Raw genomic sequence first — 45,350 nt, 5'->3', positions numbered from 1 at the left:
GCCCGACGGCGCGGCCTTGCCGGCGGGCCGGCCGGGCGCCGGCTTCTATCTGGACGCGGTGCGCGCCGAGGTGCAACTGGTGTCGCGCGCCGACCGCCAGCAGGCGATCGGCCGGCCGCTGGTGTATGTGGTGACCGATCTGTTCAGCCGCATGGTCACCGGTGTCTACGTCACGCTGGGCGAGGCGCAATGGCCGCACGCCATGCTGGCCCTGGCCCACTGCGGCGCCGACAAGCAGCAGTACAGCCAGCACTACGGCCGCCGCATCGAGGCGGAACAATGGCCGTGCCGCCATCTGCCGGAGGCGCTGTTCGTCAACGCCGCGCTGACGCTGGGCTGGAGCGGCGACACGCTGCTCAATAACTTCAACCTGCGCTGCGTCGCGGCCGACGAGGGCCCGGACGACTGGCGCGAGCTGCTGGCGCGGCGTTTCCGCCTGCTGCCGCCCGGCGCCGACGGCGTCCCGTGCCGGCTGGACGGCGTGCTCGATCTGGATCAGTTCACGCGCATCGTGATCGACTGCGTCCTTTACTACAACAACCGCTGCCAGCTGGCGCACGCCGGCGGCCTGACGCCGCGCCAGCTGTGGCACTGGGGGCGCGAACACCGTGGCGGCGGATTAAAGATCTATCCTGAGCAGCTGCTGCGCTGCAGCCTGATGCCGGTCGGCGTCGGCACCGTCAGCGCCGACGGCATCCAGCTGTTCGATACGCTGTACACCTGCGCGCGCGCCATCAATGAGCGCTGGTTCGAGCGTGCCCGCCTGCGCGCGCCGTGGAGTGTCAAGCTGGCCTACGACCCGTCCAACCTGGACACGGTGTATCTGCTGGACGCCGCCGCGCCGATGCAGTTCCATGCCTGCCACATGGTGGACAGCCAGAGCGCGCGGCGGCTGCTGTCGGTGGCGGAAGTGGCGCGGCTGCCGCGCGCCGCGGCCGCGGCCACGCCCTTACGTAGCACTACGCAGAGCTACGCGGTCCTCACCAACTGAGGGCAACCCATTGCGTGCACGCCCCGCATCGGAAAGGTGCGGGGCGTTTTTCTTTCGCGCAAGCGTTTCCTCAATGGCGCCGAATAAAGTCTGTTCGCCCGCGCCCCTGCGGCGGCGGTACAGACAGAATTCCGGGGCTGCGCGAAAAGACATTGTTTTATATTGTTTAGTCCGTTCCCGCCGCTGTTCCGCCGCGCCGAAGCATGTTTATTTTTTGTCCATGCGTGGCACGCCGTTTGCTATAGAGGAACTATGGGCAAGCAAGTCGCCCAGGGTTTTTTCAGCAGACTGGCGAGGAAGGCAGATGGACAGTAAAACAGTAAAACCGTATAAATCATTTACTTCATTTACGAGGAGGGATTTTCTGTACCGGGCCGCCGCCGTGGGCGGCACCGGGCTGCTGTTGAATACCATGAATGCCTGGGGCATGGGCATCGCCTCGACGGCGTCGGCGCCGCCTGAGCTGAGCGGCAACGGCCGCGGCAAGAAGGTGCTGATCCTGGGCGCCGGCCTGACCGGCATGACTGCCGCCTACGAGCTGGAAAAGCTGGGCTACAAGGTGCAGGTGCTGGAGGCACGTTCCTTCGCCGGCGGCCGCTGCCAGACCGCGCGCAGGGGCTTCAGCCTGACCGAGCTCGGTGGCGAAAAGCAGACCTGCGCCTTCGACGACGGCCATTACATCAACCACGGTCCGTGGCGCATTCCGATGCACCATCAGTCGACACTGCACTACACCAGGCTGTTCGAGGTGCCGCTGGAGGTGATGGTCAACGATAACGACCACTCGTACCTGTACTCGGAGAACGCCGGACCGTTCGCCGGCAAGCGCCTGCGCCAGAAGGAGGTCAAGGCCGACATGCGCGGCCATGTGGCGGAACTGCTGGCCAAGTCGGTCAAGAACCGCCAGCTGGATCAGGAACTGACCGCCGACGACCAGCGCCTGCTGCTCGACTATCTGCAGCACGAGGGCGCGCTGACGGCCGGCGACCTGCAATACAAGGGCCGCAGCGGCCGAGGTTATACCGTCAATCCGGGCGCCGGCCTGTCGCCGGGACCGGGCACGCCGTCCGATCCGCTGGGCTTCAAGGACCTGCTGGCATCGAAGCTGGGCAATGTCTACAGCGCGGTGCAGGATTTCCCGATGCAGAACACCATGTTCCAGCCTGTGGGCGGCATGGACGCGATCGCAAAGGCATTTGAAAAGCGCGTGGGCAAAACCATCCGCTACAAGTCGGAAGTACAGACCATCCGCCAGAACGACAAGGGTGTGACCGTGACCTACAAGGACACCGGCACCAACAAGGTCAGCTCCATCAGCGCCGACTACTGCCTGGTCGCGATCCCGCTGTCGGTGCTGCGCCAGATCGATACCGACTTTTCGGACAAATTCAAGAAGGCCGTCGCCACCGTGGCCTATGCGCCGGTGGGCAAGATCGGCCTGCAGATGAAGCGCCGCTTCTGGGAAGAGGACGACCATATCTACGGCGGTCACATCATGACCGACCTGAAAGGCATCAACACCATTTCGGTGCCTTCCTACGGTTTCCAGAGGAAGAAGGGCGTGCTGCTCGGTTATTACCAGTACCAGACGGCCGCCATCGAAGTCAGCGCACTGTCGCCGAAGGAACGCGCCGAGTTCGCGCTGGCGGCGGGCCAGAAGATCTTCCCGCAGTACACGGAGAACTTCGAGAACGCCTTCTCGGTCGCCTGGCACCGCGTGCAGTACAACCTGGGCGGCTGGGCCGAGTGGACCGAGAAGACCCGTGCGGCCGCCTATCCGGTGCTGCTGGAGGGCGAGGGCCGCATCCTGCTGGCCGGCGAGCACCTGAGCTATCTGGGGGGCTGGCAGGCCGGCGCCATCGAATCGGCCTGGCAGCAGCTGGCCAAGCTGCATGAAAGGGCGAGCGCATGAAGGAAGCATTGATCAAGGCCGCCATGCTGATCGTGGCGCTGCTGGCCGCCGCCGCCACGGCGCCGTCGCACGCGCAGGAGAGCGACGGCAAGGCGCTGTTCCTGAAGAATTGCGCGGCCTGCCACCAGGCAACTGGCAAGGGCATTCCCGGCGCCTTCCCGGCGCTGGCCGGCAATCAGTTCGTGCAGGGCAAGGGCGGCGACGTCGCCACCGTGCTGCTGAAGGGGCGCGGCGGCATGCCCGACTTCAGCGAGAACCTGAGCGACCAGGAGATCGCCACCGTGCTGACTTTCGTGCGCAGCGCCTGGGGCAACAAGGCCGATGCCCTGAGCCCGGCGGAAGTGAGCGCGCTGCGCACCACGCTGGGCGTCGACCCGTACGGCAACACCACCATGTCCAACAAACACTGAAAGAGACCGCGATGAAAAAAGCAATTGCCGCACTGATGATGACTGCCGCCTGCGGCACCGCCGCCGCCGCATCGGCCACGAACAAGGCCGACATCGTGCGCCACAAGATACCGAACTCCGACTTCCCGATCGCGCTGGCGGTCAGCATTCCTCCAACGGCGACGATCCATTTCGTCAGCGGTCAGGTGCCGGCGGTGATCAACAAGGATGCGCCGGCCGATTCGATCGAATCGTTCGGCGACACCAAAGCGCAGTCGGAATCGGTGCTGAAGAAGATCAAGGAAATCCTGCAGGGCATGAAGCTGGACATGTCCGACGTGGTGAAGATGCAGGTGTTCCTGGTGGGTGATCCGTCCAAGGGCGGCAAAGCCGACACCAAGGGCTTCATGGAAGCGTACACGCAGCACTTCGGTGGCAGCCAGCCGAATCTGCCGGCGCGCGCCGTGGTGCAGGTGGCGGGGCTGAGCAATCCTGGATGGCTGGTGGAGATAGAGGTGGTGGCCGCCAAAAAATAAACCAAGGCCATCGAGCTGAATGCAGCAAATCGGGAGTTTTCTTTTTTATTCAAAAATGGGGAAATAAATATGCATAAGGCCACACTCAAGATCGGCGTCGCAGCCGTGCTGTCCACCCTGGCGTTCGGCGCGTACGCCGTACCTGGCGCCGCCGCCGCGGACGCCGACGATGCGCAAGCCGCCACCGCCACCGCCGCCGCCGATGCGGGCGCCGGCGCCAGCGTCAGTTCGGTGATCGTCACCGGCACGCGCGCCGGCGGCATCAAGGCCGAGAACAGCGCCTCGCCCATCACGGTGGTGGATTCCGGCTCGCTGCAACGCACCGGTCAGCCCGATCTGATCCAGGCGCTGGCGCAGAACCTGCCGTCGTTCACGGCGCAGGCGTTCGGCGGCGACACCGCCAACCTGACCTTGTCGGCGCGGCTGCGCGGCCTGAGCCCCAACAACACGCTGGTGCTGGTCAACGGCAAGCGCCGTCATGGCACCGCCAACCTGGCCGTGCTGGGCGGCCCGTACCAGGGCGGCGCGGCGGCTGACCTCAACTACATCCCGGTCGCGGCCATCGACCACATCGAGGTGCTGCAGGACGGCGCCGCCGCGCAGTACGGCTCCGATGCGATCGCCGGCGTGGTCAACATCATCCTCAAATCGAACAACCATGGCGGCACCGCCTCGGTCAACGGCGGCGGCTACTCCGACGGCGGCGGCCGCACGCTGGACGGCTCGGCCAACATCGGCCTGGAACCGTTCGCCGACGCCTACCTGAACCTGACGGTGGAATCGAAGTACCACGGCTACAGCGACCGTGGCGGCATCGACCCGCGCGTGATCGATCCGGCCAACATGGCGGCCTATCCGGGCATGTTCCAGGAGCCCGGCTATCCGCACGTGAACCACATCGCCGGCGATGCGCAGTACCACCTGAACATCTTCTCGGCCAACTTCGGCTACGACTTCGCGCCGGACGCGCAGGTCTATGCCACCGTCACCGCCGGCCGCAAGGAGGCGCGCGCGTTCGAGAACTACCGTCTGCCGAGCCGCCTGCCGAAGATCTATCCGACCGGCTTCTCGCCCAAGGAGACGATGAAGGAAGAGGACTTTGCCGTCACCGCCGGCGTCAAGGGCAAGCTGGAAGGCTGGAACCTGGACCTGAGCTCCACCTATGGCCGCGACAAGGCGCGCATCGGCGTGGCCGATTCGGGCAACGTCTCGCTGTTCAACGACACCGGCTACACCCCGACCGTGTTCAGCGCCGGCGCCTTCATCGCCAGCCAGCTGACCACCACGCTGGAAGCCAGCCGCGAGTTCGAGATCGGCTGGGCCAAGCCGCTGAACATCGCCGGCGGTATCGAGCACCGCATCGACAAATACGAGATCCAGGCCGGGGATCCGGCGTCGCGCTACAAGGAAGGCTCGCAGTCGTATCCGGGCTTCTCGCTGACCGACGCCGGCAGCCACCGCCGCACCAACCAGGCGGCCTACATCGACTTCGCCACCAACCCGCTGACCGATTGGACGGTGGACGTGGCCGGCCGCTATGAGCACTTCAGCGATTTCGGCAACGCCAAGGTCGGCAAGGTCACCAGCCGCTACGACTTCTCGCCGGTGGTGGGCGTGCGCGGCACGGTGTCCAACGGCTTCCGCGCGCCGACCCTGGCCGAGGAATACTACTCGGCCACCAACGTCGGCCCGACCACCGCCTTCGTGCAGCTGGCGCCGAATTCGGCCGGCGCCAAGCTGGTGGGAGTGGATGGCCTGAAGCCGGAGCACTCCAACAACCTGTCGTTCGGCCTGGTGCTCAACCCGGTCAGCAACGTGTCGATGACCCTGGACGTCTACCAGATCAAGATCCGCGACCGCATCGTCGGCTCGGGCGCGCTGTACGGCTCGGGCGGCGCGGTCAACTCGCCGGCGGTGACGGCGGCGATCAAGGCCAATGGCAATGTGCTGGACAGCACCGTCAGCCAGACCGGCATCAACATCTTCTCGAACGCCGTCAACACGCGCAGCCGCGGACTCGAATTCGTCACCACCGTGAATTCCAACTACGGCACCGCCGGCCGCGTCGACTGGTCGATCGCCGCCAACTACAACAAGGTGGAAGTCACCAAGATCAATCAGGCGCCGACCCAGCTCCTGCCGCAGACGCTGCTGGACAAGACCGCGATCTCGGACCTGGAAACCGCCTCGCCCAAGCTGCGCGTGAACCTGGGCGCGCTGTGGAAAGTGGGTAACTGGACCGTCAACCTGCGCGAAGCCATCTACGGCAAGTCGTCGGAATACGGCAGCGAGGACGGCTCGGTGTACCACAAGACCGAGATCTCGACCAAGGCCATCACCGATCTGGAAGTGGGCTACAAGATCAACAACGCGTGGTCGCTGGCGGTGGGCGCGAACAACCTGTTCAACACCTATCCGAACGGCGTGAATCCGGCGCTGCTGGCCGACCAGCGCGCGGCGGGCGACAATGCGGCGGTGACGGTGCTGCCGAACTTCTCGCCGTTCGGCATCAACGGCGGCTACTACTACGCGCGCGCCAACTACAAATTCTAAGCGGGGGCTTAGTTCTTTTCGGCCGCTTCCGGTTCGCCGGAGCGGCCTTTTTTTTATCGCATGGCGTTTGTCGGCGGGCGGGTTTTGCGTGTAGCATGCGATTCCTGACGGTCTGCCCGGACCCGTTCCCGTTGATGGAGCTTCGACACATGCTGAAAAAAATGCGCAGGACTTTGCTGGCGGCCGCGGTGGCCGGCGGCGTCGGCGGGGCGGTTGCCGCGCCCATGACCTTGCAGGACTACCTGGCCCTGAGCGGCCCGGCGCCGACGCTGCACGTGGCGTATGGCGCGGCGCCCTCGCAGTTCGCGGAACTGTTCCAGCCGGCGGGCGCGGGACCGTTCCCGGTGGCGGTGATCATCCACGGCGGCTGCTGGACCAAGGAATTCGGCGGCATCACGCAGATGCGCAACATGGCCGGCGACCTGGCGCGCCAGGGCATCGCCGTATGGAACGTCGAATACCGCCGCTACGACGAGGAGGGCGGCGGCTATCCCGGCATGTACCAGGACGTGGCCAACGCCATGGACCGGCTGCGCGGGCTGGCGCCGGCGCACGCGCTGGATCTGCGGCGCATCGTGCTGGTCGGGCATTCGGCGGGCGGCCACCTGGCGCAATGGGCGGCGTCGCGGGCGAAGCTGCCGCGCAGCAGTCCGCTGTATATGGCCGACCCGCTGCCGGTGCCGGTGGTGATCGCCCTCGGCAGCCTGGCCGACCTGCGCAACGAGCGCGAGCTGATCAAGAGCAGCTGCGACCGCGACATGGCGCAGCTGGCCGGCGTGGCCAGCGCCGAACGGCCCGACATCTACAGCGACACCTCGCCGGCCGAACTGCTGCCGGCCGGCGTGCGCACGGTGCTGATCCACGGCGAGCATGACCACATCTCGCCGACGCGCGTCGGCCAGGACTACGCCCGCCGCGCGCAGGCCGCCGGCGACGCCGCCGAAGTGATCGTCCTGCCCGGCGCCAGCCACTACGACGAAGTGGCCGCCAGCTCGCCGTCCTGGCGCATCGTCTCGGCCCGGATCCGCCACGCAGTCGGGCTGTAGAGCCGGCTCTGACCCCGATCTCAGGCGGGGTATTTGATGGCGTTGAGCGCCATTTTTTCGATGGCGGCGGCGTGCAGGTCGACGTCCAGCTTGTCGGCCAGCTGCACCAGGTAGAGCAGCACGTCGGCCAGCTCGTGGCGGATCGCCTGCCGTTTGGCGTCGTCCAGCTCGGCGTCGGCGCCGCTCGGCAGCCACTGGAAGTGCTCGGCCACTTCGGCCACTTCCACCGACAGCGCCATGGCCAGGTTTTTCGGGGTGTGGAATTGCTCCCAGTCGCGCGCGCGGGCGAACCGCCGCGTGCGCTCGCGCAGGTCGTTCAGGTCGGATGTGTTCATGCCGCTATGGTAGCACCCCGTTTCGGCGTTTCATCCCGGCTTTTCTACCGTTCGTCGCATGCCGGCGGCGGACGGCGGACCGGCTGGCTATAGTGGCAACACTTACTCTCTTCAAGGACCATCCCATGCGCCGCACCATCCTCGCCATCGCCGCTCTTTCCATCCTCGCCGGCTGCGCCGTCATCGTGGTGCCCGATGGCGGCGACGGCAATGTACAGTTCAAGTCCGGCTTCGGCGGCAATGCCGTGCAGGGCAACGGCCAGAACCAGGTCGAGCGGCGCGAGATCGCCACCCTGGACAGCGTCGATATCAATGGCCCGCTGCAGGTCGAGCTGCGCGCCGGCCAGGCCACCTCGCTGCAGGTGGAGGGCGACAGCAATCTGCTGCGGCTGCTGCGCACCGACGCCGCCGGCGGCACGCTGCGGGTCTGGATCGATGGCAGCATCCGCACCAGCAATCCGCTGCGCCTGGTGTACACCACGCCGCAGCTGCACCGCATCCAGTCGAATGGCTCGGGCAATATGGTGGTCAGCGGCCTCAATGGCGAGCCGCTCAGCGTGGCGATGAACGGTTCGCGCTCGGTGCAGCTGGCCGGCCGCGTCAGCCGGCTCGACGTGCGCTTGAACGGTTCCGGCAGTCTGTCGGCCAGCGGGCTGGACAGCGGCGCCACCCAGGCCAGTCTGAACGGCTCGGGCCGGCTCGATCTGGGCCGCCTGCACGGCGACAGCCTGAATCTGGAGGTGCATGGCTCCGGCGGCGTCAACGCCAGCGGCGACGTGCGCACGCTGAACGTGCGCCTGCACGGCTCCGGCAGCGCCGACCTGGCCACGCTGAGCAGCCAGAACGCCGAGCTGGTCAGCAATGGCTCGGGCAGCATTTCGGCCGCCGTGTCGCAGTCGCTGGTGGCCGACGCCAACGGCTCGGGCCGGGTGACGGTGTACGGCAATCCGGCGCAGCGCGCGATCACCGGCAAGCGCGTCACCGTGCTGCAATAAGTCCGACCCGGCGCGCGGTCGGCCGCCAGCGCGCCGCGCTACGGCGGTCGGCCCGGCGCCGACCTAGCGCACCCTGAAGAAGGCCATCGCGCTCTGCAATTGCTCGGCCTGGCTGCTCATTTCCTCGGCGGTGGCGGCCAGCTGTTCGGAGCTGGAGGCATTGGTCTGGGTGGTCTGGCTCAGCTGGCTCATGGCCGCATTGATCTGGCCGGCGCCGGTCGATTGTTCTTCCGAGGCGGCGGTGATTTCCTGCACCAGGTCGGAGGTGCGCTTGATGTTGGGTTGCATGGTGTCCAGCAGCGCGCCGGCCTTTTCCGCCAGATCGACGCTGCCCGAGGCCACCTGTTCGATTTCCTGCGCCGCCACCTGGCTGCGCTCGGCCAGCTTGCGCACTTCCGCCGCCACCACCGCGAAGCCCTTGCCGTGCGCGCCGGCGCGCGCCGCCTCGATCGCCGCGTTCAACGCCAGCAGATTGGTCTGGTAGGCAATGTCGTCGATGATGCTGATCTTCTTGGCGATCTCGCGCATCGCCGTCACCGTCGAGCGCACCGCGCCGGCGCCTTCCGACGCCTCGGCCGACGCCTTGCAGGCGATGTCGTCGGTGACCTTGGCGTTCTCGGTGTTCTGCGCGATCGAGGCCGACATCTGCTCGATCGCGGCGCTGGATTCCTCCGCCGCGGCGGCCTGTTCGCTGGCGCCCTGGGCCAGCGCCTGCGCGGTGGCGCTGACTTCTTCGGAGGCGCTGGCCAGCGCCTCGGCGCCGTCGTTGACTTCGCCGACCACGCGCGACAGGTTGCCGACCATGCTGTGCATGGCCGCCAGCAGGCTGCCGCTGTCGCCCGGTTTCAATTGCACCTGCACGGTCAGGTCGCCGCGCGCCACGCGGTTGGCGATGTCGGCCGCGTAATCGGGCTCGCCGCCCAGCTGCTTGAGCAGGGCGCGCGTGGTGAAGGTGGCGATCAGCGCCACCACGATCAGGGTGACCACGGCAATGACGATGGCGTTGCGCGCGGCCGCCTGTTTGGCCACCACCGCGCGCTCGGCGCCCTGCTTGCCGAGCGCGACGTTGTAATCGAAGTGTTCGTCGATGGCGGCCTGCATCACCTGGATGTCCGGCCGCGCCGCTTCCAGCGCGACGCGCGCCTTGTCGTTGTGGTTGGCGCGCGACTCGACCAGCACGGCGTCGATCTGCGGCAGCACGCGCGCCCACGATTGCTTTTCCTTGTCGAGGATGGCCTTGTCCTTGTCGTCCGACACCAGTTCCTCGTACTGCTTCAGGTACTGGTCGACCAGCTTGCGCATTTCGGCCACGCCGCTGTCCATCTCGGCCACGCGCTTGTCGTCGGTGTTGAGCACGTGCTGGTTGACGCGGATGCGCATGCGCAGCATGGCGTCGCGCAAGCGGTCGATGGTGACCAGGCTGGGCACGGTGTTGACGGTGGAGTAGCTGGCCGCATCGTAGACTTCCTCCATCTGCCGCTGGGCCAGCGTGGCCAGCAGCACGATGCCCAGCAGCGCGGCCGCTGCCAGCGACCCCATTTTTTGCGCGACGCTCAGTCTCATTGCAATCGTCTCCCTGGTGAAGGTACGGTGCTGCAATTCGATACTAACCGCATTCGCACCCGCTGTCACCGGGTGTGGTTGACTATCAGTCGCCGGCCTTGACGTTGCCGATGCCGGACACGGATTTGTTGACAGTCTTCGGATGGCCGTAGTAGGTCAGCCCGCCGATGCCCTTGGCCACCGCGTTCAGCAGCTCGGTGGCGTACACGCTGACATTGCCGACGCCTTCGAAGTTGACGTCGACGCGCTCGGCGCGCAGCTTGCTGGTGTCGACCTCGCCCACGCCCTTGGCGCTCAGGCGCAGATACTTGACCTTGCCGTTGGCTTCCAGGTGGCCGGCACCGAGGTAGCTGATGTCGATGCGGTCGGTGTTGACCTTGTTGAGGATGGTCTCGCCGGCGCCTTCCACCTTGACCCGGCTCAGCGACGGCAACGTGATGGCGATGCGCGGCGCGCCCTTGGACGAGGAAAAGGTCTTTTCCGGCAGCGTCACCTGCAGCTCATTGTCGATCACCTCGGTCCTGAGCGCGGCCACGAACTTGTCCTCGCCGCTGACCACCACCGACTGCGCCTTGCCGACTTCCACCGTCATCGCAAACGCGCCCTTGGCGTTGATGGCGATGAAGGCGGGCAGGTTGCGGCTGGATTCGGCCGCGTGGGCGGCCGCGCTCAGCGCGAACAGGGCGGGGATCAGGACGGCGACAGCGGTACGGCGCATGATAATTCCTCGGTAAGTTTGGCAAAAATGACAGCCCGATTTTACTGAACTTGCCCGCCCGCGCCGACAAGTTTGCGACGAACTGCATAAAACCCGGCCGGTGTTGTGCCGGGACTACGCCCGCAGCCGCTCGTACAGCCGCTCGAGGTCGATTTCCTGGATCAGCAGCTGGCCCTGGTTGGCCTTGATCAGCCGCGGCGCCAGCGCCAGCTCGCCGTGGCCCAGCGGCGAGCCGGTCATGTCGGCGGCGTCGAACTGCTGCACCGAGTGCAGGTCGTCCACCAGCAGGCCGATGGTGGCCGTGCCCTGGCGCACCAGCATCACCTGGCTGTTGTCGCTGACCGCGCCGGGCCGGCCGGTGGCCAGCAGCGCCAGGTCGAACACCCAGACGAAGTGCTTGTGGCCGCCGGACAGCGGCACGTCCAGCATGCCCACGCGCGCCGGATGGCCGTTGCCGGCGGTGCGCTGCACCCTGGCGAACGGCACCGCTTCCTGGATGTGCGCCGCGCGCAGCGCCATCAAGGTGCGGCCGGCGTAGAAGATCGCATAGTCGGCGCCGCTGTCGCTGAGGCGCTCGATGCGCACGCCGGCCTGCGGCGGCAGTTCCTCGCGCACCGGGCCGAACGCCTGCAGCAGCACCGCCAGCACCGGCTGCTCGACGCCGTCGGCGGCGCGGAATTCGCGGTAGCCGACCGCGCGGCTGCAGGCGGCGATCACGTACTGGCCGCGGTGCTGCAGGATGCGCGTGACGCTGGCGCTGGCGCCGTCGGCGGCCAGGGCCAGCAGGCCGCCATCGAGCTGCAGCTGGGCGCCGGTGGGGTAGGCGTCGTCGGTGCCGGCCAGCACGCGGCCATCCGGCGCGACGAAATATGCCTGCATGTTGGGCCGGCCGGCGACGCCGCTGTGCAGCATGTTGAGCAGTTCCGGCGCGGCGTCGAACACGATGCCGATGCCGCCCACCACCGTGCCGCTGTGCTCGGGATGACGGATGGCGGCGTGGTAGATGTAGGTGGCCGCGCCGCCGTAGAAGGCCGAGGGGCCGAACGGCTCGGCGTAATGGTCGAGCTCACTGCGCAGCGCGCTGACCCGGCTCAGCGTGTCGCCGGCGATGTACTGGCCGACCAGCTCGTCGCCGCCGGTGCAGGCGACGATGCGGCCGCCGCGGTCGTAGACGAGCAGGCGCGCGTAGACGGTGTACAGGCTGTTGATGTGACGCAGCACGGCGGCGATGGCCGCGTGCGCGGCGTCGGACGGTTGCGCCAGCCCGCGCCGCAGCTGGGCCGACAGCGCCCACCAGCGGCAATCGTTGGCGCGCTCGTACAGATTGCGGTCCAGCATGTCCACCAGCAGCTGCGCGGTCAGGCCCGCTTCGCTGAGGCTGGAGGCCAGCACGGTCTGGTACAAATCCTGGATCGAGTGCGAGAACAGGGCGTCGCTGCGCTCGCCGGTTTCGGTGATCTGGTCGAGCACGGTGTTGAGCTTGCCGGCGTTGCCGTGGTCGTTGGCGGCGCTGGTCACCTTGCCGTTCCAGACGATGCGCTCGATGGTGCGGGTGGTGCGCGTGACCGAACTCATCAACTCATGCAGCGAGGGGCTGAATGCCTCGGCGTGCGACAGCAGGCCGCGCAGCAGCGCCGGCTCCACCGCGTCCAGCGCTGACGCGGCGTGGCCGCGGAACGCCAGGTCGACCGGCATCATCAATTGCGCCTTCCAGCCGGCCGGGCCGGGGTAGCCCTGGTAGCCGGCCGAGCCAAAGGTGCGCACCAGGTATTCGCGGCCGCCGAACATCTGCAGGCGCGTTTCGGCACCGGTGTTGGTCGGCATGCGCACGCCGGCCGGTATCCACAGCGGATCGGCGCTGCTGATCACCTGGTCCTGGGCATCCAGCAGCAGCATGTTGGCGCGCTGCGAGGGATCGCGGTAGGCACGGAAGATGGCGTCCAGTTCCTGCTCGAAGTGGAAGCACAGGCACAGCACGCCGGCCGGGGCGCCGGTCTCCGGATGCAGCATGCGCTGCGAATACACCAGCGCGCGCGCCTTGCCGGGACGCAGGTCGGTGGCGCGGAAGGTCTCGACGTAACCATCCGTGTCCAGCGTCTGCGCCAGCAGCGGGTCGGCGCTGTGGCTGACCGGGCTGGCGCTGTCGTGCTGCACCAGCACCCGGCCGTCCAGGTCCAGCAGCAGGATTTCATCGTAGACCGTGTACTTGTCGCGGTAATCGTGCAGGCGCTGGCGGGCGGCGGCCTGGTCGTGGTCGAGCCCGGCGACGAAGCGGCACAGGTCGGCATCGGTGGCGAGGAAGCCGACATCGGCGGTGCGCTCGAACAGGTTGCGCACCAGCAGGTCGATCGCATAGCGCGCCTGGGTGCCGAGGTCGGCCAGCACGTGGCGCACCTTTTCCTGCACCAGATTGGCCACCAGCGCTTGCTCGAGATGCGCGAAGCCGGTGCGGGTGGCGATCATGGCCGGCAACAGCAAACGCGCTTCGGCCGGGCAGTTCATCTTGGCGGACGACTCGATAAGCCGCCACATCTGATTCAATTCCCGCAGCGAGAGTTCGCAACGGACGACGTCGGGCATGTGGGGTAGGAACATGTCCGCGTCGGCTACTTGGTAAGTGGTCATTACGCGAAGTTGGTCACAAAAATTTAACTAGAAGCAATTAATGTGCCATGAAGACACTACCGCGCAAGGTAAAACGCCATCCGGCGGATGGCGTTTGGACGACTTATTTGTTGCTCAGGCATTCTTTCATGAAGGCTTTGCGCTCGTCGCCTTTCTTGCCGCCGGCGCTGGCGTCGGCGTTACACTTCTTCATTTTTTCCTGCTGGGTCAGTTTCGGCGCCGGTGCGGCCTCGGCCGGCTTGGCGCTCAGGCATTGCTTCATGAAGGCTTTGCGTTCATCGCCTTTTTTGTCGCCGGCGTCGGCGTTACAGGTTTTCATCTTGTTCTGCTGCGCGGTCGGCTCGGCGGCGTGGACGGCGCCGGCGCCCAGCAGGGACAGGATCAGGGTGGCTGCGTACAGTGTTTTCATGGGACTTTCCCGCAAAGTTGGACGTGGAATGACTATACACCAGCAGTCACTCTGAATCGTGAGAATAGTGCAATAATGGCCGTCAGCTCATCTTTATAACGGAGAACTTCATGCGTGTTATCCCGATGTCCCGCCTGCTGGCGGCTATCCTGGCGCTGGCCGCCGCCAGTCTGGCGCAGGCCGCCACCACCGCGCAGGCCGATCTGAAGCCGACCCAGGGCAACAATGTCAACGGCTGGGTGCGTTTCAACCAGCAGGGCGACCAGCTGCAGATCGATGCCGAAGTCACCGGCCTGGCGCCGGGCGTGCACGGCTTCCACCTGCACGAGAAAGGCGATTGCAGCGCGCCGGACGGCAACAGCGCCGGTGGCCACTTCAATCCGGGCGGTCACCAGCATGGCGGCCCGAGCGCGCCGGCCCACCACGGCGGCGACTTCGGCAACCTCACCGCCGACGCCAGCGGCAAGGCCACGCTGCACCTGAGCGTGCCGACCAGCCAGATCTCGCTGAACGACGGCGCGCCCGGCAACGTGGTCGGCCGCGGCGTGATCGTCCACGCCGACGCCGACGACTTCGTCACCCAGCCGACCGGCAACTCGGGCAAGCGCCTGGCCTGCGGCGTGGTGGCGGCCAAGTAATACCGGGTTCAACGCGCATATGCTCAGAACTCCTGCACCGTCGGGCGCAACACGATTTCGTTGATGTCGACGTCGGCCGGCTGCTCGATGGCGTAGGCAATGGCGCGCGCCACCGCGTCGGCCGGAATGGCCAGCTTGTAGAATTCCTTGACGAACTGCGCGCTTTGTTCGTGCGAGCTGCCGTGCTTGAGTTCCGAATCGACCGCGCCGGGTTCGATGGTGGTGGTGCGGATCGCGCCGCCGACCTCGTGGCGCAAGCCTTCCGAAATCGCGCGCACCGCGAACTTGGTGCCGCTGTACACCGTGCCGCCCGGGCTGAACACCTTGATGCCGGCCACCGAGGCGATGTTGATGAAGTGGCCGCTGTTCTGCTGGCGGAACAACGGCAGCGCGGCGGCAATCCCGTACAGCAGACCCTTGACGTTAATGTCGATCATGCGGTCCCACTCGTCGACCTTGACCTGGTCCATCGGCGCGATGGACATCAGGCCGGCGTTGTTGATCAGTACATCGACGCGGCCGTAGGCGGCCACCGCGTGGTCGATCAGCGCCTGCACCTGCGCCTTGTCGGTGACGTCGGTCCGCGCCACGCTGGCCTTGCCGCCGGCGGCACCGATCTCGGCGGCGATCTGTTCCAGTCTGTCGGTGCGGCGCGCGCCCAGCACCACGGCGGCGCCGCGCGCGGCCAGATAGCGCGCGGTGGCTTCACCCAGGCCGCTGCTGGCGCCGGTGATCACGACGACTTTGTTTTCGATGTTGGTGCTCATGGTGGACTCCTCATTGGTTGGTTGACGAGTCCAGTATAGGAAGACCAATCATGCGAATAAATGGAAATGATATGATTTGAGAATTCCATTTTCTGGAATTCAAACATGCTGAACAGACTGGAAATGCTGCGCATCTTCGTGGCGGCGGCGGAGGCGCGCAACTTCAAGGAGGCGGCGGCGCGGCTGGGCATCTCGCCGCAGGCGGTAACGCGCGCGGTGCAGGACCTGGAGGCGGCGCAGGGCGAGCTGCTCTTCCACCGCAACACGCGCGGGGTGCAGATCACCACCTATGGCGAACACCTGGCCGCGCAGGCGCGCGACAGCGTGCAGCGCATCGATGCCTTGTTCCAGCCGGGCACGGAAGCGGCGCGGTCGGAGCAGCCGGAAGGGCTGGTGCGGCTGACCGCGCCGGTGGCGCTGGGACGGCGGCTGATGGTGCCGGTGCTGAACCGCATCGGCCAGCAGTATCCGCGACTGCGCTTCGACATGCAGCTCAGCGACACCCATGCCGACGTGGTGGATGGCCGCATCGACATCGGCGTGCGTTACGGCGCCATGCACGACAGCCGCTACATCGCGCGCAAGGTCGCCTCGCCGCCGTTCCTGACGGTGGGCACGTCGGCGCTGATCGCGCAATACGGCAAGCCGAAGACCATCGAGCAGCTGCACGACTTGCCGACCACCTCGCTGCGCGACCTCAGCACCGGCAAGGCGTGGCCGTGGTACTTTGCCGGCGGCCAGCACATCTCGCCGGTGAACCCGCGCTTCCTCAGCAGCGATTCGGAGGCCGAGTTCGACGCCATCCTGGCCGGGCTCGGCTTCGGCCAGCTGCCCGGCTTCATGGCCGAGGCGCCGATCGCCGAGGGCAGGCTGGTGCCGGTGCTGCAGAAGCAGCAGCCGGACGCCTGGGACATCTACGTCTATCGCCCCCAGCGCGGGCCGGTGCCGGCGCGCATCCGGCTGGTGTACGATCAGTTAGTCGCATGGCTAAGCGGAAAATAAATCTTGATCGTGCTAGCGGTCCAGCCCTTCCCATCTTTCTTGCAATCGGCCGAGCTCGATAATCGCGGGCTCACTGCGGATAGTGAGTTTGAAACCGTCGGGCCAGTCGCCATCCACCAGCAGTTTTTTTGCTGCGATCTGCCTGACCACTGCCAGACGACTCTGGGGCAGCCTCACCGCGTCGATGGCGTGGACGATTCGCTCGCGCGAGATTTTGGTCTCAAAAGTGCGGAACAATTTGCGCATTGCCAAGTGGTCGTGAAGATAGTCTCGTAAGTGCAGCGTTGTGGCCCACAGCAAAACCAGCAGCAACAGCGTACCCATACTTTGGGCGACCACATGCTGTATCGAAACCGGTACCTTTTTAGCTGCCAGAACAACAACTGTAATGAAGCTGAGAATGCCGAACGCAAGAGCAGACATGGTGAGGATGAAGCTGAGTTTTTGTTTCCACGGCCAAGCCAGGAAAGCCCGGCAGGCTCGGAGCAGATACCCTAACAGTAACCAATCCACCGATAACAAGCCCAACATTGTAAGCAATGCTGCGACGCCATTTATATGGTGTGGCGGCAGATAGCCGGATAGCGGCACCAACTGCACTGACACAGCTGATTGGTAGAGAAACTGGAGCCCAGTCAAGACAACCGCCGCAGCGAAAATATGCTGATGGATTCGGAAAATGGCTCCAGCTGGCAGCATCGTTGACTGGTGGATGGGTTTACGTCGGCTCCGAGGAATGAAATGGACGCCCAGCGGGACGATTAATCTGTCCATCAACAGCAGCATTGCAGTCGTGCTGCAAATCAGCATTGTGACGGGCGGGACGAGTGCGCTGCTGAGTGCCAGAGCGCAAATGGAGATTAGCAAATTCCATTTGCGCCAGGTGGCGATGAGGTGTGCCCCCCGTAATGGATCGGACAAGGCCAGCGACAGGAACAAGGCCTTGCGCTCCTGCCAAAATTGTAGCGGAGGCATACTCACCACATAGTCATTGATGCGCTGTTTTAACGAACTGGATAATGCGGGCAAATGGCGGCAGGCGCGAAAGGCGGTCTCTCGTAGCCAGCTGTTGGGACAGGTCATAGCGATTTGCAACACTGGCACCGCGTCTGTATTGCTGAGCAAGCCGGTAGCTTCCAGGCAGATTTTTGCCTGCACCATGTCCTCGTCATTTTTCGCATTTTCGGTAACAAATACGGCGAGCTTGTCAGAGAAACCAACCAAGGCTTGGCGGCGTGACCGGAACGCGTCGGTCAGGAATCGTAGACTATGGATGGCACGCCGGTTTTCCGAGCTGCCGAAATGCAGTGCAATTTCATTCCAACAAAGCTCGGCCAGTTCGCGTGCAATCTTGTCACTACACAGCTGGGCATACAGGACTGTGGCGTCGCGGCCGCGGGCATCGGTCGGAATCGCTTCGAATGGCGGCGGTTCGCTGTGCTCCAGCATGCGCGTGGTGACAAGATATTCCAGGAAACGCCGGTGTACAAAAGCAAAAGAACGCGGCTCTTTGTCTGTGACTCTGGCGATGATGGCCTGACTCAGGATCTCGATGACCTGGTCAAGCTGTGGAATCTGTAATTCCTCACGCAGTACGGCTACCGGAGCCTCCAGGCCAAACGAGCTATTGTCGAATACGAAATATGCAATCCGCTTGGCGCTTTGCAGGACCTGCTCCGTGCTCAATTTATGTTTGCGTACATCCGCTTCCACTTGTGTCAGGCGGGCTGTCAGGTAATGCTGGTAAAGCTGGGCCTGCGTGTCTGGCAGGCACTGATGCGTTTTGACCCATTCTCCCAGCAGCGCCATCATGAAAGGATTGCGGACGATGGGCAGCCAGTCCGGCCGCTCGTGCAAGAGTTGATTTTGAAGCGGGACGGTGAAAGCCGGGTAGTTGCTCATGGCTTCCTGAATGCGTACTTCGGTAAGTGGGCGGATCTCCAGTACCATGTCGGCGCCAAACGGACCGGTAGGGCGGCGGAACATCCTTGACGCCAGCACTCCTCTGGTTTCATCGCCACTGCGGATGAAGTTGGAAAGCAGTAGGGATAGCTGGTTGATCAGCCATGGATCATCTTGGGCCTCCAGTAGTTCGGGGATTTCGTCGAACGAGTCGAAAATAAAAAACAGGCGTCCATGCTCCCACAGTTCCTGAAAATGCCGGTCAACGAAATCGCGCGCGAAATATGTGCACCGTTGCCTGACCTTGGTGGTCACGAAAGTATCCAATTGCTCCAACGTAGGCGGCGACTGTGGCGACCAGCGAAGGCCGACGCCTTGTGCTGGAAGCCATTCGCGCAAGTTGATATAAATTGGAATCCGTTGATCGACTTTGAACTCGGACAGCATATCCAGCGCCAGTTTGCGCAGGGCGACGCTTTTGCCTGCCCCCGGCTCGCCCAGTACCAAAAATGTCTTGGCCTTTTGCTCGTTACGGATGGCGGTTTGTAAATTCAGGATGCGTCTCGGGGCGCGATTGGATGGATTGTCAGAGATTTCCACCTCGGCCTCAAGCTCCACGTAGTCCGGACTCCAATTTACCTGATCTTCTGTGATCTCGAGGTCGCGGTACAGGGCACGGCAAAATGCTTTTAACTGTTTTTCAAAAGTCGGCTCAGGGAAATGCTTTTTCAGTGGCGCGGAAGGCGTGCCAGCGATCGGCGCTTCTTTGAGCCCGATAAAGACCACGGCAACGACGAGCGCACTCAGAATCAGTGGCAGCGGAGCTGGATCACCGGACCATTCTGCCTGTAGTAGCCAAGGGAACTTTGCGACCAGTTCGGGCACGGAGCGCAGAATAGTCAGCAGATTGTTGATGATATGATCCGACAGACTATTTTGCGTCGCCACGGCGAAAAAGCCCAGCACGGTAATTATACGCACCCTGGTTGGCCCCGTCCCGGGTGGACTCAACGCAGGACGAAGAACTAAGAGTACCAGGCCGATAAAGGCGAGAATGGTTAGCGCTTGTCCCGCTGGCATCAGCGCGACCGATGTCACAGCCGTGAGGATGGCGATCATCACAATACCCAGCAGACAATAATAAAACGGCTTCAGATTGGCCATCGTTCCCTCAAATACGCGAAAGTAAGCTTTTTAACAATACACGAGCATTTGTCTTGCGGCAATAAAAAAGCCACCCGAAGGTGGCTTTGTTTGAGCTGGCGCAAACTCAGGCCGCCTTGGCGCCCGCGTCCGGGCGGCCGCAGTAGCGTTCGACGTAGGCCTGGTGGGTCGGCAGCTGCACCACGATGCGGTCGATGCGGCCCTTGATCGAACCGAGGAAGCCTTTCAGTTCCTCGTCGCCCATCAGGTCGGCGGTGGGGTGGTGCGACTTGGGCATGATGCCCTGGCCCAGCATCACCTGGATCCACGAGTTCTCGGCGAATAGTTCGTTCGGCACGCGGAACACGCGGCCGGTTTCGCGGAACAGGTCGATGCGGTGCTGCAGCGATTCGGGGATGCTCATTTCGCGCGAGTCGATCCAGAATTGCGAGTCGGTGCGGTTGTTGACGTGATAGTGCAGGATGATGAAATCGCGGATGTGCTCGATCTCGTGGTTGCACTGGGTGTTGAACTCGTCGATGTCGGCCTGCTGGATGCCGTCCGACGGGAACATCTGCATCAGCCGGATCACGGCGCGCTGGATCAAATGGATGCTGGTCGATTCGATCGGTTCGAGGAAACCGCTGGCCAGGCCGATGGCGATCACGTTGCCTTTCCAGGTCTGCTGGCGCTGGCAGGGTTTGAACTTGATCAGGCGCGGTTCGATCAAGGTGCGGCCCTGGACATTGCGCAGCAGTTGCTGGCGTGCCGCGTCCTCGTCCAGGTGGCGGCTGGAAAACACGATGCCGTTGCCGACCCGGTGCTGCAGCGGGATGCGCCACTGCCAGCCGGCCTGGTGGGCGATGGAGCGCGTCAGCGGCACGGCGTCGCCCACCGACTCGGTCTGGACCGCGATGGCGCGGTCGCAGAACAGCCATTCCGACCAGTCGTCCATCGGCACCCCCATCGCTTCGCCGATCAGCATGCCGCGGAAGCCGGTGCAGTCGATGAACAGGTCGCCTTCGATTTCCTGGCCCGACTCCAGCACCACCGAACGGACGTCGCCGGTGGCGTCCTGCCTGGTGTAGCGCACGATCTTGCCTTCGATGCGCCTGACGTTGCGCGCCTCGCTCAGGCGGCGCAGGTATTTGGCGTAGCGGCCGGCGTCCAGGTGGTAGGCGTAATTCATGCCATTGTTGGGCAGGTGGGCGAAGCGGTTTTCCAGCGACGCCTTCAGTTCCAGGCAGTAGTCGCCGTAGTCGCCGGCCAGGCCGCGCTGCACGCCCTTGTGCCAGAAGTGCTGGAAGCCGGCGGTCCAGTGGTCGGTGCCGGTGACGCCGAACGAGTGGATGTAATCCTCGCGCACATTGCGCCAGCCTTCGAAGCTGATGCCCAGCTTGAAGGTGGCCTGGGTCTCGGCCATGAATTCCTGCTCGTTGATCTCCAGCACGTTGTGGAAGTTCATCAGGGTCGGAATCGTCGCTTCGCCGACGCCGACGGTGCCGATCTCCTCCGATTCGATCAGGGTGATCTCGAGCACCTTGCTCAGCACCTTGGAGATGCCGGCGGCGGCCATCCAGCCGGCGGTGCCGCCGCCGCAGATGACGACGCGACGTACGGGTTGACGGTTATTCGGGTCACGCATGGCGTAGTCTCCTTATTCCTTATTATCGGTTGAGTCTTTGCAGCAGCAGCGCACGCAGGGCGCGCGCGCCGTCCGCCGTCAGCGGGCCCAGCGCGCCGCGCGCGGCCGGCGGGATATGCGCGGCCGTTTCTTCGCCGGCCTCGAAAATGTAGTGGTTGAAGATGTCCTGCCAGACCTTGCGCTGCGCCGGCGGCAGGTCGCGCATGGTGAGGATGGCGGTCATCAGGGCCGTGGTCGGCGTATCCATGTAGTCGGGCGACTGCCGCCACCAGTAGTTGATCAGCACATTGAACGGCGACAGCGCCTCGATGTGGTGCCACCACATGCTGGGGATGAAGATGGCGTCCCCCGGCGCCAGCTCGGCGCTCTGTGCGTGGCGCATGGCTTCGGCGAAGCGCGGGAACTTGTCCAGGTCCGGCTGGTGGAAATCGACCAGGCTGATGGCCTGGCCGGCCGGCGTGAAATCGATCGGGCCGATGTACAGGTTCGGCAGCTGTTCCGGCGGGAACAGCGTGAAGCGGCGGCGCCCGCCTGCCACCACCGCGACGTTGTCGGGCAGGTCGTAGTGGGCGGCGATGCGGGTGCGGTTGCCGATCCAGATGCTGGCCAGGGCGTCGCGCGCTCCGAGGTCGAGGTCGTTGTGCTGGCGGAAGCCGGGCAGACAGGTGTCGATGGTGGTCGAGCCGACGTACACGGTCGGCGCCGGATGCATGTCGCGCTTGGCCTGGATTTCGTCCAGCACGGCGTTCAGCTTGGCGCGCACCGGCTGGAAGTTGAAGCCGTTCAGTTGCTCGTTGTAGAAGAAGCGGCCGGCCGAGTCCGGCGCACCGAGCATGGCGCCGACGGTGGCGCCCTGGTAGTAGCGGCGCAGGTAGGCGTCGCCGGCCTGGTCGGATTCCAGGCTGGCGCGCACCATCGGCCAGTCCGCCGCCAGGCCGCGCAGGACCAGCGGCGTGGTGGAGGTCAGGATCTCGTCGCCGAGCGTGGTCGGCGTGAGGCCATGGACTTCGCGGATGGCTTCAGGCGAGGCTAGCATTCTTGCGGTCGATCAGCATGCGGAAGTTGGACAGCGAGGCGATCACCAGGTAGATCGCCTGCAGGTGGCCGGCGGCGTGCAGCTTGGCCACCGCCTCGCCCGACAGCGCCTGCAGGCGGTCTTCGTTGATGGTGTAAAAGCCGATCAGACGGTTCTGCGAGCCGTCGTTCAGCTCGACGTCGAGCACGAAGCTTTCCAGCAGTTCGTGTTCGAGCAGCGCCGACAGGAAGCCGCCCATGCCCTGCATGCCCTGGTGGATGGCCGACAGCAGCGAGTTGACGCGTTCCAGGTATTCCGTGTTGCCGCCGTGCGGCAGGAACACCTCCTGGCCCTGGTCGCGGCTGACGCGCGGGTGGTCGAGGTCGACATTGATCATCAGTTCCTCGCCGCTGACGCCGATCAGGAAGGGCTGGCGCTCCAGCATCATCGGCACGTACGGCGCATCCCAGCGCTCGCCCTGGAGGAACAGGTTTTCCGCTTCGTGGAAGCCGAACAGCGCGATCGGTTCGAAGCCCAGGCCGTCGGTGGTCTTGCGGAACACGATGGGGAAGCATGCCTGCACGTCGCGGAACTCGGACGGGAAGGTGGTCACCGCCATCACCTGGTCGCCGTACCGGGCGCCGCGGGCGGTGATGATGCGCATGTCTTTGTGTTCGATGTTGTTCAGTAAAACCGGAGTAGGCATTTGTCTCTTTCTATATCTTCTGCAAGCCGTGCTGTTTTATGTGATGGATGAGCGTGCGGTTGTCCGGCAGCGCGCCCAGCATTTTTCGGGTGAGTGATGCAGCTTCGCGGAAATAGCCGTCCGCGATGGCGGCGTCCCGCGGCCTGGACGCGCGGCTGAATTCGCTGCGGAAGCCCATGCCGTACAGGATGTACTGATAGCTTGCCCAGGGGAACACTTCTTCGATGCGGTTGAAGTCGTTGCGCGAGGGCGCGCGGTGGCGCCACAGGGTCAGCAGTTCGGCCAGGCGCTCGGGCGTCTCGGCCGTATTGTCGCGCCAGTAGGCGCTGTCGCGGCGCCGGCTCAGCGTGTAGTGCAGCTTGAGGAAGTCGATCACCCGTTCCCAGCGGTAGGTGAAGGCTTCGTTGAAGCGCCGGGCGACGATGTCCATGGCGGCGCGGTCGGCCGGCAGTTCGTCGCACACCATGCTGGCCGACATTTCCACCAGCGCCAGGGCCGACGCTTCCAGCGGCTCGATGAAGCCGGCCGACAGGCCGATCGCCACGCAGTTGCGGTGCCAGAACCGTGCACGGTAGCCGGGGCTGAAACTGAGCTTGCGCGGCTGGGGGATGTCGGTCTGGCCGCTGGTCTGCGCGATGTAGGCGCGCAGTTCCGCCTCGGCCTGATCGTCGCTGATATAGCCGCTGGCGTAGACGTGGCCCACGCCGCGCCGGGTCGGCAGGCCGATGTCCCAGATCCAGCCGGCGCTTTGCGCGGTGGACGAGGTCTGCGAGGCGATCGGGTAATCGGCGGCCGGGTAGGGCACCTGCACCGCCAGCGCGGAATCGTTGTACAGCACGTGCTTCTGCGAAATCAGCGGCACGCCGTAGTGCTGGCCCAGCAGCAGCGCTTGCATGCCGGTGCAGTCGATGAACAGGTCGCCTTCGAGCGCGCCGTGTTCGCGGGTCTGCAGCGCGGCGATGTCGCCATTGTCGTGCGACCGGATCGCCAGCACGTGGTCCGGCACGTACTGCACGCCCAGCTTTTCCAGGCAGTGCTTGCGCAGGAACACGCCGAACTTGCCGGCATCGAGGTGGTAACCGTAGTTGGCCACCGAGGCGTATTCCGGCGTCGCCGGCTGCTTGGGCGCGCGCCCCTGCACGCACAAATGCGGCTGGTAGCTGACCAGGTCGGCGAACGGGATATGCGGATGCTGGGCCTGCCACTGGGCGGGCAGGTCGACTTCGCTGTAGCCCTGCGGCATGGAGAACGGGTGGAAATAATAGTCCTGCGCGCCGCCATCGACCCAGCGGTTGAAGCGCGAGCCCTGCTTGAAGGCGGCGTCGCACTCGCGGAAGAAATCGGACTCGGACACGCCGATGCGGCGCAGCGTGTCACGCATGCTGGGCCAGGTGCCTTCGCCGACGCCGATGGGCGGCACGTCGGGCGATTCGATCAGCGTGACCTGCACGCCGGCGCGTTGCTCCGCCGCCATCAGCCCGGCCGTCAGCCAGCCGGCGGAGCCGCCGCCCACGATCACGATACGCCGCACCATAGTCCGCCTTATTACGTAATGAGTTGCAGGAAGTTTAACCGATCCGAACAAAAAAAGCCGCTGATAAACAGCGGCTTGGCGTGGTGTGGCTACAACGTTCTTAGAACTTGTAGCGCGCGCCTATCATGTAACGCGGACCGGCTTGCGTCACCGATTCCAGCTGTTGCTTGGTGCGGCTGTGCACGCGCTGGATTTCGTCGGTCAGGTTGATGCCCTCGAACTGGAAGCTCAGCTTGTCGTTGTAGTTGTAGCTGATGCTCAGGTCCAGCTGGCCGTACGGTTCGACGTATTGCGGGTTCGGTCCGGCGCCGTCGAAGGTCGACGACAGGAACTCGCCGCGCCAGTTGTAGGCCAGGCGTCCGGTCCACTTCTTGTTCTCGAAGATGCCGACCACGTTGTACGAGTTGGACAGGCCGACCAGCGCGAACTGTTCGCCCACCGCGTTGTTGTCGTAACGCAGGCCCGAATGCACATAGGTGTAGTTGGTCGAGATGCCGAAGCCGCTGTTGCCGAACATGTGCTGCAGGTTGATCTCGGCGCCGTTCAGGCTGGCCTTCTTCTGGTTGGAGAAGGAGGTGATCTGGAACTGCGCGACCGGATCGCTCGGCTGGCCGACGATGCTGCCGTTGACGTCGCCGTTCACGCCCGGCGGGGTCACGCCCGGTGCGGTCGGGTGGTTGGTGAAGATATAGTTGCGAATACAGGTGGTGTCGGTATTCGCGCACGACTTGGCGATCGCTTCGTTCCACAGCGCGCCGCCGACCGGCGTGTGCAGGTTGAACGGGGTGGCGATGATGCGCGACTGGCCGGCGTAGTTTTCCAGGTTCTTCTTGAACAGGCCCAGCGAGACGAAGTTCTGTTCGCCGTAGTACCACTCGTAGGACAGGTCGAAGTTTTTCGACTTGACCGGCTTCAGCGCCGGGTTGCCCTGCGAGCCGGTGCCGCCGTCGGTGCGCACCAGCGAGTTCAGCGTGGTGCCGCCCTGGATCTGGTCCCAGCGCGGCCGGCCGATGGTTTCGCCGTAGCTGAAGCGCAGCTTCTGGTTCGGCGTCAGGTCGACGTCGGAGTCGAAGCTCGGCAGCAGGTTGTGGTAGCGGCCGGTGAGGGTGGTGAAGGTCGGGTCGCCGAAGGTGATCGGGAACTCGTTCTGCGACACCCAGGTGATCTTGGTGGCGGCCGGCACCAGCGCGGTCGAGACCACGTCGGTTTTTTCGTAGCGCACGCCGAACGCGGTGTGGATCGGCAGGACGGTATCCCAGTCGGTGTTGAACTGCAGGTAGAGCGCCTTGGACTTCTCTTCGGTGCGGGCGTCGTTGTCGAAGTAATTCTTCGGCAGATACATGTTCGGCAGGCCGGAGGCGGCGGCCGCCGCCTGGCGCACCTGGTTGAAGTTAAACGTGTAGAACTGGTTGAACAGCGCCGAGCTGTTGCTGCCGTCGATCTTGTCGAAGTACTGGCGCAGCGTGTCCTGGTGCCACAGGCTGCTCGGGTAGTCGGACGGCTTGGTGGCGCCGCCCCAGGTGTCGCGCTGGTTGTTGGAGAAGGCCGAGCGGTTGTCCACCTTGGTGTAGTTGAGGCCGAATTTCAGCTCGGACGCTTCCAGCACTTTCCAGGCGCCCTTGGTCTGGAACTGCTCGACTTCGCCGCGCATATAGGAGTTGGTGAACACCGAGCCGGTGACTTGCTGCGGCTTGCCGACAAAGTCGGCGCCGTCGATGCTCAGCACCGGGAAGTCGTGGCTGAAGTCGGCCGTGGTGTTGCCGCGGCTGAAGCTGGCGGTGCCCAGGGTGTTGCTGGAGCCGAAGGGGCTGTCGGCGCCCGATTCGGCGGTCGAGTGGTGCGCGTCCAGTTCCAGGCGCAGGGTGTTGGTCGGCTTCCACACGGCGTTGAAGCCCAGCGATTTGTTCTGCGTCTTGGTGGCGAAGTCGGCCGCGCCCATGGCGATGTCGCTGTTGGACACGAATTCCTTGTACATCAGCGGGCTCGATGGCGAGCCCTGGGTCCACGCGCTGCTCGACGGGCCGAAGTTGAACCAGGCCGAGATATCGTTGCGCTTGGTCTGGATCTTGTTCTCGGAATAGGTGTAGTCCAGCGTGGTGACCAGGGTGTCGACCGGCTTGTACTGCAAGGTCAGCTGGGCGTTGGTACGCTGGCGCTTGACGCCGTTGAAGTTGTAGTTCAGGTTTTGCGGCACCGAGTACAGCTGCGAACCGGTCGGGCGGTTGGTGATGGTGCACTGCGGGCAATCGGCGCTCGGACCTTGCGGGATGGTGCCCCAGTTGTTTTCGTCGCCGCGGAACGGGCCCTTCCAGCCGTTGCTGACGGCGGCGTTGTTGTAGCCCAGGTTGCGTTCCTGGTAGCTGCCGGTCAGGGCGATACCGAAGGTGTTGTTGGCGAAGGTGTTCGAGTAGATGCCCGACACTTCCGGCGTCAGCGACTTGCTGGCCTGGACGTCTTTCGGCAGGGTGTCGTTGGAGGTGTCATACACGCCCTTGGCGCCGATGCTGGCGTGCAGGCCGGGGCGGTCGAGCGGCTTGGCGGTCATCACGTTGATGGTGGCGCCGATGCCGCCGGTGGCGTTCTCGGCGCGGCTGGTCTTGTAGACCTGCAGCTGCGAGATCGCTTCCGACGCCAGGTTGGCAAAGTCGAAGGCGCGGCCATTCAGATCGCCCAGGTTGGAGGTCGGCATCTGGCGGCCGTTCAGCAGCACCAGGTTGAAGTCGGGGCCGACGCCGCGCACGGTGATCTTCGAGCCTTCGCCGATCGAGCGGTCGATCGACACGCCGGAAATGCGCTGCAGCGATTCGGCCAGGTTGGTGTCGGGGAATTTGCCGATGTCTTCGGCGACGATGCCGTCGACCACGCCGTCGGAATTGCGCTTCAGGTTCATGGACGAGGCCAGCGACTGGCGCAGGCCGGTGACCACGATGCTTTGCACCGGCTGATCTTCGCCGGCCGCCGCGACCCTGGGCGTCTCCTGGGCGTAGCCCTGGGTGGCCGCCGCGCAAGCGCTGGCCACGGCCAGGCTCATTAAAGTGTGTCGTGTCTTGGGATATTGCATGTTATCTCCTGTTTTTATATAAACAACTCCGCCTCGCTACCGCATCTGAAAATTCTGGAAAGCTTTCCAAATGTGTGATGAATATAGCATTGGCCAAAAATCAAAGTCAATTCGCAGCGCAGCAGTTTGGCCTCTCATGCATGTGTTTTCATGCCGAGTGCGGCAAATTGGCAACGTTTCCAAACCCTCACAGGGTTTGACAACGTTATCAGGCGGTGCCATGATCTGGTAACGTTTCCATCAGAGAGACCCCGGATGACACTACGCACCTGCTTGACCCTGGCGGCGCTGCTGGCGGCGCACACCGCCGGTTCGGCCGCCGAACCGGCCGAATCCGCTTACCGCTGGCCACACGGCGCCCGCGCCGCCGTCAGTCTGGCCTACGACGACGCGCTCGACTCCCAGCTCGACCACGCGATTCCGACCCTGGACAAATACGGGCTGAAGGGCAGTTTCTATTTGCAGCTGTCGAATCCGGCGGTCGACAAGCGGCTGGCCGACTGGCGCCGCGCGGCGTCCCATGGCCACGAGCTCGGCAACCACAGCCTGTTCCACCAGTGTTCGGCCAAGGCGGCGGGGCACGACTGGGTGCAGCGCCAGCGCGACCTCGACACCACCACAGCCGAGCAGATGCAGGACCAGGTGCGCGTCGCCAACACCATGCTGTACGCCATCGACGGCAAGCGCGAGCGCACCTACACCGTGCCGTGCGGCGACGTGCTGGCGGGCGGCGTCAATTATCTGCCCGGCCTGCGCGACGCCTTTGTCGCCATCAAGGTCGGCGGCACGGCGGTCACGCCCGCCATGCGCGGCCTGGATCCGTATGCGGTCGGCGTGTACGCGCCGGAAGGGCTGAGCGGCCAGCAGCTGATCGCGCTGGTGGAGCAGGCCGCGCGCCAGGGCACCATGGTCAACTTCACTTTCCACGGCGTCGGCGGCGATTATCTGACCACCAGCGCGGCGGCGCACGAGGAGCTGGTAAGTTATCTGGCCGCGCACCGCGACCGCTACTGGACCGACACCTTCCTCAACATCATGACCTATGTGAAAACGCATGGCGACCATTAAGGACGTGGCCAGGCTGGCTGGCGTGGGACTGGGCACGGCGTCGCGCGTGGTCAGCGGCAAGGGCTCGGTGTCGCCGGCTACCCTGGCCAAGGTCAGGGCCGCCATCGACGAGCTGGGCTTCCGGCCGTCGCACGCGGCGCGCACCCTGCTGTCCGGCAGCAGCCAGATGATCGGCGTGTACATCCCGGTGCTGAGCGGTACGTTTTACACGCCCATCCTGCAGATCATCGACAACGAACTGCGCGCCTCCGGCCTGCACATGGTGGTGGCCTTCGGCGCCGGCCTGGGCGGTGCGCGCCAGCAGGCGATCGAGGGCATGGCCTTCCTTGTCGAGCGCGGTTGTGACGGCCTGATCCTGATGAGCAACGTGCTGCTGGAGGAAGACCTGGCGGCGCTGGGGCCGCGGCCCAAGCCGGTGGTGGTGCTGAACCACCAGTTCGACAGCATTGCCGCCCAGTGTTTCACGGTCGATCACCAGCTGGGCGGCAAGATCGCCGCGCGCACGCTGCTCGACCACGGCCACCGGCGGATCGCCGTGGTGGCCGGCCCGGCCAGCCTGCCGGACAGCGTCTCGCGCGTGAACGGCTTCATGCGCGAGATGCAGGCGGCCGGCATCGCCGACAGCCAGCTGTGGGTGGTGGAGAAGGACTTTTCGCCGGCCGGCGGCTGGTCGGCCGCCAAGGAGCTGATGGAATCGGGACGGCGCTGCAGCGCCATGTTCTGCGCCAACGATGAGATGGCGGTGGGCGCGCTGTCGTATTTTCAGGAGGCCGGCATCCGCGTGCCGCATGAAATCTCGGTGATCGGCTACGACGACACGCCCAGCGCGGAATTTTCGGCGCCGCGCCTGAGCACGGTGCACATGCCGTGGCGCGAGATGACGCTGAACGGTGTCAGCGACCTGCTGAACCGCTGTTACGACCTGGGGCGGCCGGTCACGCGCAGCTACCCGGTGACGATGACCCTGCGCGCCTCGCTGGCCCGGGCGGACGGCGGCTGAACGGGCGCCGGTCCAGGCCACGCTGTGCGGGTGCCCGGCCGTCAACCGCCGCGATCATGTTCAAGCCGGCCGCAAAGCGTCAGCCGCGCACAGGCCGGCGTCCCGTGCGCGGCGGGCCTTCATTTGATGGCTTCGGCCAGGCCGGGCGCGAACTCGGCGCCGTGCTTCACCTGCGCGGTGGAAGCCTTGACCGCATTGCCGATCGCTTCCGCGCGGCCGCCCAGGCACTGCGCCAGGAAGTTTTCGGTCACCGCGTTGAAGGCGATGTTGTTGACCGGACGTGCGAAACCGTGGCCCTCGTCGGGGAACACCACGTAGGTTACCGGGATCTTCCTGGCCGCCATGGCGTCGACGATCTGTTCCGATTCGCGCACGTTGACGCGTGGATCGTTGGCGCCCTGGCCGATCAGCAGCGGCCGCCGGATCTTGTCGGCGTAGTTGAGCGGCGAACGTTCCTTCAGCAGCGCGCGGCCATCCTCGGTGGTCGGGTCGCCCATGCGCTTGTAAAACTGCTGCTTGCCGGCTTCCCAGTACGGCGGAATGGTCTGCAGCAGCGTGAACAGGTTGGAGGGGCCGACGATGTCGACGCCACAGGCAAACGTGGTCGGGGTGAAGGTGACGCCGGCCAGCGTGGCGTAACCGCCATACGAGCCGCCCATGATGGCCACCTTGTCGCCGGTGGTGACGCCGTTCCTGATCGCCCATTGCACCGCGTCGATCAGGTCGTCATGCATCTTGCGGCCCCATTGCAGGTCGCCGGCCGAGATGAAGTTCTTGCCGAAGCCGGTCGAGCCGCGGTAGTTCACTGACAGCACCGCGTAGCCGCGATTGGCCAGCCACTGGTGGTAGCTGTTGTAGCCGTAGCGGTCGCGTGCCCACGGACCACCGTGGACGAACAGCACCATCGGCACCGGCTTGCCGGCCTTGCCGCTGCCGGTCGGGTCCACGGTTTTCGGCAGCGTCAGGTAGGACACCAGCGTCAGGCCGTCGCGCGATTTGATTTCCACCGGTTGCATGGCCGCCAGCGGCGCGCCTTCCAGCTCGGGGCGGCTGACGTAGAGCCGGGTCAGCTTTTTGGCCTTGCGGTCGTATAGCCAGGTCGCGTCGGGCGCGGTGACGGCGTCCACCGCCACCAGCCATTTGTCGTCGGCCTCGGTGCGCGAGGTGATGACGAACTGGCCTTTGGTGTTGTTCTTCAGGAAGGCCAGGTCATCCTTGATGTCATCCGACAGCGGCACGTATTCCTGGGTCAGGTAATCGATGCTGTAGGCCTGCACCCGGCCGGTCTTCTTGTCCTGCAGGGTGCCGCCGATGTCGGCGCGCTGGTCTTCGGCCAGCACAGTCATCTTGCCGCTGGCGACATCCTGCGCCACCAGTGCCGAGGTGTTGCGCTGGCGCGAGTCGGTCCAGTACAGGGTGCTGCCGTCGGTGGTGAAGGCCCAGGGCGAGGTGGTCTGCGAATCCTCCAGGCCGACCTCGACCAGCGGCGTGCTTTCCACCTTGCCATCGTTCATGCGGTAGTAGCTGACGCCGCCGTCGGCGCGCGATTTTTCGGCGATGCGCAGCTTGAGCTGGTCGTCGGCCAGGAAGCCGCCGTAGCCATCGTTCTGCTGCACCAGCGTCAGCTTGCCGGTCGCCAGCTCCAGGCTGTACACATCGTGCCAGCGCGGATCGCGGTTGTTGATGCCGACCAGGATGCGGTCCTTGATCTTGCTGCTGATCTGCAGCACCTGGGCGCGGGTCTTCTCGAACGGCGTGTAATTGGTCTGCTTGCCGCTGGCGACGTCGACGCCATACAGCAGGAAGTTTTCATCGCCGCCCTTGTCCTGGATGAACAGCACCACTTTAGAATCGGGCGACCAGAAATTGCTGCGGATGGGGCGGACTTTTTCATCGGTCAGCGGTTTCGCCTGCGACGGATGGTCGGCCGGCGCCACCCACACGTTCAACACCCCGTCGCGCGGCGCGATCCAGGACAGCCACTTGCCGTCGGGGCTGAGGCGGGCTGCGGCCTTGGTCGGATTGCCGAAGATTTTCGCGCGCTCGATCAGCGGTACGTCGGTGGCGGGCGTCTGGGCATGGGCAGGGAGTGCGGCGGCAAGCAGGACAGCGGACAGGACGTAGCGCATCATTGGGCCTCTTGAAAGAATGGAAAGCATGACGATCTTATATCCATCTTCAGGCCGATGGAAAAAAATGCGACGGACTGCAGGAAATCCGGAATGAGTGGAGAATAGGCGTTTTGCTTTTGCCACGGAGAACACGATGTCCCACGCGCTGTCTGGATTTTTCATCAACGACAAATGGCCGGCCCAGCATCCCGAGCGCCTGCAGCTGTACTCGATGGCCACGCCGAACGGCGTCAAGGTGTCGATCATGCTGGAGGAAATCGGCCTGCCGTACGAAGCCCACAAGATTCCGCTGAACGACGAGGGCGTGACCACGCCGCACTTCCTGTCGCTGAATCCGAACAACAAGATCCCGGCCATCATCGATCCCGACGGACCGGACGGCAAGCCGCTGCCGCTGTTCGAATCGGGCGCGATCCTGGTCTACCTGGCCGAGAAAACCGGCAAGCTGATCCCGGCCGACGCCGCCGGCCGCTATGAGACCCTGCAGTGGGTGATGTTCCAGATGGGCGGCATCGGCCCGATGTTCGGCCAGGTCGGCTTCTTCCACCGCTTCGCCGGCAAGGAATACGAGGACAAGCGCCCGCTCAACCGTTACGTCAACGAAGCCAGGCGGTTGCTGGGCGTGCTGGAAAAACGCCTGGAAGGCCGCGCGTGGATCATGGGCGAGCAGTACACCATCGCCGACATCGCCATCTTCCCGTGGGTGCGCAACCTGGTCGGTTTCTACGAGGCGGCGCCGCTGGTCGGCTTCGAGAACTTCCCCAACGTGGCGCGCGTGCTGGCCAACTTCGTCGCCCGTCCGGCGGTGGAAAAAGGTCTGGTCACGCCGGCGTAATCAGGCCGCCGCGCCGGCCTTGCGGAAGGCGCCCGGCGTGATCGCCATCTCGCGCCGGAACACGCGGTTGAAGGCGGCCGCCGATTCGTAGCCGACCTGGCGCGCCACTTCGGACAGCGCCAGGTTGTCCTGCCGCAGCAGGCGGCGCGCGCGGTACATGCGCCACCGGGTCAGGTAGTCGAGCGGCGTCTGGCCCACCACCTCCTTGAAGCGGGCAGCAAAGCTGGAGCGCGACATGCCGGCCGCGCGCGCCAGCGTTTCCACCGTCCAGTCCTGCGCCGGATCGCCATGCATGGCTTCCAGCGCCTTGGCCAGCTGGCGGTCGGCCAGTGCGGCCAGCCAGCCGCGGCTCGCCGCGCCGCAGGCCAGCTGGGTGTAGGCGCGGATCGCGTGCACGAACAGCAGTTCGAACAGGCGGCCGATCACCGCTTCCGAGCCCAGTCCGGGCGATTCCGTTTCCAGCGCCAGCATTTCCAGCACCGACTGGAAGGCCAGGCTGCGCTGGGCGTCCAGCTTCAGGTACAGCAGCGCCGGCAGAGCCGCCAGCAGCGGTTGCGCCGCCAGCGCGTCGATCTCGAAGGCGCCGCCGATGAAGGTGGTAAGGGCGCCGTCGCCGCCGATTTTGATGCGGTTATCCACCCGCAGCTTTTCCACGTCCACGCAATCGATCAGGGCCGAATCCTCGTGATCGACCAGGCGGAACGGCGTGCCGTCCAGCATGATGAACAGGTCGCCGCTGCGCAAGCCCAGCGGCTGCGCCTGACCATCGACGCTCAGCAGGGCCGAGCCGCGCAGCACCATTACGAAATTGATGCCCGGTTCGCCCGGCGATTTCACGCCCCACGGCGCGGTGGCGTCCAGCCGGGTGTAGCTGGCGCGGCGGATGTGCAGGCCGCTGAGAATATCAGTTAAGGGATCCATCTATATGATTGATTTGGACGAGTAGACAATAAATTTGGATTTATGGCGATTGATAGTCTGATCTGCTGTGCCTATTATAGACCCATCAGATCATAAGGAAACATCATGCAGCAATTTCCCGTCCGCGTCGGCCTGATCGGCGTGCATCCCGAAAAAGGTTGGGCCGCCACCGCCCACATTCCGGCCCTGCAGGCGCTGCCGGACTACCGCATCACCGCGCTCAGCCACCACGAGCCGGCGACGGCGCAGGCCGCCGCACAGAAATTCGGCGTGCCCCACGCGCTGGCCTCGGCCGAGGAACTGGTGCGCCACCCCGAGGTCGATCTGGTGGTGGTGACGGTCAAGGTGCCGCAACACCATGCGCTGGTCACTCAGGCGATCGCCGCCGGCAAGGCGGTGTTTTCGGAATGGCCGCTGGGCGTCAGTCTGGCCGAAGCGGAAGCGCTGCGCGACCTGGCGCGCGAGCGCGGCGTGGCCACCGCCATCGGCCTGCAGACGCGTGCCGCGCCACCGTTCGTGCGCCTGCGCGAACTGATTGCCGAGGGCTATGTGGGCCGCGTGCTGTCGGTGTCGGTGCTTGGTTCGGGCATCCTGTGGGGCGCCACGATGCCGGAAAGTTATCGCTACACGCTGGACCGTGCCAATGGCGCCGCCATGCTGAACGTGCCGTTCGCGCATACGCTGGATGGCGTGCTGCACGCGGTCGGCAGCGGCGTGGCTTCGCTGTCAGGCATGCAGGGCAATGCGCGCAAGACGGTGCGCATCGAGGAGTCGGGCGATGAGCAGCCCTACACGGTGGCTGACCAGGTGCTGCTGGCGGCCCAGTTGGAGAACGGTGCGGCGCTGTCGGCGCATTTCCGCGGCGGCCTGTCGCGTGGCACCAATTTCCACGTCGAGATCAACGGCAGCGAGGGCGACCTGGTGCTGACCAGTCCGGTTGGCTATGTGGGCATCGGCGGCTTCGAATTGCGCGGTGCACGCCTGGACGGCAGCTTGCAGGTACTGGCGTTGCCGGCCGCGGCGATCGAAGGGCCGGCACAGCCGGTGGCGGCCGCATATGCCCGGCTGGCCTCGGACCTGCTGCATGGCACGCGCTTGAGCCCGACCTTTGACGATGCGGTGGCCCTGCACCGCCTGCTCGCCCGCATCGAACAGCGCAGCGCGGTGCTGGCGTGAGGTTGTTGACCAAGCATTCCAATATGAGGTATGCTGGTCGCATGGCCAGACCAAAAGAATTCGATCAGGACACCGCGCTCGAAGCCGCGCTTGGCGTGTTTCGCGAGCACGGCTACGCCGCCACGTCCGCCGGCATGCTGACCGAGGCGATGAACATCGGCCGCCAGAGCCTGTATGACACGTTCGGCGACAAGTGGCAGCTGTACCGCGCCGCCGTGCAGCGCTACGGCGACGCCGAATCGCGCGCCCATCTGGCCGCGCTGGCCACCGGCCCGAAAGCCATCGACGGCCTGCGCGCGATGATGGCGCGGGTGGTGGCGGAGGCGCACATGCCGTGCCTGGGGCTGGGATCGCTCACCGAGTTCGGCGTCAGCCGCGAGGAACTGAACCAGCTGCACGCCGCCACCGGCCGTGTGCTGAGCAAGGCGATTGCCGCCCGCATCGCCGAGGCGCAGCGGCAGGGCGACGTCCCTTCCGCGGTGAATGCCCAGCATGCGGCGGCCTTCTTGCTGGCCAACGTGGCCGGCATCCGCATGGCCGCGCGTGGCGGCGCCGAGGATGCCGAACTGCACGCGCTGGCCCGTTTTGCCCTTCAGGCTCTGCATTGAGCCTTTTTTTTCACCAATTATGGAATGATCATTCAAATAAAGGAGCTATGATGAAAGCAGTTGTGATGAACGCGGTGGGCGATGCCGGTGTGCTGGAATACGTCGAGCGTCCCGAGCCGGCGCCGCGGGCCGGCGAGGTGCTGGTGGAGGTGGCGGTGGCCGGCGTCAACTTCATGGACATCGGCATCCGCCAGGGCATGTCCTGGAACGAGACGCCGAATCCGAAAATCCTCGGTGCCGAGGGCATGGGCCGGGTGGTGGCGCTGGGCGCGGGCGTCAGCGGCTTCGAGGTCGGCCAGCGCGTGGCGTGGGTGTATGCGCCGGGCAGCTATGCGCAGCGCATCGCCGTTCCGGCCGGCGCGCTGGTGGCGGTGCCCGACTTTATCGACGACCAGACCGCCGCCGCCAGCATGATGCAGGGCCTGACCGCCAAGCACTTCGCCACCGATTTTTACCGCACGCAGCCGGGCGACATCGCCTTCGTGCACGCGGCGGCGGGCGGCGTCGGCCTGCTGCTGACGCAGATCACCAAGCTGTACGGCGGCAAAGTCATCGGCCGCGTGTCGTCGCAGGACAAGGTAGCGGCGGCCAAGGCGGCCGGCGCCGACCACGTGATCGTCGATGCCGAAGGCAAGTTTGCCGAGCAGGCATTGCGGTTGACCGACGGCGCGGGCGTGCACGTGGTGTATGACGGCTCGGGACCCTCGACCTTCCAGGGTTCGCTGGACGTGTTGCGGCGTTCCGGCACCTTCTGCTGGTACGGTCCGGTGCTGGGCGGCCCCGGCGCGCTTAACATCATGAGCCTGCCGAAGAGCATCAAGCTCGGTTACGCCGTGTACGCCAATTTGATCCCCACACCGGAACTGCTGCGCCATCACGCCGGGCAGCTGTTCGACTGGATCGCCGAGGGCAAGCTGAAGATCAACATCGGCGCGGTCTATCCGCTGGCGGACGCGGTGCGCGCGCACACCGACATGGCCAGCCGCGCCACCACCGGCAAGCTGTTGCTGCTGCCGTAAGACGGCGCGTTGTCCTACACGGCAGCCTGCTCCAGCGGGAGGGGCGCCTCTCCCAAAGGCTCAGCTACACTGGGTGGATGAAACACATCACACTCCGCCAGATCCGCATTTTCGAAAGTGTGGCGCGGCACCTGAGCTTTTCGCGCGCGGCCGAGGATCTGCATCTGACCCAACCGGCGGTATCGATGCAGATCAAGCAGGTCGAGGAGCTGGCCGGCGTGCCGCTGTTCGCGCACCATGGCAAGCGCATCGCGCTGACCGACGGCGGCCACCTGGTGCTGCGCCATTGCCAGGTGATCCTGGCCGACCTGAACCATGCCGAGCAGTCGCTGGCCGATCTGATAAGCGGCGGCACCCAGCATCTGCGGGTCGGCGTGATCACTTCCGGCAGCCGCTTCTTCCCGCACCTGATCAACGCTTTCCTGCATGACCGCGGCGACGTCGAACTGGAGATGAAAGTCAGCCCGCGCGACCAGCTGATCGCCATGCTGCGCAGCGAGCAGATCGATCTGGCGGTGATGGTGCGCGCGCCCGAGATGCCGCATGTGGCGGCGCAACCGTTTGCCGAGCATCCGTTCGTGCTGGTGGCCGCGCCGGCGCATGCGTTGGTCGGCGCGCGCGCCATCGCCCGCGGCCGTCTCGGCGCCGAGTGCCTGATCGTGCGCGAAAACGGCACCGACACCCGCCACGCCGCCAACGAAGCTTTCCTGCACCGCGCCGCGCCGCCGCGCGTGATGGAGCTGGGCGCCGGCGAAGCGGTGAAGCAGGCGGTGATGGCCGGTATGGGGATCAGCCTGTTGTCGGCGCACGATGTCGAGGACGAGTTGCGCGACGGCCGCCTGCGCCAGCTGGACGTGCAGGGTTTTCCGCTGATACGCCACTGGCATGCGGTGTACTGCAGCGACCGGCCGCTGCCGCCGGTGGCGCGCGCGTTCCAGCAGTTTCTGCTGGGCGAGACGGCGGCCCACATTGTTTCAGGCCAGCGCCTGCCAGATCAAGGCCGCGTTCAGCAGCACGATGGCGGCGGTGGCCGCTGAGGCCGTCCAGGTCAGCTTGCGGCAGGCGGCAAAGCGCCCCATCACCGACGGCCGCGCCGACAGCACCACCAGCGCGATCAGCGGCAGCGGCAACAGAATGCTGAGCACGACCTGGCTGCCGAGCATGGCCCGCATCGGATCGGTGACCAGGCACACCAGCACCGCCGGCACCATGGTGATCAGCCGCCGCGCCAGCAGCGGCACGCGGAAGCCGACAAAGCCCTGCATGATGTGTTGGCCGGCCATGGTGCCGACCACCGAACTGGAAATGCCGGACGCCAGCAGCGACACCAGGAACAGGCCGGCCGCGCCCGCGCCCAGCGCCGGCGCCAGCGTGCGGTAGGCGGCCGCGATGTCGGCCAGTCCCGGCGCGGTGCGGCTGAAGGCCCGGGCCGACATCGCCACCATGGCCATGTTGACCAGCGCGGCCAGGCCCAGCGCCAGCACCACTTCGCGATTGGACCAGCGCAGCAGCCGGCGCCGCTGGGCATCGTTGACGGCCGGCGCGCGCTGCCCGGTCAGGCCCGAGTGCAGATAAATCGAGTGCGGCATGATGGTGGCGCCGACGATGCCGACCGCCAGCATCAGCGCATCGTGGCCGTGCAGCTGCGGCACCACGCTGTGGAACAGCGCCGCCGGCCAGTCGGGCGGCGCGATCAGCAACTCGGCGAGGTAGCTGAGGCCGATCACCGCCACCAGCGCGCCGATGGCGATTTCCAGCGGCCGCAAACCGTGCCGGTCCAGCGACAGGATCAGGACAGTGAGCATGCCGGTGATCAGCAAGCCCCAGCCCAGCGCCAGGTGAAACAGCAGCGAAATGCCGAGCGCGCCGCCCATGAATTCGGCCAGATCGGTGGCGATGGCGGCGATCTCCGCGCCCAGCCACATGCCGATCACCACCGGCCGCGAGAATTGCGCGCGGCACAGTTCCGCCAGGCTGTGGCCGGTGACGATGCCGAGCTTGGCCGACATGGCCTGGAACAGCATCGCCACCAGGCTGGACAGCAGCACCACCCACAGCAGCTGGTAGCCGTAGCGCGAACCGGCCTCGATATTGGTGGCGAAGTTGCCGGGATCCATGTAGGCCACCGAGGCGATCACGGCCGGACCGGCGAAGGCTAGCAGCGAACGGGCGGGGCGCGGCGACGCGGGCGGGACGGGCAGAGCGGTGGCGGCGGTGGCGGTCATGGTGACTTCCTTTCAGAATGGGGCGCCGCATGGCGGGGGCGGGGCCATGCGGCGGGGCGGTGGCACCGGCGCTCAGGCCAGCACGTCGCGGCGGTCCTTGAGCTTGTGGATCACGTCGAGGGTGGCGTCGTCCACGCGCAGGTGTTCGCGCACCAGCTGGCGCGGGGTGTTGGCCAGCCATTGCGACAGCGTGATTTCCGAAAAATGGTCGGACTTGAACAATTCCAGGAACACCAGGTCGGTGCTGCCGGTGTTCTTGATGTAGTGGCCGAGATTTTTCTCGACGTAGCCGACATCGCCGGGATTGAAATTGACCGTCTGCGCCGCCGGTCCGCTGTTGAACACGGTCATGGCGCCGCTGCCCTGGATGAAGTACTGCCACTCGTCGGCATCCGGGTGCCAGTGCATTTCGCGCAGGCCGCCGGGACGCAGCGTCACCATCGCCGCCGCCACCGTTTTCGACACCGGGAAATTGCGGCTGTCGACGATGCGCACCTCGCCGCCGGGCTGGCGCACGGTGGGCGCCATCGCGCCCATGCGGAAGATGAACGGATGATCGGGCCGGCCGCCGGACGAGGCCACATAGGCCTGGTCGGCCGCCAGCGGCCCGGCCTGGGCGCCCTGGTAGATCCACAGCTGTTCCAGCGGGATGTTCCTGAACTTGTCGGCCGGCACGCCGAAGTTTTGCGCCAGGATGGCCGGCGGCGTGTGCGCCATCCACTCGGACACCATCAGCGTGTTGAATTCGCCGGCGGCGCCGTTGTCGAAGGCCAGCACGAATTCGCCGCCGTTGCTGCCCAGCCCTTGCAGCGAGTGCGGCAGGCCGGGCGGGAAATACCAGATGTCGCCGGCGCGCACGTCGGACACTTCGGCGCGGCCCTGGCTGTCGATGGTGGTGATGCGCACCTCGCCGCTGACCATGATGGCCCACTCGGCCTGTTGGTGCCAGTGCAGCTCGCGCACGCCGCCCGGACCGAGCCGCATGTTGACGCCGGCGATGTCCTTGGAAATCGGGAACGCCTTGGTGGTCACTTCGCGCGCCCAGCCGCCGTCCTGGATGCGCTTGTGCGCCAGGTTGAACGAGGCCCACGGGATGGCCATGCCGCCGACGTCGGTGGCCGGCGGATTGGCGAAGTCCGGCAGCACGTCGCGCAGCTGCGGGTTCTGTGGTCCCGGCTCGGCGTTGGCGATGGCCGAGGAATTGATCGCGCCCTGCGGCGGGCGGTCCGGATTGCCGAATTCGGCGGCCTTGGCGGCGGCGGCGGCGCCGAAAGCCACGGCCCCGGCGGCGGCGCCGGCCAGGACGCTGCGACGTTTCAAGTCAGTCATGTTGGATCTCCTTTAAGTGCCGGGTGCGCCCAGGCACCCGATGCAGCCATGGTAGGACCGGGCGGCGCGCGTGGATATTCAGTAATTCTTTGGCGGCAGCATAAGCCGCGCTGATGCTGTGATCGCGCGCTATGGCAAGCGGTTGGACCTCACCGGCGCAGTGCGTCGGCTACCTGGCATTTGTGCCCGGCGCTGCTGACCTTGTGCGGCACCTGTTTATGGATCGCCAATAACCTCATCGCCGGCGCGGTCGGTGGCGCCGCGCTGGAAGTGCTGGCCTGTGTCAATCCGGCGACGATTGCGCGCATGGCGTGGCTGCGCGCGGCCTGATCGCGCGTTGGTGCTTGCCCTGCGGCAACCCCGTGCGGTATCGTGTCAGCTCTGAATCTTGCCGGAGGTAGTCATGACATCGCACGCCATTCCCGAGTCCATTGCCAGCGCGCTCAACGACTGGGTGCGGCAAGTGGCCGAGGACAGCGCGGCGCCGGCGCGCGACGCGCTGGCCCAGTCCACGGCCGAGCTGGACGCCCTGAAAGCCGAACTGGCCGGCATGACCGCCGCGCGCGACGAAGCGCTGGCGCTGGCGGCCCAGCGCGCCGAGGACATCGACCAACTGAACGCCGAACTGCGCAACGCCCGCACCATCGCCACCGACGCCCTGGTCGGCAAGGCCAAGGACCAGCTGGCGATCGAAGGCAAAGACGCCCAGCTGGCCGACCTGCGCGCCCAGCTGGAGCGCAACGTGGCCGAATCGGCCCGCCTGTCGGACGCGCGGTTGGCGGCCGAGATGGAACTGGTGGGCGCCGTCACCGCGCGCGACAACTACGCCGCCGAAATCCGCGACCTGCGCGAGCGCATGGCGCGCTGAGAAATCCGGGGTCAGTTCTGCCAATCGCACACAAGCCCAGCCGTAGCACGCGCTACGGCTGGGCTTGTGTGCGATTGGCAGAACTGACCCCGGAGCTCGCGTCCGCCAGCGTCTGATCAGCGTCAAGCGGCGCTGTGGTTTTTTCACATTCTTTAACAATTCACGAGCTTAACGGTGACGGATATGGTAGGGTGATGTTGTAAGCAATGCAATTTTCATCGCGCGCTCATCACCTGAATCCACCACCATGCCGGCCGCCAACAACCTGTCTGGACGCAGTCTGTTCAGTTTTCTGCTCGTCGGCGGCGGCAGCACCGCCCTGCACTACGGGCTGGCCCTGCTGCTGGTGTATGGCGCCGGCCTGCGGGTGGTGACGGCCTCGACGCTGGGCTATGCCGTGAGCGCCCTGGTCAATTACTGGCTGAACGCGCGCGTGACTTTCCGCACCCGCGCCGGCAGCCGCGCCGCGGCGCTGCGATTTGCCGCCATGGCGCTGATGGGCTGGCTGTTGAATTACGTTTTGCTCAGTACGCTGATGGCCATGGGCGTGCCGGCGGCGCCGGCGCAAATCTTGACTACTATAGGTGTGATCGTATGGAACTACCTGGTCAGCGCGCTCTGGACGTTTCGCCCGTAGACGACGTCAGCGTTCCCCCCGTGGTCAGCCTGGTGCTGCCCTGTTACAACGAGCAGGAAGTGTTGCCCGAGACCACGCGGCGCCTGCTGGCGCTGCTGCGGGAATGGATCGCCGGCGGCCAGATGGCGCCCGGCAGCAGCATTTATTACGTCGACGACGGCAGCCGCGACCAGACCTGGGCCCTGATCGCCGGCTACGCGGCGACGCATGAGGAAGTCGGCGGAATCAAGCTCAGCCGCAATCGCGGCCACCAGAACGCGCTGCTGTGCGGCCTGCTGACCGCGCCCGGCGATGTACTGATCAGTCTGGACGCGGATCTGCAGGACGACCTCGGCGCCATTCCGCAGATGGTGTGCCAGTACCGCGCCGGCAGCGAGATCGTGTTCGGCGTGCGCAGCAGCCGCGCCTGCGATACCTGGTTCAAGCGCGTCAGCGCGGAAGGCTATTACCGGCTGCTGGCCCTGCTGGGCGTGCAGGTGGTGTTCAACCACGCCGATTACCGCCTGCTGTCGCGGCGCGCGGTGGAAACCCTGCGGACCTACGAGGAAACCCATTTGTTCCTGCGCGGACTGGTGATGCAGCTCGGCTATCAGACCTCGGTGGTGGAATTCGAGCGGGCGGAGCGGTTCGCCGGCGAGTCCAAGTATCCGCTGCGGAAAATGCTGGGGCTGGCCTGGCAGGGCGTCACCTCGTTTACCGCGTATCCGCTGCGCATCATCACCGGTGCCGGCGTGGTGGTGTCGGTCGGCAGCATGGGTCTGGCGGCCTGGGCCTTGTTCACGCGCCTGTTCACCGACCATGCCTTGCCGGGCTGGGCCTCGGTGGTGCTGCCGATGTATTTCCTCGGCGGGGTGCAGCTGCTCAGCCTGGGCGTGATCGGCGAATACCTGGCCAAAGTCTACGAGGCGTCGAAGAAACGGCCGCGCTTCCACGTCGACCGCGTGGTCGGCGCCGGCTTCAAGCGCCGGGTGGGCGCATGAGCCTGGCGCGGCGCTGGCGTGCGGCGGCGGCGCTGGCGGCGATCGCGGCGCTGGCGCTGTACTACTTTCACAGCGCGCCCACCGACGGCGATTTCTGGTGGTACGACGCGTCGCGCCATGCGATGAACGGCGTGTTCCTGCGCGACTTCCTGCTCGATGGCGGCCTGCGCGACCCGTTCCAGTTCGCCCGCGATTACTACCAGCGCTATCCGGCGGTGAATGTCGGCTTTTATCCGCCCTTGTTTTATCTGAGCGCGGTGCCGCTGCTGGTGCTGCTGGGGGCCAGCCACGCGGTGGCGCAGGCCATGGTCAGCCTGTATGCGCTGCTGGCCGGCGCCATGGCCTGGTTGCTGCTGCGCCGCCAGTTGGGGCCGCTGACGGCCGGGGCGGCGGTGCTGGCGCTGCTGAGCCTGGCACCGTTCGCGCTGTGGTCGCGCCAGGTGCAGCTCGATGTGCCGGCCATCGCGGTGTTGCTTGCAAGCAGCTGGGCGCTGACGCGTTATACGGAACAGGGCGGCCGCAAGTGGTTGTACTTGAGCGCGGTACTGCTGGGCTGCGCGATGCTGACCCGGGTGCAGGCGGTGTTTGCGGTGCCGGTGATGGGGTACTTTCTGTTCCTGCACCGCCAGCCGGCGCCGGCGCCGCTGCGCCAGCGGCTGATCGCGCTGGCGCTGATGGGCTGTGTGGCGGCGCCGGCGGTACTGATGGCGGCCTATTTCGCCAGGGTCAACCAGACGCTGGCCACGGCGGTGCCTGGCATGCCGGGCTTGTGGACGTTCGAAAACTGGACCTGGTATGTCCGCTGTCTGCCGCAGCAGTTCGGCTGGCCGTGCATCGCGCTGGTGCTGGCGGGGCTGGCCGGCATCGTCCGCGCCGCGTGGCAGCGCCGGCTGCCGCCGCCGGCGCTGGTGCTGCTGGCGTTCACGGTCTGCGCCTGGGTGTTTTTCACCGTGGTGTCCAACAAGGACAGCCGTTTCAACCTGCCCGGCATCGCCTTCCTGTTTCTGACGGCGGCGTACGGATTGTCGCTGCTGGGGGCGCGGCTGGCGTCGCTGGCGCTGCCGGCGCTGGCGCTGTGGCAACTGGTGCAGCTGGCGCTGATGCCGCCGGTGCCCTTCGTGGCCGGTTTCAAGCAGGCGGCGCAGGTGGCGGCGCAGCTGACCCCGGCGCGGCGCAATGTGCTGATCTCGGCCCACCGTGACGGCAGTTTCATCTTCGACCTGCGTACCGCCACCACGCGCGCCGACATCGGCGTGCGGCGCGCCGACAAGCTGCTGGTGGAAATCGCCATCATGCGCGGCATCGGCATCCGGGACAGCGGCCTGGGCAAGCCGGAAATTGTGCGCCTGCTCGAACGTAACCGGATCGACACCATCGTGGCCCAGCCCGGCTACCTGGCGGACCAGCCGGCCATGGACGCATTCGAATCGATGCTGCGGGATGGCACGCCGTTCCGGCTGGTGCGGGTGATCCCCATGTCCGGTAAGCTGGACAAGCCGGAAAAGGAATTGCTGGTCTACAGCCGCAGTGCGCGCTAGTCGGGGACGTCCGCCCGCGCCAGCCAATCGCGCGGGCTGAGCCCCGTGCGGCGGCGGAACGCGCGCGCCAGCGCCGACGGGCTTTCATAACCCACCTGCGCCGCCACGGCCGATATCGGCGCACCTTCGCGCAGGCGTTTTTGCGCCAGGGTGATGCGCCAGCCGGTCAGGTAGTCGGCCGGCGTCTGGCCGACCAGCTGCTTGAAGCGGGCGGCAAAGCTGGCGCGCGACATGGCCGCCAGCCGCGCCAGTTCCGGCACGCTGCAGGTCTGTTCCGGCTGGCGGTGGATGGCGTCCAGCGCGCGCGCGATGCGGGCGTCGGCCAGGCCGGCCAGGCCGCCCGGCAGCAGCGTGGCCTGGCGCAGCAGATGACGCAGCAGCTGGATCACCAGCAGCTCGAACAGGCGGTCGGTGGCGGCCAGGCGACCGTAGGCGTCGCCCGCCGCCTCGCGGAACAGCCAGTCGAGGATGTCGGCCAGCATCGGCGCCTGCGCCAGCGGCACCGCCAGGTACGGCGGCAGCGCCGCCTTCAGCGGATTGCCGAGACCGCCCGTGTAGTGCAGTCTGGCGCAGACCAGTTCGGCCTTGTCCTGGCGGCGGGCGATCACGCTGTGCGCGCAGGGACCGGGGAAGAACACCAGCGTCGGCTGCTCCAGCCGCAGCTGGCCGCCGTCGCCGAGGGCGATGGTCAGGCGCCCCTGGCGCAGCAGGTGCAGGTGGCCGTGCGCGGCGTCGTCGTCGAAGGCGGTCACGCTGCAATAGCTGCCGCTGTGGAAGGTGCTGGCGCGCATGCCGGTCTGGGCGAGCAGGGCGGAAGTGAGGTCCATGCAAATATCGTGATGGGCTGGCGTTTCGGTTGCAAAAAACAGCGATTGCGCATCCAAAACGCCGACAAGGACGGCTATCGTACACCGTATGAAAAAATTTATCTCAACCCTCATTTTTGCCGGAGCCGTCACCATGACCCATGCTCAGACCACCGGACTGGAGACCATCGCCAGCCGTTATACCGTCGCCGAAACCGCGCAGCGCATCGCCGCGCTGGCTGAGGCGCGCCACATGCTGATCTTCGCCCGCATCGATTTTGCCGCCGACGCGCGCCGCGCCGGCCTGGAGATGCAGGATTCGCAGATGGTGGTGTTCGGCAATCCCAAGGGCGGCACACCCGTGATGCAGGCCAACCCGACTGCCGCCATCGACCTGCCGCTGAAGGCGCTGGCCTGGCGCGACGCGGCCGGCGCGGTCTGGGTCAGCTACAACGCGCCGTCGTATCTGGCGGCACGCCACCAGATCAGCCCGGAACTGGCCAAGCCATTGGAAGGCATTGTCGCCCTGGTGCGCGATGCGGCGCAGGGAGAATGAGAGGCGGGCAGCAGGTGCAGCCAAGGATGACGGCAAAACGCCACCGCTGAGGGTGGCGTTTTGCGTTTAGAACTCTTCCCAGTCGTCGGCCGCTGGCGGCGGCGTCCTGGCGCGCAGCGCGGGCGCGGGCTTGGCCGCGCTCAGCTGGGGCCGCGCCGATGCCGGCG

The 45,350-nt window shown here is 65.7% G+C and carries 40 protein-coding genes; 22 read left to right on the top strand and 18 right to left on the bottom strand.

Annotated features, from left to right (window positions below):
* Positions 1 to 991: TnsB C-terminal domain-containing protein (locus E4L98_RS10420; protein ID WP_205746697.1), on the top strand; the 991-nt coding region annotated here is incomplete at its 5' end.
* 207 nt (positions 992 to 1,198) lie between these two features.
* Here the strand turns inward: E4L98_RS10420 and E4L98_RS30640 are convergent.
* Positions 1,199 to 1,420, bottom strand: coding sequence for a hypothetical protein (locus E4L98_RS30640; RefSeq protein WP_229257348.1), 222 nt, complete (start codon positions 1,418 to 1,420; stop codon positions 1,199 to 1,201).
* On the opposite strand from E4L98_RS30640, the gene E4L98_RS10415 reads away from it, so the two are divergent.
* The 5 genes from E4L98_RS10415 to E4L98_RS10395 all read left to right on the top strand — a co-directional run bounded on the left by E4L98_RS10415 (position 1,356) and on the right by E4L98_RS10395 (position 7,427).
* Positions 1,356 to 2,903, top strand: a complete 1,548-nt coding sequence (locus E4L98_RS10415; RefSeq protein ID WP_229257347.1) for a flavin monoamine oxidase family protein — start codon at positions 1,356 to 1,358, stop codon at positions 2,901 to 2,903. The genes E4L98_RS30640 and E4L98_RS10415 overlap by 65 nt on opposite strands.
* Positions 2,900 to 3,313: a c-type cytochrome gene (locus E4L98_RS10410; RefSeq protein ID WP_135201494.1), complete on the top strand. Its 414-nt coding sequence runs from the start codon at positions 2,900 to 2,902 to the stop codon at positions 3,311 to 3,313. The genes E4L98_RS10415 and E4L98_RS10410 overlap by 4 nt, the downstream gene beginning before the upstream one ends.
* An 11-nt stretch (positions 3,314 to 3,324) precedes the next feature.
* Positions 3,325 to 3,828, top strand: coding sequence for a RidA family protein (locus E4L98_RS10405; protein WP_135201493.1), 504 nt, complete (start codon positions 3,325 to 3,327; stop codon positions 3,826 to 3,828).
* A 69-nt stretch (positions 3,829 to 3,897) separates the two neighbouring features.
* Positions 3,898 to 6,381 carry a TonB-dependent receptor plug domain-containing protein gene (locus E4L98_RS10400; protein ID WP_135201492.1) on the top strand — a complete coding sequence of 828 codons (2,484 nt, stop codon included), beginning with the start codon at positions 3,898 to 3,900 and terminating at the stop codon, positions 6,379 to 6,381.
* A gap of 149 nt (positions 6,382 to 6,530) precedes the next feature.
* Positions 6,531 to 7,427 carry an alpha/beta hydrolase gene (locus E4L98_RS10395; protein ID WP_135201491.1) on the top strand — a complete coding sequence of 299 codons (897 nt, stop codon included), beginning with the start codon at positions 6,531 to 6,533 and terminating at the stop codon, positions 7,425 to 7,427.
* A gap of 20 nt (positions 7,428 to 7,447) precedes the next feature.
* Here the strand turns inward: E4L98_RS10395 and E4L98_RS10390 are convergent, their stop codons facing one another.
* Positions 7,448 to 7,762, bottom strand: coding sequence for a nucleotide pyrophosphohydrolase (locus E4L98_RS10390; RefSeq protein ID WP_135201490.1), 315 nt, complete (start codon positions 7,760 to 7,762; stop codon positions 7,448 to 7,450).
* Between the two features lie 125 nt (positions 7,763 to 7,887).
* On the opposite strand from E4L98_RS10390, the gene E4L98_RS10385 reads away from it, so the two are divergent.
* Complete coding sequence (locus tag E4L98_RS10385; protein ID WP_135201489.1) at positions 7,888 to 8,757, top strand: GIN domain-containing protein; 870 nt, start codon at positions 7,888 to 7,890, stop codon at positions 8,755 to 8,757.
* Positions 8,758 to 8,820: 63 nt separating this feature from the next.
* Here the strand turns inward: E4L98_RS10385 and E4L98_RS10380 are convergent, their stop codons facing one another.
* The 4 genes from E4L98_RS10380 to E4L98_RS10365 form a co-directional block, all read right to left on the bottom strand.
* Positions 8,821 to 10,320: a methyl-accepting chemotaxis protein gene (locus tag E4L98_RS10380; RefSeq protein WP_135201488.1), complete on the bottom strand. Its 1,500-nt coding sequence runs from the start codon at positions 10,318 to 10,320 to the stop codon at positions 8,821 to 8,823.
* Positions 10,321 to 10,405: 85 nt separating this feature from the next.
* Complete coding sequence (locus tag E4L98_RS10375; protein ID WP_135201487.1) at positions 10,406 to 11,038, bottom strand: GIN domain-containing protein; 633 nt, start codon at positions 11,036 to 11,038, stop codon at positions 10,406 to 10,408.
* A gap of 114 nt (positions 11,039 to 11,152) precedes the next feature.
* On the bottom strand, positions 11,153 to 13,570 hold the full coding sequence (locus tag E4L98_RS10370; protein WP_229257346.1) for a chemotaxis protein CheW: 2,418 nt from the start codon (positions 13,568 to 13,570) through the stop codon (positions 11,153 to 11,155).
* A 196-nt stretch (positions 13,571 to 13,766) separates the two neighbouring features.
* On the bottom strand, positions 13,767 to 14,072 hold the full coding sequence (locus E4L98_RS10365; RefSeq protein WP_135201485.1) for a PsiF family protein: 306 nt from the start codon (positions 14,070 to 14,072) through the stop codon (positions 13,767 to 13,769).
* A 110-nt stretch (positions 14,073 to 14,182) separates the two neighbouring features.
* On the opposite strand from E4L98_RS10365, the gene E4L98_RS10360 reads away from it, so the two are divergent.
* Positions 14,183 to 14,710 carry a superoxide dismutase family protein gene (locus tag E4L98_RS10360; protein ID WP_135201484.1) on the top strand — a complete coding sequence of 176 codons (528 nt, stop codon included), beginning with the start codon at positions 14,183 to 14,185 and terminating at the stop codon, positions 14,708 to 14,710.
* Between the two features lie 23 nt (positions 14,711 to 14,733).
* Here the strand turns inward: E4L98_RS10360 and E4L98_RS10355 are convergent, their stop codons facing one another.
* Positions 14,734 to 15,477: an SDR family oxidoreductase gene (locus E4L98_RS10355; protein ID WP_135201483.1), complete on the bottom strand. Its 744-nt coding sequence runs from the start codon at positions 15,475 to 15,477 to the stop codon at positions 14,734 to 14,736.
* 105 nt (positions 15,478 to 15,582) lie between these two features.
* On the opposite strand from E4L98_RS10355, the gene E4L98_RS10350 reads away from it, so the two are divergent.
* Positions 15,583 to 16,479, top strand: a complete 897-nt coding sequence (locus tag E4L98_RS10350; protein WP_135201482.1) for a LysR family transcriptional regulator — start codon at positions 15,583 to 15,585, stop codon at positions 16,477 to 16,479.
* A gap of 12 nt (positions 16,480 to 16,491) precedes the next feature.
* On the opposite strand, the gene E4L98_RS10345 is transcribed toward E4L98_RS10350, so the two are convergent.
* The 6 genes from E4L98_RS10345 to E4L98_RS10320 all read right to left on the bottom strand — a co-directional run bounded on the left by E4L98_RS10345 (position 16,492) and on the right by E4L98_RS10320 (position 27,485).
* On the bottom strand, positions 16,492 to 19,545 hold the full coding sequence (locus E4L98_RS10345; protein WP_135201481.1) for an NACHT domain-containing protein: 3,054 nt from the start codon (positions 19,543 to 19,545) through the stop codon (positions 16,492 to 16,494).
* 106 nt (positions 19,546 to 19,651) lie between these two features.
* On the bottom strand, positions 19,652 to 21,169 hold the full coding sequence (locus E4L98_RS10340) for a tryptophan halogenase family protein (protein WP_135201480.1): 1,518 nt from the start codon (positions 21,167 to 21,169) through the stop codon (positions 19,652 to 19,654).
* Between the two features lie 22 nt (positions 21,170 to 21,191).
* Positions 21,192 to 22,205 (bottom strand): cupin-like domain-containing protein, encoded by a 1,014-nt coding sequence (locus E4L98_RS10335; RefSeq protein ID WP_135201479.1) that lies wholly within the window; start codon positions 22,203 to 22,205, stop codon positions 21,192 to 21,194.
* Positions 22,189 to 22,890, bottom strand: a complete 702-nt coding sequence (locus E4L98_RS10330; protein WP_135201478.1) for a SapC family protein — start codon at positions 22,888 to 22,890, stop codon at positions 22,189 to 22,191. Before E4L98_RS10330 ends, E4L98_RS10335 begins: the two co-directional genes overlap by 17 nt.
* A 10-nt stretch (positions 22,891 to 22,900) precedes the next feature.
* A complete protein-coding gene (locus tag E4L98_RS10325) occupies positions 22,901 to 24,424 on the bottom strand; it encodes a tryptophan halogenase family protein (protein ID WP_135201477.1) in 1,524 nt (507 codons plus the stop codon).
* Between the two features lie 100 nt (positions 24,425 to 24,524).
* Positions 24,525 to 27,485 (bottom strand): TonB-dependent receptor, encoded by a 2,961-nt coding sequence (locus E4L98_RS10320; RefSeq protein WP_135201476.1) that lies wholly within the window; start codon positions 27,483 to 27,485, stop codon positions 24,525 to 24,527.
* Between the two features lie 255 nt (positions 27,486 to 27,740).
* Here E4L98_RS10320 and E4L98_RS10315 point away from each other — a divergent pair, with 255 nt between their 5' ends.
* Both E4L98_RS10315 and E4L98_RS10310 read left to right on the top strand, forming a co-directional pair.
* The gene (locus tag E4L98_RS10315; protein ID WP_135201475.1) at positions 27,741 to 28,553 is read left to right on the top strand and encodes a polysaccharide deacetylase family protein; all 813 of its coding nucleotides are present in this window, start codon (positions 27,741 to 27,743) and stop codon (positions 28,551 to 28,553) included.
* Positions 28,540 to 29,553, top strand: coding sequence for a LacI family DNA-binding transcriptional regulator (locus tag E4L98_RS10310; RefSeq protein WP_135201474.1), 1,014 nt, complete (start codon positions 28,540 to 28,542; stop codon positions 29,551 to 29,553). Before E4L98_RS10315 ends, E4L98_RS10310 begins: the two co-directional genes overlap by 14 nt.
* A 119-nt stretch (positions 29,554 to 29,672) precedes the next feature.
* On the opposite strand, the gene E4L98_RS10305 is transcribed toward E4L98_RS10310, so the two are convergent.
* Positions 29,673 to 31,685, bottom strand: a complete 2,013-nt coding sequence (locus tag E4L98_RS10305) for a S9 family peptidase (protein ID WP_135201473.1) — start codon at positions 31,683 to 31,685, stop codon at positions 29,673 to 29,675.
* 133 nt (positions 31,686 to 31,818) lie between these two features.
* On the opposite strand from E4L98_RS10305, the gene E4L98_RS10300 reads away from it, so the two are divergent.
* Complete coding sequence (locus E4L98_RS10300) at positions 31,819 to 32,520, top strand: glutathione binding-like protein (protein WP_135201472.1); 702 nt, start codon at positions 31,819 to 31,821, stop codon at positions 32,518 to 32,520.
* On the opposite strand, the gene E4L98_RS10295 is transcribed toward E4L98_RS10300, so the two are convergent.
* Positions 32,521 to 33,441, bottom strand: coding sequence for an AraC family transcriptional regulator (locus tag E4L98_RS10295; RefSeq protein ID WP_135201471.1), 921 nt, complete (start codon positions 33,439 to 33,441; stop codon positions 32,521 to 32,523).
* Positions 33,442 to 33,546: 105 nt separating this feature from the next.
* Between E4L98_RS10295 and E4L98_RS10290 the strand changes: the two genes are divergently transcribed.
* The 4 genes from E4L98_RS10290 to E4L98_RS10275 all read left to right on the top strand — a co-directional run bounded on the left by E4L98_RS10290 (position 33,547) and on the right by E4L98_RS10275 (position 37,281).
* The gene (locus E4L98_RS10290) at positions 33,547 to 34,617 is read left to right on the top strand and encodes a Gfo/Idh/MocA family protein (protein ID WP_135201470.1); all 1,071 of its coding nucleotides are present in this window, start codon (positions 33,547 to 33,549) and stop codon (positions 34,615 to 34,617) included.
* A gap of 41 nt (positions 34,618 to 34,658) precedes the next feature.
* The gene (locus E4L98_RS10285; protein WP_135201469.1) at positions 34,659 to 35,225 is read left to right on the top strand and encodes a TetR/AcrR family transcriptional regulator; all 567 of its coding nucleotides are present in this window, start codon (positions 34,659 to 34,661) and stop codon (positions 35,223 to 35,225) included.
* A 47-nt stretch (positions 35,226 to 35,272) separates the two neighbouring features.
* Entirely contained in the window at positions 35,273 to 36,244 is a 972-nt protein-coding gene (locus tag E4L98_RS10280; protein WP_229257345.1) for a quinone oxidoreductase family protein, read from the top strand.
* Between the two features lie 77 nt (positions 36,245 to 36,321).
* Positions 36,322 to 37,281 (top strand): LysR family transcriptional regulator, encoded by a 960-nt coding sequence (locus E4L98_RS10275; protein ID WP_135201467.1) that lies wholly within the window; start codon positions 36,322 to 36,324, stop codon positions 37,279 to 37,281.
* Here the strand turns inward: E4L98_RS10275 and E4L98_RS10270 are convergent.
* On the bottom strand, positions 37,219 to 38,469 hold the full coding sequence (locus tag E4L98_RS10270) for an Nramp family divalent metal transporter (protein ID WP_135201466.1): 1,251 nt from the start codon (positions 38,467 to 38,469) through the stop codon (positions 37,219 to 37,221). The genes E4L98_RS10275 and E4L98_RS10270 overlap by 63 nt on opposite strands.
* Positions 38,470 to 38,541: 72 nt before the next feature.
* Positions 38,542 to 39,798 carry a cupin domain-containing protein gene (locus tag E4L98_RS10265; protein ID WP_135201465.1) on the bottom strand — a complete coding sequence of 419 codons (1,257 nt, stop codon included), beginning with the start codon at positions 39,796 to 39,798 and terminating at the stop codon, positions 38,542 to 38,544.
* Positions 39,799 to 39,978: 180 nt separating this feature from the next.
* Between E4L98_RS10265 and E4L98_RS10260 the strand changes: the two genes are divergently transcribed.
* The 5 genes from E4L98_RS10260 (at position 39,979) to E4L98_RS10240 (ending at position 43,821) form a co-directional block, all read left to right on the top strand.
* Positions 39,979 to 40,128 (top strand): YgjV family protein, encoded by a 150-nt coding sequence (locus E4L98_RS10260; protein ID WP_135201464.1) that lies wholly within the window; start codon positions 39,979 to 39,981, stop codon positions 40,126 to 40,128.
* Between the two features lie 73 nt (positions 40,129 to 40,201).
* Positions 40,202 to 40,666: a hypothetical protein gene (locus E4L98_RS10255; RefSeq protein ID WP_135201463.1), complete on the top strand. Its 465-nt coding sequence runs from the start codon at positions 40,202 to 40,204 to the stop codon at positions 40,664 to 40,666.
* Between the two features lie 247 nt (positions 40,667 to 40,913).
* The gene (locus tag E4L98_RS10250) at positions 40,914 to 41,303 is read left to right on the top strand and encodes a GtrA family protein (RefSeq protein ID WP_135201462.1); all 390 of its coding nucleotides are present in this window, start codon (positions 40,914 to 40,916) and stop codon (positions 41,301 to 41,303) included.
* Complete coding sequence (locus E4L98_RS10245; protein ID WP_135201461.1) at positions 41,261 to 42,283, top strand: glycosyltransferase family 2 protein; 1,023 nt, start codon at positions 41,261 to 41,263, stop codon at positions 42,281 to 42,283. The genes E4L98_RS10250 and E4L98_RS10245 overlap by 43 nt, the downstream gene beginning before the upstream one ends.
* Positions 42,280 to 43,821, top strand: coding sequence for an ArnT family glycosyltransferase (locus E4L98_RS10240; RefSeq protein ID WP_135201460.1), 1,542 nt, complete (start codon positions 42,280 to 42,282; stop codon positions 43,819 to 43,821). The genes E4L98_RS10245 and E4L98_RS10240 overlap by 4 nt, the downstream gene beginning before the upstream one ends.
* On the opposite strand, the gene E4L98_RS10235 is transcribed toward E4L98_RS10240, so the two are convergent.
* Positions 43,818 to 44,648, bottom strand: a complete 831-nt coding sequence (locus tag E4L98_RS10235; RefSeq protein ID WP_135201459.1) for an AraC family transcriptional regulator — start codon at positions 44,646 to 44,648, stop codon at positions 43,818 to 43,820. The two genes, E4L98_RS10240 and E4L98_RS10235, sit on opposite strands and share 4 nt — an antisense overlap.
* A gap of 133 nt (positions 44,649 to 44,781) precedes the next feature.
* Here E4L98_RS10235 and E4L98_RS10230 point away from each other — a divergent pair, with 133 nt between their 5' ends.
* Complete coding sequence (locus E4L98_RS10230) at positions 44,782 to 45,183, top strand: DUF302 domain-containing protein (RefSeq protein ID WP_135201458.1); 402 nt, start codon at positions 44,782 to 44,784, stop codon at positions 45,181 to 45,183.
* Positions 45,184 to 45,350: the final 167 nt, after the last annotated feature.

It is taken from the genome of Duganella callida, assembly GCF_004614165.1.
Classification (GTDB): domain Bacteria; phylum Pseudomonadota; class Gammaproteobacteria; order Burkholderiales; family Burkholderiaceae_D; genus Rugamonas; species Rugamonas callida.
The sequence above is the reverse complement of the archived record's forward strand: the minus strand, read 5'-3'. Positions and strand labels throughout refer to the sequence as shown.

What these genes read in the sequence shown, in the direction of transcription:
- E4L98_RS30640 (WP_229257348.1), bottom strand. Translation starts at nt 1,420, where the DNA reads ATGCCCCAGGCATTCATGGTATTCAACAGCAGCCCGGTGCCGCCCACG.
- E4L98_RS10410 (WP_135201494.1), top strand. Translation starts at nt 2,900, where the DNA reads ATGAAGGAAGCATTGATCAAGGCCGCCATGCTGATCGTGGCGCTGCTG.
- E4L98_RS10405 (WP_135201493.1), top strand. Translation starts at nt 3,325, where the DNA reads ATGAAAAAAGCAATTGCCGCACTGATGATGACTGCCGCCTGCGGCACC.
- E4L98_RS10400 (WP_135201492.1), top strand. Translation starts at nt 3,898, where the DNA reads ATGCATAAGGCCACACTCAAGATCGGCGTCGCAGCCGTGCTGTCCACC.
- E4L98_RS10395 (WP_135201491.1), top strand. Translation starts at nt 6,531, where the DNA reads ATGCTGAAAAAAATGCGCAGGACTTTGCTGGCGGCCGCGGTGGCCGGC.
- E4L98_RS10390 (WP_135201490.1), bottom strand. Translation starts at nt 7,762, where the DNA reads ATGAACACATCCGACCTGAACGACCTGCGCGAGCGCACGCGGCGGTTC.
- E4L98_RS10385 (WP_135201489.1), top strand. Translation starts at nt 7,888, where the DNA reads ATGCGCCGCACCATCCTCGCCATCGCCGCTCTTTCCATCCTCGCCGGC.
- E4L98_RS10380 (WP_135201488.1), bottom strand. Translation starts at nt 10,320, where the DNA reads ATGAGACTGAGCGTCGCGCAAAAAATGGGGTCGCTGGCAGCGGCCGCG.
- E4L98_RS10375 (WP_135201487.1), bottom strand. Translation starts at nt 11,038, where the DNA reads ATGCGCCGTACCGCTGTCGCCGTCCTGATCCCCGCCCTGTTCGCGCTG.
- E4L98_RS10370 (WP_229257346.1), bottom strand. Translation starts at nt 13,570, where the DNA reads ATGTGGCGGCTTATCGAGTCGTCCGCCAAGATGAACTGCCCGGCCGAA.
- E4L98_RS10365 (WP_135201485.1), bottom strand. Translation starts at nt 14,072, where the DNA reads ATGAAAACACTGTACGCAGCCACCCTGATCCTGTCCCTGCTGGGCGCC.
- E4L98_RS10360 (WP_135201484.1), top strand. Translation starts at nt 14,183, where the DNA reads ATGCGTGTTATCCCGATGTCCCGCCTGCTGGCGGCTATCCTGGCGCTG.
- E4L98_RS10355 (WP_135201483.1), bottom strand. Translation starts at nt 15,477, where the DNA reads ATGAGCACCAACATCGAAAACAAAGTCGTCGTGATCACCGGCGCCAGC.
- E4L98_RS10350 (WP_135201482.1), top strand. Translation starts at nt 15,583, where the DNA reads ATGCTGAACAGACTGGAAATGCTGCGCATCTTCGTGGCGGCGGCGGAG.
- E4L98_RS10345 (WP_135201481.1), bottom strand. Translation starts at nt 19,545, where the DNA reads ATGGCCAATCTGAAGCCGTTTTATTATTGTCTGCTGGGTATTGTGATG.
- E4L98_RS10340 (WP_135201480.1), bottom strand. Translation starts at nt 21,169, where the DNA reads ATGCGTGACCCGAATAACCGTCAACCCGTACGTCGCGTCGTCATCTGC.
- E4L98_RS10335 (WP_135201479.1), bottom strand. Translation starts at nt 22,205, where the DNA reads ATGCTAGCCTCGCCTGAAGCCATCCGCGAAGTCCATGGCCTCACGCCG.
- E4L98_RS10330 (WP_135201478.1), bottom strand. Translation starts at nt 22,890, where the DNA reads ATGCCTACTCCGGTTTTACTGAACAACATCGAACACAAAGACATGCGC.
- E4L98_RS10325 (WP_135201477.1), bottom strand. Translation starts at nt 24,424, where the DNA reads ATGGTGCGGCGTATCGTGATCGTGGGCGGCGGCTCCGCCGGCTGGCTG.
- E4L98_RS10320 (WP_135201476.1), bottom strand. Translation starts at nt 27,485, where the DNA reads ATGCAATATCCCAAGACACGACACACTTTAATGAGCCTGGCCGTGGCC.
- E4L98_RS10315 (WP_135201475.1), top strand. Translation starts at nt 27,741, where the DNA reads ATGACACTACGCACCTGCTTGACCCTGGCGGCGCTGCTGGCGGCGCAC.
- E4L98_RS10310 (WP_135201474.1), top strand. Translation starts at nt 28,540, where the DNA reads ATGGCGACCATTAAGGACGTGGCCAGGCTGGCTGGCGTGGGACTGGGC.
- E4L98_RS10305 (WP_135201473.1), bottom strand. Translation starts at nt 31,685, where the DNA reads ATGATGCGCTACGTCCTGTCCGCTGTCCTGCTTGCCGCCGCACTCCCT.
- E4L98_RS10300 (WP_135201472.1), top strand. Translation starts at nt 31,819, where the DNA reads ATGTCCCACGCGCTGTCTGGATTTTTCATCAACGACAAATGGCCGGCC.
- E4L98_RS10295 (WP_135201471.1), bottom strand. Translation starts at nt 33,441, where the DNA reads ATGGATCCCTTAACTGATATTCTCAGCGGCCTGCACATCCGCCGCGCC.
- E4L98_RS10290 (WP_135201470.1), top strand. Translation starts at nt 33,547, where the DNA reads ATGCAGCAATTTCCCGTCCGCGTCGGCCTGATCGGCGTGCATCCCGAA.
- E4L98_RS10285 (WP_135201469.1), top strand. Translation starts at nt 34,659, where the DNA reads ATGGCCAGACCAAAAGAATTCGATCAGGACACCGCGCTCGAAGCCGCG.
- E4L98_RS10280 (WP_229257345.1), top strand. Translation starts at nt 35,273, where the DNA reads ATGATGAAAGCAGTTGTGATGAACGCGGTGGGCGATGCCGGTGTGCTG.
- E4L98_RS10275 (WP_135201467.1), top strand. Translation starts at nt 36,322, where the DNA reads ATGAAACACATCACACTCCGCCAGATCCGCATTTTCGAAAGTGTGGCG.
- E4L98_RS10270 (WP_135201466.1), bottom strand. Translation starts at nt 38,469, where the DNA reads ATGACCGCCACCGCCGCCACCGCTCTGCCCGTCCCGCCCGCGTCGCCG.
- E4L98_RS10265 (WP_135201465.1), bottom strand. Translation starts at nt 39,798, where the DNA reads ATGACTGACTTGAAACGTCGCAGCGTCCTGGCCGGCGCCGCCGCCGGG.
- E4L98_RS10255 (WP_135201463.1), top strand. Translation starts at nt 40,202, where the DNA reads ATGACATCGCACGCCATTCCCGAGTCCATTGCCAGCGCGCTCAACGAC.
- E4L98_RS10250 (WP_135201462.1), top strand. Translation starts at nt 40,914, where the DNA reads ATGCCGGCCGCCAACAACCTGTCTGGACGCAGTCTGTTCAGTTTTCTG.
- E4L98_RS10245 (WP_135201461.1), top strand. Translation starts at nt 41,261, where the DNA reads ATGGAACTACCTGGTCAGCGCGCTCTGGACGTTTCGCCCGTAGACGAC.
- E4L98_RS10240 (WP_135201460.1), top strand. Translation starts at nt 42,280, where the DNA reads ATGAGCCTGGCGCGGCGCTGGCGTGCGGCGGCGGCGCTGGCGGCGATC.
- E4L98_RS10235 (WP_135201459.1), bottom strand. Translation starts at nt 44,648, where the DNA reads ATGGACCTCACTTCCGCCCTGCTCGCCCAGACCGGCATGCGCGCCAGC.
- E4L98_RS10230 (WP_135201458.1), top strand. Translation starts at nt 44,782, where the DNA reads ATGACCCATGCTCAGACCACCGGACTGGAGACCATCGCCAGCCGTTAT.